This window comes from Pseudomonas sp. S32 (genome assembly GCF_016648095.1).
Taxonomy (GTDB): domain Bacteria; phylum Pseudomonadota; class Gammaproteobacteria; order Pseudomonadales; family Pseudomonadaceae; genus Aquipseudomonas; species Aquipseudomonas parafulva.
Map to the genome: position 1 here is coordinate 170,136 of NZ_JACVVF010000002.1, position 44,529 is coordinate 214,664.

Here is a 44,529-nt window from a genome sequence, read left to right on the forward strand (position 1 = left end):
CGACTTTTTTGGCGCATCCAGGGCTGTCGCTGCCGGGGCATTACTGCTGGCGTTAGCATGCGCAGGCTTTGCCTGCGTGACCACCTTCGGTACCGCATTGTTGGCATTTGGCCTGGTGTTGGGGTTTGGCTGGGGTATCTTTTACACCCTTGGGCCCATTATTGTTGCCATGATCATCGAGCCTGCCCGTCGAGTGAGGTATTTCGCCCTCCTTTCGGGCAGTATGATGAGTGGGATTGGCACTGGACCACTGATGGGTCGCACGGCCATTGCCGCCGGCTACTCGATTGAATCCGCATTCATGGTCGCGGCTACGGCTAGCCTGTTAGGCGGTGTCCTGTTTTTCCTTCTCTCGCCTAAAATCAAGCGCCAGCAAGCTGACCTCGGCCCCGTGTTGGTCTGCAAGATCAGCGCGCAAGCAGCCGGCTCGGTGTTACGTTCCAAAGCCGTATTCGCAATCATCATGGTCGGCCTTGGGGGAGCCATCTTTGGTGGCCTGTCAAGCTTCCAGACCTCCTATGCCGCTCTGCATCACCTGGATTACTCCGTGTTTTTCCTTGGGTTCATGTGCGCAGCCATCTCTTGCCGGTTGCTGATTGCAGGACTGATTACCCAGCGCGACCCCTACCTCATGTCCTTCTTGCTGACCGCCTTGATGGTCATTTCGGTACTGATGTTCATGTTCTCCGTCAACTCACCTGTTACTTATCTGGTGGCCGCCGTCCTGCTGGGTATTGGCTATGGCTTGACCTATTCAGTGATCAACGGGTTGGCTGCCAATGAAGCACCTTCTGGAAAAACCGCTCAATCGTTGGTGCTGTTCAGCCTTTCTTACTTTATCGGTGTTTTTGGCTTTCCATTGCTGGCCGGCACAATCATTGTTAGCCATGGTATGCAGACATTGCTGACAACCGTTTTGTGCGTAGCCTTGGCTAACTGGTCAATCACCCTCTTACGCTTGATATGGCGGCGTGCAGCCGTAGGCGTTATGACGTGACCAAACACCGTCTCGCCTATTAGGCGATAGCTGCACTATCAGCGTCGACGACGCGCACCCAACTCGATCCAGACAGGCGCATGATCGCTGGCCTTAGCTTCATTCCGCACCCAGGCATCGACACCCGCACTTTTCAGATAGGGCGCAAGCTCCCTATTGAGCAACAGATGGTCAATCCGCAACCCGGCATTGCGGGCCCAGTGGTTGCGGAAATAATCCCAGAACGTATAGATGCGCTCGTCAGGGTACACGTGGCGGATGGCGTCGACCCAGCCCTGCGCCAGCAGCTGTTCGAACCCCGCACGGGACTCAGGCTGGAGCAGCGCATCCTTGCCCCACGTGCGCGGGTTATAGATGTCCATGTCAGTCGGCACCACATTGAAATCACCGGCCAGCACCGTTGGGTGACCACTGTCGTACAGCGTTTGTGCATGCTTGACCAGGCAGCCCAACCAGCGCAGCTTGTAGTCGAACTTAGGGCCGGGTTGCGGATTGCCATTAGGCAGGTACAGGCAGCCCACCAGCACCCCGTGGGCGGCAGCTTCCAGGTAGCGGCTCTGGTAATCGTCCTGCATGCCGGGCAGGTGCCGGGAAACTTCCAGCGGCTCGCTGTCACGGGCCAGCACGGCCACGCCGTTCCACGCCGGCTGCCCCAGGTAAAGGCAGCCGTACCCCGCTGCTTCGATCTCCTGGCGCGGAAACTGCCGATCCGCTGCCTTCAGTTCCTGCAGGCAGGCAATATCGGGCCGTTCACGCGCCAGCCAGGCCAGCAACGCCGGCAGGCGGCTGCGGATACCGTTGATGTTGAAGGTGGCGATCTTCAGGGCTTTCATGCGTCCGGGTCACTGACGTGGGCCGCCACCGCATCTTCAAGTGCGCGCACATGCGCCTGGTCGGCGAGCGACTTGAGCGCCAGCCAGTCGTCCCAGTCAATGATGCCGTCGTCACGCAGGGCCTCAGCCGTGCGGACCAGTTCATGGTGGTAGGCGTCGGGCGATGCTTGCCGGTAGCTGATGTCGTCGTATTGGGCATACCAAGCTGCAAGTTCGGGGATGCTGCGTTCGATGCTCATCTGAACGTCCTCGCTTGACCATTACTGGTCAGAGCCTGGGCTTGGCGTGATGTTCAACCGCAATGTGCGCGTTAGACAAGGAGCCGTGCTTACGTGCGCCGCAAAGTGTGGCGCCGAGGCTGTTCGTCCCTTACGTCGGCCGCATCGCACAGGTCGCCCGGCGGGCAGGACAAAGCAAGGGTGAGCATCCAAAAGGAGATACACCATGAAGATCCTCAAGCCCCAATCGCTAGTGCTGGCTCTGTGTCTTGGCGCCAGCGCGCCCCTGGCGCTGGCAGCGACCGACATGAACGACCAACGCGCACCGGGCGCGCAAACTCAAGACAGCGGCCACATGAATGGCAATGGCGGAGCCACAGGCTCAGGTACGCCCGGAGATGGCATGGGTACCGGCGCTAGCGGTACCGGGAGCAACGGCACCGACAACACCGGTGGGGATGGCACTACCGACGGCTCAGAGACCGATACCGGAAACGGCAACGGTAGTGGGTCGAACATGGGCGGTGGCACGGGCGGCTCAAGCGGCTCCGGCGCGGGTGGTGCGGGTGGTGCGGGTGGTGCGGGTGGCGCGGGTGGCGGAGGCTAAAGCTAAGCGCCCCTACCCTCCAGGTAGATCGTAAGCAGGACGAGGCCGGTGCCGCTACAAGCCCTGGCCTCGACCTGTCACTGCAACTACCCGTCCGTCACAGCACCTGAAATCCATGCGCCAACGGGTCACGCTCATCCACGAACAGCGTGTTCAGCCCTGTCACACGGGCCCACCCCGAAACGCTTGGGATCACGGCATCATACTCGCCCACTTTACAGGCCGACTCGACACGCCCGACATAGGTAGTGCCGATCAGGCTCTCGCTGCAATACGTATCGCCCACCCGTAGCCGCCCTCTGCCGTACAACTGTGCCAGCCGAGCTGAAGTGCCGGTGCCGCCTGGCGAACGGTCCAGGGCACTGTCACCATAAAAGACGATACCGCGCCCATCGGCTTCGGCCTGCCGCCCTGCATCACACCAGAGCACATGGTGCACCCCGCGGATGTCATCGTGCTCCGGGTGCCTGGGGTCGCACAGCGGGGCAAGTGCACTGCGCAAACGCCGACTCTGGTCGACGATCTGCGCCGCCGACAGGCCATCCAGCCCGGGCCAGCCAGGCTGAGGTTCGACGACGGCGTAATAATTGCCCCCGTAGGCGATGTCTACCTTTAGTACCCCAAGGCCTGGCACTGATACTTCGAGGTCAGCCTGGTGGAGGTAGCTCGGCACATTGATCAACCGCACCGAACTCACCTTGCCCTGGGCTTCAACGTACTCCACCTCCACCTTGCCGGCTGGCGTTTCGATAGCCAGCCGCCCCGGCGTTCGGGGTGATACCAGCCCGTGCTCGAGCACCACCGTGCTAAGCCCGATGGTGCCGGCGCCGCACATCGGCAGGCAGCCGCTGACTTCGATGAACAGCACGGCGAAATCACATTCCTCACGCACCGTCGGGTAAATCATGGCGCCAGACATCACGTCATGCCCACGCGGTTCGAACATCAGTGCCCTGCGCATCCAGTCGTGATCACGCAAAAAGAGGGCACGGCGCTCGGCCATGCAGACATGGGGCAGCAACGGCGCGCCCCCGACCACTACACGCACCGGGTTGCCACAGGCGTGGGCATCGATGCAGAAGAACGTCTTGCGCATGCAGATCTCCTTAGTGTTGGCGTACCGGTTTACGCTGCAGCAAGCCGCGTGACAGACGGTCCAGCAGCAACGCAACGGCCACGATGGCCAGCCCTGCCCGTAGCCCCAGGCCCATCTCCATGCGCGTCAGGCCCCGGGTCACTTCAGCACCAAGGCCGCCAGCGCCCACCAGGCCGGCCAGTACCACCATGGCCAGGGACAGCAGGATGCACTGGTTCAGGCCTACCAGCAGTGTGGGGGCAGCCGAAGGGATCTCGATCTTGCACAGAATCACCCGGGGCGTAGCGCCCAGTGCCTGGCCCAGTTCCAGCAGGTGGCGCGGCACCTGGCGAAACGCCAGTGTGGTCAGGCGCATCATGGGTGCCACCCCGTAGATCACGGTGGCCATGATGGCGGGCACCTTGCCGAGGCTGAAAATCATCACCGCAGGTATCAGGTAGACCCACGGCGGTACGGTCTGCATGATGTTCAGCACGGGGCTGGAGGCTTGCTCGAAACGCTTGAACCGAGCCGCGAGGATGCCCAGCGGGAACGCGATCATCACTGACAGCATCACGGACACTGATACCAGTGCGAGTGTCTGCATGGATGCCGTCCACAACCCCGAAAGCAGGCAGAAGCCCAGCATGGCGGCGGCCAGCACGGCCGTACGCACGTTGATCATCACCAGGGCGAGCGCGGTGACCAACGCAATCACCCCCCACGCAGGCAGCGCCAGCAGCGCCGCCTCGAACCCACCCAGCACGGCGTCGACCACACGGCTGATGAATGCAAACAACGGGTGGAAGTTGGCATTGAGCCAGTCGACCCCTGGCGCCAGCACGGCACCCGGAGAAAAGCGCATGTCAGTGAGCATTATTCTGGGCCTCGCGCTGCGAAGGGGTGGCGTTTTGTGCCAGTCGATCCAGGATCAGGGTAAGGATGACGATCGCCAGGGCAGCATCGATGGAGCGGGCAATATCGAGCGTGCGTATGGCCCCGTAGATGGCTTCGCCAAGCCCCCCCGAGCCCACGATCCCCGCAATCACCACCATGCCGAACGCCATCATCAGGCTCTGATTGACGCCAGTCATGATGCTGGGCAAGGCGAACGGCAGGCGGATCTTGAAGAACAGCTGCATTGGGCGGGTGCCACTAGCCTCGCCCAGTTCGATGAAAGCGCGTGGGGTCATGCGAATACCCAGCGCAGTGAGGCGCAGCACCGGCGGGATAGCGACAATGAACGTCGCCACCAAGGCGGTCGCCGAGCCATAACCCAGCAAGGCGATAGCCGGTAGCAGGTAGATATAGGGTGGCAGGGTTTGCAAGAGGTCCAGCACTGGCTCGACCACACCGTCGAGCTTGGGCCACAGCCCACCGATCACACCGCATGGGATGCCGACCAGCAATGCCAATGTGGTTGCCGCCAGGACCAGCGCCAGTGTGCTCATGGTCTCGCTCCACATGCCGATCAGTGCGCATACCAGCAGACCGATGACCGTCAGCGCTGCTGATCGCCAGTGCCCCGACAGCCGCCAGGCCAGTGCGCCGATCGCCAACGCCACGACGTAAAACGGCGCCAGGTTCAGGACCCATGACAAAGCATCTACCAGGCTGGTGAGCACCCCGTTGATCCAGTCGAATACTTGGGCGCCGCTGTCGGTCAACCATTCCAGCCCGGCGTCTACAGCGGCATCGAAATTGGCGGGAAAGGTCGACAGGTTCATGCCCTCGCCTCCCGCTCAGCGCCTTGCACCCCACGGAGCAGGTCGGTGGGTGTGACAATACCGATGGGCTGGCCGTCGTCCACGATCAGCAAGGCTTCACGCCTGGACAAGACCAGGCAATTGATCAGCTCGTCAAGGTCGGCCTGCGGGCTTGCAACCGGTAGCGTACCGAGGTCGATGTGTGGGTGGCGCGTGCCCCACTCTGCGTGACAGGACATTACCGAGTGCGCCCTCACCAGATGCAAGCGTGAGATCCCGGCAACGAAGTCGGCCACATAGCCATCGGCCGGGTTCAAGACGATGTCTTCAGCGGTACCGACCTGGATGATCACACCGTCCTTCATGATCGCGATACGGTCGCCCAGGCGGATGGCCTCTTCCAGGTCATGGGTAATGAATACTGCCGACTTGCCCAGGGATTTCGTCAGGCTGCGAAACTCGTCCTGCAGCTGGCGGCGGATCAACGGATCCAGCGCACTGAACGGTTCATCCATCAGGATGATCTCAGGGTCGCAGGTAAGCACCCGCGCAAGCCCCACGCGTTGCTGCATGCCACCGGACAGCTCGCTTGGGTAGCGCGAGGCCCAATCGCTCAAACCCACCTTGTCCAGCGAGCGTTGGGCCGCCGAGAGCCGGTCGGCCTTGGCGACGCCCTGTACCTCCAGGCCAAACGCGACGTTATCCAACACCGTCCGGTGGGGTAGCAGCGCCACGCTCTGGAACACCATGCCGATGTGCTGCGAACGGACGTTGCGCAATGCCGGGCCATCGAGCGCGGCCAGGTCTTGCCCCTTGACCAGCACCTGCCCTGCACTGGGTTCGATCAGCTTGTTCAGCAGCCGGATGAGGGTCGATTTGCCGCTGCCCGAGAGCCCCATGATGCAGAAAATCTCGCCCCGCTTGACGTCCAGGCTTACGTCGGACACGCCGATGACGCAGCCATGGTCCTGCAGTATCTGCTTTTTGGAGATGCCGTGATCGCGGCTCGCCTGGATCGCATCTTCAACATGCTCGCCGAACACTTTCCACACACCACGGCAACTTACCAGCACATCATCAGCGCAACTAACTGAACTCTTCATTTCACACCCGTCAACCCAGCAATTTCTGGTTTTATTGTTTAAGTCGTTTACGGCAGTGTCAGTGGCAGATCGGCAGTCATGAACGTGACCGCCCTCCTTCAGCGGTCACGCTTAAGGTCAGGGCTTTTTGATGTTTTCCCAGCGTCTGATCAACTCGGCATTACGCGATGTCCAGTCCGCGACGGCCTGGTCCATGGTCTTGCCGTCCTTGACTTCGCCATTGATGGCGGTGATATCGCTGAGCGGCACATAGACCCCGGCCAGCACTTCACGGGCGTGGGGGTTCTTTTCCGCGAAGCCTTTTTGCCCGATCCAGTAGTAGCCCTGCGGTGGCGGGAACACCCCTTTGGGGTCCTTGAGGAACTTGAGGTCGTACTTCTGCGACATCCAGGAAGGCTCCCAGATCGTCACCGCCACCCATTCCTTACGGTCGATGGCCGACTTCAGCGCCGCGGTCATGGCCGCAGAGCTGCCCTCCAGCAGGTTGAGCCGAATACCGTACTCGGTGACCGCTTTCGCCGCGTCGCTCATCAGCCCAGAGCCTGGCTCAATGCCAATGATCTTGTTGCTGAACTTATCGGCCTGGTCGTTGAGTTGTTCGAGGGAGTCGATGGGTACGTACTTGGGCACCGCGATGCCCTGGTACAACCCGTGTGAAACCGGGGACAACTTCTCCAGCCGGTTCTTGTTGCGGTTCCAGTAATCCTGAGCGACGTAGTCAATCTGCGACGCCAGAATCTGGATATCGCCTTTGCTCAGTGCAGCGTAGGCAATGCCCCATTCGGAAAACGATGTCACCTTGACCGTGTAGCCGGAGTCTTCGAGCACTTTCTTTGTAATACCGGTAATGGGTGTCAGGTCTTCCCACGACAGGGTGCCCATCTGGATCACGTTGTCTTCCGCCTGCGCGTTGAGCACCGCTGCGCTTAACATCGCGAGCGCACAGAGCGCTTTCTTCATGTAACCCATTGGCTCTTACCTTTATTGTGAATTTATAAGTGACGCCTATGCCGAGTACACGCCCGGGCTTGCCGAGGGCTCCCCACCGGGCGCGTGCAGCGAGACTGGCACGGGCGCACAAGCCGGTCAATACTCACTGAATTCTATATGTATACAAATAGAATTCATTAACTCGGCTCAAACCTTTGAATCTTCTGCGCTTGAGCACGTCGAGGTGCTGGGCGCCGATCCCAGGGCCAGTCGTAATCAGGAATTGTTCTGTCGTGAATGGAACAGCGCTACCGCCTGAGCTTGGGCGTAGGGTGTACAGCGTTGGAGCAATATGAACGGCAGATGCGCCACCGAGCGCAGCAGCGTGCCCCCCTGATAAAAGCAGCGATGGCCAAGCCAATACCGTAGACTGACGGCGAAAAACCTTCATGACTGTGTGTAGGCTTACTGTCTAATCACCTTCTAAAGCCCTTATCCAAACCGTAGACAACCTCATGACCAACAAGAAGTCTTCCATGAATGCGCCGAAGGCCACGGATATCCCGATTGATCGCAAAGTGGTATTGAGCGAGGCACTCCGTCGCCGCATCCTGAATATGGAGCTTGCGCCTGGCGCGGTCGTCGACGAGATCGCCCTTGGCAATGAATTCGGCCTGTCCAGGCCGCCGGTGCGCGAGTTGCTACGTCAGATCGCAGCGGAGGGCTACATCGAGCTGGAAACCAACCGCGCCCCGCGGGTCGCAGCGATGAACCACGACTCCCTGCGAAGTTTCTTTCTTGCAGCACCGCTTATCTACATCGCCACCACCCAACTGGCTGCGCTGCACGCCAGCGACGCGGAGATCGAACAGCTCAAGCGTATCCAGCAGCAGTTTCGCCAGGCGATCGACAGTAAAGACGTTGAAAACCGCGTCATCCTCAACGACGCGTTCCATCTCGAGATTGGCAAGATGGCGCACAACGAGTACCTGATGCCCAGCCTGCGCCGGTTGCTGATTGATCACGCGCGCCTCGGGCGGATCTTCTACCGCCACCCCACCACCGATGACATGCAACGCGACCTTGAACTGGCCTGCGACCAGCACGACCAGATGATCGACGCCATCGAACGCCGCGACCCGCAGGCTGCTACTCAGATCGTCCAGGCCCACTGGGAGCTCTCCCGCAGGCGGATGGCCGAATACACTGCACCCAGCGGTGTTGAGGTCGCCTTGGCTTACTGATGTCGGCGCCTGGGCTCCAACCAAAAAACCACTGCCCCAAGGGGCAGTGGCCAGTTGCGTGCCGAACGCCGTCAGAACAGCAACGCGACTGCTCGGATCACGAAGCGTTGATCCAGATGGTCTTCAACTCCGTGTATTGGTCATGGGCCCAGATGGACTTGTCGCGCCCACCAAAACCAGACTCCTTGTAGCCACCGAAAGGCGTGCTTACGTCACCTTCGCCAAAGCAGTTCACGGTCACCACGCCGGCACGAATTTCACGCGAGAGGCGCAGCGCATTGCGCAGGCTGCCGGTGTACGCCGACGCTGCGAGGCCGTAAACGGTATCGTTGGCCAGTTCGATCGCCTCGTCGAGGGTTTCGAAACTGGTCACACTCAGCACCGGGCCAAAGATTTCCTCTACGAACAGTTTGCTGTCGCGGGTAACGCCATCCACGATGGTCGGCTGCACGCGCAGGCCGCCCTCGGTATGGCCACCCTGCACCACGTTGAGCTTGTGCTCGTTGGCGTAGTCCAGGTAGGACTTGACCTTCTCGAAATGCGATTTGCTGACCATCGCCCCCAGGCGGTTTTCCGGGTCGAGCGGGTCGCCCAGTTTCCACGCTTGCAGGTGCTTGCCGATCAGCGCCAGCAGCTCATCCTTCACGTCCTTGTGCACGATCAGGCGCGAGGACGCCGAGCAGTTCTCGCCCATGTTCCAGAACGCGCCGGCAGTGACGAACTGGGCCACTTCATCCAGGTCTTCGCAGTCGTTCATGACCACCGCCGGGTTCTTGCCACCCAGCTCCAGGACGATGCGTTTGAGGTTGGACTCTGCGGCATATTTGAGGAACAGCCGCCCCGTATCGGTGGAGCCAGTAAAGCTCACCATCGGGATATCCATGTGGCGGCCAATGGCTTCGCCCACTTCGCGGCCGCCGCCAGGCACCAGGTTGAACACCCCAGCAGGAATGCCCGCCTCATGGGCCAGCTCCGCCACGCGCAAGGCGCTGAGGGTGGTTTCCTTGGCGGGCTTGACCACTACCGAGCACCCGGCAGCCAGGGATGGGGCGATCTTCCAGGCCAGCATCAGCAGCGGGAAGTTCCACGGCAGCACCAGGCCGACCACGCCGATGGCTTCGCGCACCACCAGGGTCACTGCCGCATTGCCGGTCGGGGCGGTAGCGTCGTAGATCTTGTCGATCAGTTCGGCGTGCCAGCGGACAGTGTGGATGGTCTCCGGCACGTCGACGGTCTGGCACTCGCTGACCGGCTTGCCACTGTCCAGCGCTTCCAGCACTGCCAACTCGTGGGCGTTGTCTTCGAGCAGCTGGGCGAACTTCTGCAACACATGCTTGCGGTCGTTCGGCTGCATCTTCGACCAGGTGCCCTGCTCGAACACACGTTTGGCTGCGGCCACGGCGACGTTGACGTCGTTGACATCGCAGGCTGCGACCTCGGCCAACTGCTCGCCGGTAGCCGGGTTGGTGGTGACGAAGGTATTACCCGAGATCGCGTCGCGGAATTCACCGTCAATGAACGCCTGGGTGCGCAGTTGCAGGTCGGCGGCGATGGCCGCGTATTGATCCTTGCTCAGCAAGTCAGCCATGTTCAAGGCTCCTTAGTTGATCTGGGCGATGGTGGCTTTCAGTTCAGCTACAACCTGCTTGAGCGTGTCTTTCTCGGCGGCATCCAGGTCGGACAACGGTTTGCGCACACCGCCGGTATTCAGGCCATTGAGGGCAACGCCGTACTTGATGGCCTGGACGAACTTGCCTCCTTCGAGGAAGTCCATCAGCGGCATCATCGCGGTCATGATCTTGCGGCCCTTGTCGAAGTTCTTCTCGATCACGCAGGCCTCGTACAGGGCCACGTGCTCGCGCGGGATGAAGTTGGAACCGGCGCAGACCCAGCTCCTGGCGCCCCAGGCGAAAAATTCCAGGGCCTGATCGTCCCAGCCGCAGGACAGCTGGATGTTCGGGCGCTTGATGGCCAGGCGGTGCAACTGGGCCATGTCACCTGAGCTTTCCTTGATGGCGACGATGTTTTTCACGTCAGCAACGGCGTCGAAGAACGCTTCGCCCATGCTCACGCTCATGCGGCCTGGGTAGTTGTACAGCATGATCGGGAGGCCGGCAGCTGCATCGACCGCTTTGACGTGCAGGGCGATTTCCTGCTGGGTCGGCAGTGCGTACGGCGGGGTGCCCACCAGCAGTGCATCGGCCTTGATGTCCCTGGCGTGCTGGGCGAAGGCCACGGCGTCTTCGGTGCGGATGCCGCCGGTGCCAACGATCAATGGCAGGCGGCCGTTAAGCACGTCCTTGGCCTGTGCGGCCAGTTCAACGCGCTCTTGGGAGGTGTGGGCATAGTACTCGCCGGTTGAACCGCCGATGATGACCCCGTGCACCTTCGAATCGACCAGGTATTCGAGAACGTCGGCAAAGGCCGCTTTGTCAATCGAGCCGTCGGCCGACAACGGGGTCACTGCAGGTGTGTAGATGCCTTCGAACTTCACGGTATATCTCCAGTATGTCGTTGGATTAAAACCACGACGCACGCACGCCGCGGCTTGGCTGGGTCAAGCGAGTGAGGCCGCCTGCTGCAGGTTCATGGAGCGTGTCTCAGGCGCCAGTACGTACGAGAACGCCAGGCCGATGAACGTAACCCCCGCCGCTGCGTACATCGTTGCGCCGATGCCATAGGTGTCGAGGCCAATTGGCACGAGCCAGGTGCCCACCGCCGCCCCTACGCGAGACAGGGAGGTACCCACGCCGACTGCGCCAGCGCGGATCTCGGTCGGGAACAACTCGTTGGGGTAGACCAGTTGCAGTACCTGGGCGCCACCAATGAACAAGGCGTACGCACCGAACAGCACCAAAATCAGCATCTCGGAGCCGGCACTGCAGGCACCCAGGCCAAGCAGCGCCAGGCCCGACCACAGAAAGCTGTGCAGCAGTGTGGTGCGTCGGCCCAAGGTGTTGAGCAAACGGGTGGCGATGATGCACCCGACCACGAACAGGCTGGTGATGGCCACAGAGCCTATCGACGCCCACTCCCCTTTGAGGTTGAGCGCACCCAACACCTTCGGCGCGAATGCATAAACCGCGAATACCGGGATCACCGAGCAGGTCCAGAACATCGTGACGAACAACATGCGCTTGCCGTAACCCGAGTGCAGCAGGCTGAGGAACGAGAGCTTGCGGGTCTTGGGCTCTTCGGGCAGGTTGCGCAGCGAGAACGCCTCGCCATACACCTTTTTGATGACCTGCTCGGCCTCTGCGGTTCTGCCTTTGCTGATCAACCACCGCGGTGATTCGGGGGTGCCCAGGCGTAGCGCAAACAACACGGCGCCGACCACGGCGGCACTGGCCAGCACCAGGCGCCACGCATCATCCCCACCCTGCAGCAGAATGGCCTCACCGGTCATGTAGGCCGTTGCGGCGCCAGCGAACCACAGCACCGTCAGGGTCGCCAGGCGTGGGCCACGGCTTTTCTTGGGCAAAAACTCCACCAACAGCGAAGTTGCCACCGGGTACTCAATCCCGACTGCAATGCCGATCGCGAAGCGCAAAAGGAACAGCGCGAGCGCCGAGTCCACCCAAAGCTGGGCCAACGACGCCAGGATGAAAAAGGTGGGCCCGACGAAAAAGACCCGTTTGCGACCAAACCGGTCAGTCAACCACCCGCCGCAAAACCCGCCGAAGAAAATACCCATCAGGGCGGAGGCCGCAATCATGCCCTGCCAGAAACTGGTCAGCCCCAGGCCCACGGACATCTGTGACATAGCCACGCCAATAATGCTCAGCACATAGCCGTCCACGAACGAACCGCCGCCGGACCTGACCGTCAGCAACTGGTGAAAGCGGCTGATAGGAACGTCTTCAATCGATACATCAGAGTTTGTCATTATTTTCTCCTGCTACCGCTGTAGTGCCGACCTGTTCAGCCAGCGGCCAAGGCCGGCCACGGCATTCAAGGCGTTGAAAGGGCTCAGCTCTCCTTGCCCGCCCGGTATTGCCCCCACCTGAGGTTCATGTTCAAGCCCAGCGACATGAGGGGTGCGGGCGGGTTGGCATTGGGCCCGGGCGTCTTGCGCACGAAGTCGATGAGCTCGTTGTGCTCCCCCGCCAGCCAGTCGGCCAACAGTTTTCCGGTGGCCGTGCCCCGGGTCACACCCAGGCCGTTGCAGCACAGGGCGCCGTACACGTTTGGCGCCAGTTCGCCGAAAAACCCCATGTGGTTACGCGACATGGCCAAGGCGCCGCCCCAGGTGTATTCGAACGGCATGTTGGGCAACATCGGGAAACGACGCGTGAAGGCGTCGCGATGACGGGCCGCGAACCTGTCGATGAACTTGCGGTTTGCACGGCCATCCGGGTTGAAACTGAAGCTGTTACGAATGAGCAGGCGGTTGTCCGGCGTACGCCGCACCGTGGTGCCGAATGGGTCTGCAGGGATCACGCCCCAGTAAGGCTTGCCGCCCAGGCGCGCTTGTTCCTCATCGGTCATTACCCGGGTCAGGCTGGCGTAGGTGAACACCGGCAACATGCGCCCTTTCAGGAACCCGAAGCTCATGCCAAAGGCATTGGTAGTGAGCACCAGCTTGTTGGCGGTGATCGAGCCGTTGGCATGCTTGAGCACGGTCTGAGCGCCATAGGCGACGTCGGTGATCGGCGTGTGTTCGTACAACGTGACGTTGGCGGGCAGGTGATCTGCCAGGCCTTTGACCAGTGCCGAGGGTTGCACCAGCGAGGTACCCGGCGTGAACAGCGCCTTGCGATAGAAGTGGGTGCCGATGTGCTCAGGCAACTCATCCGCCTCGATCATCTGATAGGGCTGTTCGAGTTTGTCCAGGCCCCGTCGATACGCTTCCAGCACCGCAATACCGCGCGGCTCGACGGCTGCCTGGTATTTGCCGCAATGCTTCATCTGGCAGTCGATCTGGTAACGCTCCACCAGGTCCTTGAGCAACGACTGGCCACTGATATTGAGCTTGAGGGTGGTACGGGCAATGCCAATGTCACCGATGTAGTCTTCGGCGCCAATATCGTGCGGCAGGTCGATTGCAAAGCCGGCGTTACGGCCAGACGAGCCGTAGCCCACCTCCTGGGCCTCCAGCAGAACGACCTGGTCGTCCGGAAAGTGCAATGCCAATTGCCGAGCAGCGGCCAGGCCCGTAAAGCCAGCACCCACCACCACCCAGCGAGCATGGGTGTGGCCGGTATGCGGGGGCTTGATCTGCCGCCCTTTACTGAGGTGGTACCAGCCGCATGTTGTGTCGTCAGCGGGCAACGAACTTATTTTTATCATTTCAGGAACCAGTTGTTGTTGTTAGCGCCTGTTCCTCATCCCGCCTCGCGATCACGTGGCAATCGGTGAACCGAGCCTATACGGCCCAGGTTTTCGAAGCTCACGGAGGTCGTGCGATGGCGCTATGTCTACAGTCTGTATACTGAATATAGGCAGCGTTAGACAGTGTGTCTACAGATATTTTTCTGCTTTCGATACCGCTCACAGCCGCACGCGCACGGCACGTCTGTTAGCGACTCAATCATGTCTATTTACGCCTGAACGCCACCGGATACCCACGTTTTAAATACCGCCGCAGGCTCGATACCCATCTACTGTATTCATTGTCTATCTTTGGTATACATTAGCCGCTGCCTGCCCTAGCACCCTCTGCCAGTGCGTTTAACCCGCCTTGAATATTCGAGAAATCCGCCGTGAACCCGACGCGCAACTTCAGCAATACCCTCAGCGGTCACAACTCACGCTTCACGCCATCGGTCGATGCTGGTGTCAGGCAGCAGACGCAGGTTGGCTTCCTGCTGCTTGAGCACTTTTCCCTTCCTGCATTCACGCAGGCGCTGGATACACTCGTCACCGCCAACCTGATCCAGCCCGGAAGTTGCGCCAGCAGCACCTTCAGTGTTGATGGGGCCGCCGTCACCAGCGACCTGGGCATTGTGATCTGCCCCGCAGCAGCCATCACCGCAGCCCTTCAGCAGCCACTCGACTTACTGGTGATCTGCGCAGGGTTGCGCACCCCACTGGTCGCTTCGGTGCAATTGACGGGCTGGCTGCAGGCGCTCGCGCACAAAGGCGTTGCACTTGCAGGGCTTTGGAATGGTGCATGGTTCATGAGCCAAGCCGGGCTGCTGGATGGCTACCGCTGCACCGTGCACCCCGAGCACCGAGCCACAGTGGCCGAGACAGCGCCGCGCAGCCATGTCAGCTCCGAGAGCTTCGTGGTGGACCGGGACCGCTTGAGCGCTGCCAGCCCTGCCGGCGCGTTCAATATGGTGCTCGAATGGCTGGGCACGAAACGGGGTACGCAACTCACCGACGGCATCACCGCGATCCTGGCTTTTGAGGCGTCGCGCTACCGCCGCTCCAGCCCGGCTCCCCATGCGAACATCAGCGAGCCTTTGCGCGAGGCCATCAACCTGATGAGCGCCAACCTTGAAGAGCCCTTGAGCCAGGATCAGCTGGCCAGCTATGTAGGCCGTTCGAAGCGGCAGATAGGCCGCCTGTTTCAGCACCAACTGGGCACTACCCCTGTTCGGTACTATATGGAGCTGCGCATTACCGAAAGCCGCCGCCTGCTGCAGTACTCAGAGCTGCCACTACTGAGTGTGGCGATCGCCTGCGGCTTCGTTTCAGCGAGCCATTTCAGCAAATGCTATACGGCATTCTTCGGCTACAGCCCTTCCAAGGAGAAACGCTTTGGGTGCATTAAAAGCATGCAGCGTGAAGTGAAGTGAGCCCCGGCTCCATCAACAGCACACCCGGGCTCAGTGTCCGGTTCGCGGCGTCAATGGGGGGTAGGCTTGCAGCGCGCACCGAGTACCGTTGCCAGAACAACCAACAATGCCCCTGCAGCCATGCGCAGCGATGGCTCATCCTCGAACAGCCACCACGCGCCAAGGATGGCGTAAACGGGCTCCAGGGCGATGATCATGCCCGCGGTACGCGCTTGCAAACCCTCCAGACTCTTGACGAAGAGAAACTGCGAAAGCCCGGTGCAGAACACGCCGAGCAGCGCCAGGTACATCCAGTCCTGTGCATGCAGACCGGTAGCCGGCAGATGATCAAACGCGAACGGCACCATCAGCAGGGCAACCACAACGTTCTGCCAGAACGCCACCTGCAAGGCTTTCATGTGCGTGGTGTGCCGCCGGTTCACCACTGCCAGCAACGCAAATGAAACGCCCGAGCCCAGCCCCCAGATCAGCCCGACAGTACCCTCGTTGAGCAGGTCGAACGTAGGCACCACCAGTACCAGGCCAGCCGTTACCATCAGCAGTAAAAGCCCTTCGCTACGGCTGATGCGTTCGCGGAAGAACAGCAGATCGATGAGGGCAATGAAGGCCGGGAAGCTGGCGAAACCGAGCGTGGCTACCGCTACCCCTCCGACCTTTACAGCGATGAAGAATGTCACCCAGTGTGCTGCCAACAACGTGCCGGTAAGGCCAAGCACGGGCACGTTGCGCCAGGTCAGGGCGTCGAGTAGACGCGTCCCTTTAAGGCCCGCAACGAAACCCAGCGCAATGAAGGCAAAGGTCGCCCGGCCAAAGGTGATGATACTGGCGTCTGCCAGGATCAACGCCCCGAGGATACCGGTAAGGCCGAACAGCAAGGCAGCGATATGCGCCCAGAGCAGTGCATTACGATGACCGGGGGCAACACCGGCCGCAGAAACAGAAGTAGCGATCATGGCAGTCGTCTCAAAAGGTGCGCGAACGCAATCCGCACAGTCGCAGCGCGGCGTTGAGTGTGATTGGAAATTTATAGTTATGAGGTGCTACCGGCGGGCCGGTGCGGGGCGCTGCAGCGTTGGAATTATGAGACGAGGCTGCTTACTCGCAGATAGTGCAGCGGCTTACCGGTAGCGCGCAGTAAGCCGTTATGTGAATTATGGCCCGCCAAGAGGGGCCTCTATCGCCTTGAGAGGACGTGCCCTTGTCAAAAATAGACACGCCATTCTGTACACCCTTGAAGGCATCCCAGGTAAAGGTCGGAGCAGGAAGGCAACGTCGCACCCTGTGTTGACAGTGTTCGCCCAGAGCATGATGGCAACGTTTCCAACCTCCTAATCTGCCACCTTGCCAAAGGCGTAACCCTTTAGAAACTAACCACCCGATGCCACGGAAGCACCTTGCATGCCCATCGAATTCAGACCCGCTCAAGCCTCGGATGCGCACGATATCGCGCGCTTCTTTCAACTGACCTCAGAGGGCATGGCCGATTACATATGGAGCAAGCTCGCCGCACCGGGTGAAGCACTGCTCAGTGTCGGTGCGGCCCGCTATGCCCGGGAGCAGGGCGACTTCTCCTACAAGAACTGCCTGATGGCCACCGACGCAGGGCGCGTCATCGGTATGATGCACAGCTACGCCTTGCACGCCACGCCCGACGGGCATGTCGAGACCGACCCGGTGCTTGCGCCTTATGCCGACATGGAAGTACCCAACACCTTGTACATCTCCAGCCTCGCCCTGGATGAGGCCTGGCGCGGCCAGGGGCTTGGCGTGCAGTTTCTTCGCCATGCCCAGCAGCGCGCCGATGATGCCGGGCTGGAGGGGCTATGCCTGATCGATTATGCCGAAAACCACGGCGCACGCCGGTTCTATGAACGCCATGGCTTCCAGGTTGTTAAAACCTGCCAGATCGTTGCGCACCCGATGCTGGGCGTCACCGGTGACGCCTACTTGATGTATCGCCCTACCCACAACCTGCTCGAGAAATAATGATGAACAAGACGCTGACCGTATTCCGCGACCTGGATATCCAACCGGTGCGCGACCTTCCCTTTTTCGAAGAAGTCCTGGAAGGTGACCCCCACACGCTGACCTCCAAGTACTATCACGATGAGCAGCAAGGCCGCATTTCCGGGGAGTGGGAAGCCAGCATCGGCGCCTGGCGCATCGACTACAAAGTCTGGGAGTTCTGCCACGTTCTGGGTGGGCGCTGCGTCATCGAGCTCGAGGGTTGCGCCCCGGTCACACTCGCCGCTGGCGACACGTTCATTATCGAACCAGGCGCCAAGGGCAAATGGACTGTGCTCGAAGACATGAAAAAGAATTTTGTGATCCTCTTGCCCGCCAGCGCGTGACTTGTCTCGGCATCAGGCTGAGCGTCTTTGGCAGTGCCGCAGCGGTTTCGGGTACAAACGCATAATCTGCTATTGTTCGCGCCCTGCATCAAGGCAATGACAGCCTGAATCACTGACAAGGAGTGTTGCGATGAAACACCCAAGGCGACTGAGCGGCGGCCAATTCGACGCGTTCATGGCGCGGTTTTTCCCAAGCTTTGCGGGCGGCTTCTTGCTCTGTGCGCTGGCGTCAGGAAGCGGCATCGCGCTCTGGCAACACAGTTATCTGCGTGGTGTGCCTGACAGCGGGAACTACACCATGGCAGTACTGCTGGGCTTGGTGCTACTGCTGTGCACAGGTCAGTTCGCCTTCATCCGGGGTTTGCGTTGGGGCATCTGGCTGGTAGTGCCTTGCCTGCTGGCGCCCGCGCTGGTAGCCGCCAGCCTGTTCGGCACTCGCTACGCCGGCCCAGGGCAACTGGCGGTGCTGGCACTGGCCCTGCTGGGTTTGCTGGTGATCAACAGCAAACGCCATCGCGGCATGCGCCAGCGCTTGCATGAAATGCGCCTGCAACGCAAAGGCGTACTGCCGGCAACGCCCGCTGACCACTTCCCGGACGGCGCACCACCCAGCAAACCCTGGTTAGCGCGGGTGGTGCTGGGTTTGCTGGTCATCATGGTGGCCTGCAAGATCTACCTGGTTTTCTGGGGCTGATCGCAGGCGAGCACCGCCGAACTTTCCGACAGCCACACTGGAAATACCCGCGAGCCTCACGATCCCTCATGGCCTTTGCCAAATCGATGCATCCACCCGCACCCGCTTCGGGAGCAGTTTGTGCTCGAAAAACAGGTCAGCCGTTTTCTGCTGAGCCGCAGCCACCGCGTCACTCACCGGCAGTACCGGTGATGGCGGCCGGTGGCTGAAGCTGCGCTGCACCACCGCCTCCGGCAGGCCCATGAACGCCGCCAGCAACCGCACGCTGCCGGCTTCGTCGCTGCGGGTCAGCGCCTCGGCACGGCTGATTTCGTCAAGCACCTGCGCGACGAACCGTGGGTGGCCCTGTACATAGGCCCGGGCGCCCAGCATGAAGGGGCCACTCAAGCCCAACCCCTGCCCGTCGGCCAGCAGCCGCGCCTTGCCCTCAAGTTCCATGGCCGAATAGAACGGGTCCCAGATCGCCCAGGCATCCACGCTGCCACGCTCGAAGGCAGCGCGGGCGTCAGCCGGGGCCAGGAACACCCACTGTACGTCGCGGATGCTCAAGCCTGCCTTTGCCAGCGCACGCAGCACCAGGTTGTGCGCACTCGACCCCTTTTGCAGGGCGATACGCTTGCCCTTGAGCCCGGCCACCTGGGTAATCGGGCTGCCGTTGGGCACCAGGATCACTTCGGCCTGGGGTTTGGCCGGCTCAGCCCCGATGTACAGCAGGTCGGCCCCTGCTGCCTGGGCGAAGATCGGAGGTATGTCACCGGTGGCGCCAATGTCCAGGCTGCCAATGTTCAGCGCCTCGAGCATCTGCGGCCCCGCGGGAAACTCCAGCCACTGGACCTGAGTGTTCGGGAAGCGCTGTTCCAGCAACTGGTGCTGCTTGGCCAGCACCAGGCTGATCGAGCCCTTTTGATAACCGATGCGCAGGCTGGGCGGGTCGCCGGCATGGGCGAGACCCGCCAGCGCTGCCAGCAGCAACAGGGCAACACGTAAAAGCGCCATGGTTTATTCCTTCCAGTCGGTCGAGGGCTTTTCCCAGAGGTTTATCCCGCCTTCAACGGCGTACTGGTCAATGGCCGCCAGCTCCTCGGCGCTGAACGCCAGGTTGTCGAGGGCTGCGACGTTTTCGGTGATCTGTTCCGGCCGGCTGGCGCCGATCAGTGCCGAGGTCACCCGTGGGTCGCGCAAGGTCCAGGCCAATGCCAGCTGGGCCAGGCTCTGGCCACGCTGGTGGGCGATGGCATTCAGGGCGCGAGCACGGGCGATGTTGGCTTCGGACAAATGCTGGGGCAGCAGCGACCCGCCGCCTGCGCGGTTGACCCGTGCATCGGCCGGGATGCCGTCAAGGTACTTGTCGCTGAGCAGCCCCTGGGCCAACGCGGTGAACACGATCACCCCGGCACCCACGGCCGCTGTGGTGTCGAGCAGGTCGCGCTCTATCCAGCGGTTGAACAGGTTGTAGGACGGCTGGTGGATCAGCAGCGGCACCTTGAGCGTGTCGAGCAGCGCTGCCATCTCGGCGGTTTTGCCTGCCGAGTAGGACGAGATACCGATGTACAACGCTTTGCCCTGGCGCACGATATCGGCCAGCGCAATGGCCGTTTCTTCCAGCGGGGTATCGGCATCGAAGCGGTGGGAATAGAAAATATCCACATAGTCCAGCCCCAGACGCGCCAGGCTCTGGTCCACGCTGGCGATCAGGTATTTGCGCGAGCTGCCGCCCTGCCCGTACGGCCCGGGCCACATGTCCCAACCGGCCTTGCTGGAGATGATCAGTTCATCCCGGTAGCTGCGCAGGTCCTCGCGCAGCAGGCGGCCGAAATTCACCTCGGCGCTGCCGTACGGCGGGCCGTAGTTGTTGGCCAGGTCAAAATGGTTGATACCGGCATCAAAGGCGGTATGCAGCAAGGCGCGCTGGGTGCTGATGGGCGTGGCATCACCAAAATTGTGCCACAGCCCCAGTGACAGGGCCGGTAGCACCAGGCCACTGCGCCCTACCCGGCGGTAGGGCATGCGTGCATAACGGTCGGGGTTTGCGTGATAGCTCATGGGGATTCTCGTCAAACAAAATGGGGGTTGGCCGGGCGTTGCAGGCCTAGATGCTCGCGCAGCGTCTTGCCTTGATAGTGGCGACGGAACAGGCCACGTCGCTGCAGTTCGGGCACCACGTGCAGGGCGAAGTCTTCGAGCCCCAACGGCAGGTGGGGGACCAGTATGTTGAAGCCATCGGCTGCACTGCCTTCGAACCAGGCCTGCAGTTCATCGGCAATCTGCGACGGCGTGCCCACCACGCTGTGGTGCCCTCGCCCCCCAGCGATGCGTCGGCCCAGCTGCGCCAAGGTCAGTTGCTCGCTGCCGGCCAGCTCGGTCAGTAAAGCCTGGCGGCTGCGTTGGCCGTTGTCGGTGGGCGGCAGCGGTGGTAGCGGGCCGTCCAGCGGGTAGCCGGACAAGTCGAAGTTGCCCAGCATGCGCCCCAGCAGGCCCACCCCGACACGGGGGTCGACCAGGTCCTGAAACGCTTGGTACTTGTCTTCGGCTTGTGCCTGGCTCTGCCCCACTACCACGAACACACCGGGCATGATCTTAAGGGCGTTCGGATCCCGCCCGTACTTGGCCAGTCGCCCTTTTACGTCGGCGTAGAACGCCCGTGCCTTTTCCAGGCTGGGCTGTGCGGTGAACACCACTTCGGCGCTCTGTGCCGCCAACGCGCGACCGGCTTCTGAGGAACCCGCCTGGACCAGTACAGGCCGCCCCTGTGGCGAGCGGGCCACATTCAGCGGGCCTTTGACACGGAAGTGCTCACCGACGTGGTCGAGCGTGCGCACCGCATGGGGCGGGTGAAAGAGGCCGCTGGCTTTGTCACGCACGAAGGCATCGTCCGCCCAGCTGTCCCACAAGCCTTGTACTACCTGCTGGAATTCACGGGCACGGGCGTAGCGCTCGGCGTGCGAAATATGCGCCTCAAGGCCGAAGTTACCAGCCTCGGCGGCCGCGTCAGAAGTCACCAGGTTCCACCCGGTACGCCCCGCAGACAAATGATCCAGCGAAGCGAATTTACGTGCCACATGGTACGGCTCGTTGTAACTGGTGGTGGCGGTTGCGATCAGCCCGATGCGCTCGGTGACCGCGCTGAGCGCCGACAGCAGGGTCAACGGTTCGAAGTGCACCGAGCGGGCGCTAAGGCTCGCCCAGAGTTCGGCGGGCGCTGCCACGCTGTCGGCGACGAACAGGGCGTCGAAGCACGCCGCTTCGGCGATCTGCGCCGTGCGCCGGTAGATGGCAAAGTCCAGCGGGTCCGCCGGCACCTCCGGGTGGCGCCAGGCGGCAATGTGGTGCCCGGTAGCCATCAGAAACGCGCCCAGGCTCATTTGACGGGACATGGGGTTCTCCTTCAATACACAAATACGGCAGCCGCAGGCTCAGAAGTCCTTGCGCAGTTGCACGCCGAAGTAGCGCCCGTCGTCCCGGGGCACCGAGCGGTAGATGTAGTCACCGCCACTGGAAAGCATCTGCGCGTACGACTTGTCGCCCAGGTTCTTGCCCAGCAGCGCCACGCGCCAGCCGGCGTTGTAGTCGGCCAGGGCGACGCTGGCATTCCAGATGCCATACGCGCCCTGGACCGTGTCCGGGTTCTGGTCGAGGCTGAACTGCACGGCGTCCTGCCAGCTGTAATCACTGCTCAGTTCCACGTCCAGGCCGTTGTCCAGCGGGATCACGTAGTCAGCCCGCAGGTAGGTTTTCCAGTCCGGGGTGAACGGCAGGTGGCCGCCGTCGATATTGCAGTTGGCGGCTGCCCCTGGCGGGCAGTTGAAATGATCGACGCGCGCCTTGGTGTAGGCCACGGCGGCCGACAGCTTCAGGCGCGAGGTGGCCTGCAGGCTGGCATCCAGTTCTACGCCCTGGGTCTTGACCTTGCCGGCGTTGACCAGCCGGGTGACCACCTGGTTGGCCACGGTGTCGAAGAAGTTCGCCTGGTAGTTGTCGTAATCGGTGTGGAAGACAGCCAGGTTGGCGGTGAGGCGATTGTCCAGCGCCGTGCTCTTCAGGCCGATCTCGTAGGCGTCGGAGGTTTCGGGTTTGAGCGCCTGGGTGTCACGCGGCTGCATGTTGAAGAACACGTTGTAGGCCGGGCCTTTGTAGCCCCGGGAATAGGTGACATAGCCGGTCAGGTTGTCGTTGAAATCGTACTGCAGCCCGGTCCGCCCGCTCCACCCGTCCTCGTCCACCGACCCTTTGCTGGCGGTAGAGGGCTGGATACCGGTCACAGCGGTGGCCGAGGTGGACACGCGGCGGTGATCATAGTCGAGGTCATCGTGGGTCCAGCGCAGCCCGAAGATGGCGCGCAAGTCGTCGGTAAAGTTGAAGGTGTTCTCGCCGAACAGCGCCACGCTGTCGTTGCGGGTAGCGTAATTGGCGCGGCCAAGGTTGGCGATGCCGCCATTCACCGACAGGCGCTGGTAGGTTTCCTGCGACTTGCCGTGCATGTAGAAGGCGCCCAGTACATATTCATTGAACTGGCCCTTGGGCGAGGTCAGGCGAAATTCCTGGCTGTACTGGTCGTAATCGACCGTGCCCTTGTCATGGGAGGCGGTCAGCGGCAGCAAGGCGCGCCGGTCACCGTCCTGGTACTGGGTGTTGTTCCAGCCCCGCCAGGCACTGATCGAGGTCAGGGTGAAGTCGCCCAGTTGCCAGTCCAGCTGCGCAGACAAGCCCTGGTTTTCGTCTTCGACGTGGGTCTTGAAGTCGCTGTTGATGTCACGGTTGTGAGCACTGGCGGTCACCGGCCGCAACTGGCTGGCAAAGGCGTTGCCCGCACGGGTGACCACACCGCTGGGCAGGGTATCTTCGCCTTTCATGTAGTCCGCGATCAGGGTAAGGCGCAGCGCCTCGTCCGGCTCGAATTCAAGCTTGCCGCGTGCGCCCTTGCGTGTGTAGCCATTGACGCGGTGGCCGTTGGCAACATTGTCCACGTTGCCGTCATAGCCGCCCCACAACGTGCTCAGCGAGCCCTTCAGGTGCTCATCGAAGCGCCCGCCAATGCCGAAGCGCAGGCGGTTCTCGTCGCCCCCACCAAAATGAGCGTAATCCACATACCCTTGGGTCTGCTCCGGGATGGCCTTGCTGATCACATTGAGTACGCCGGCCGATGCGTTTTTGCCGAACAGTGTGCCCTGCGGGCCACGCAGCACTTCGATACGTTCGAGGTCAAGCAGGTCGAGGGTAGATTGGCCGGGGCGGCCGAACACCACGCCATCGACCACCGTGGCGACCGTGGGCTCTACACCGGGTGAGGTCGAAATGGTGCCCACGCCACGGATGAACAGCGAAGTATCCTTGTTGGAAGCGCCGGCCCGGTAGTTGAGGGTGGGTACCTGCTGCACGATGCTGGCGACGTTGTTGCGGTTATCCCGCTCCAGTTGCTCGCCCTCCACTACCGAAACGGCCACCGGCACCTTTTGCAGAGGTGCCTCACGGCGGGTGGCTGTAACCGTGACGGCCCCCAGCGCAGTAGGCTGCACAGCCTCTTCTGCCTGGGCGCCCTGCCCTATGGCAGCCAGGAGCACAGCCGTAGCCAAGGGTTTGCGTGGGGGTTTGAAAGAAGACCGATTGCGGCTTTTCTGCATGATGCACACTGCCCTGATAAACCAGACGAAAGAGAAGCTGTGGGTGTCTGGTCTCGCTCGTGCGAGTGGCAGGCGCTTGCCAACAGCAGCGCTTGTTAGCGCTAACAGAGCAAGTATCCAAGCGGCCTGCATAGCACGTCAAATACTGAAAAGTGCGCCATTTATGCCTTTTGGCTATTTGCTTCAAGCGCTCTGGTTAGCGCTAACATGAGCCCTCTATTAGCCACAGTTGCCAGGGCGTTAGCGTGAACAAGCCCAATGAACCCACTCGAAAGCGCCGCGGGGCCGGGCGCGTCACGCTGGCGGAAGTCGCCCGAGTGGCTAAGGTGTCGTCGATCACCGTTTCGCGGTACTTCAACCAGCCGGAGCAGGTTTCCGAACCGCTGCGCGAGCGGATCCAAGCTGCCGTGCAGCAGATGGGCTATGTGCCAAATCGGGTGGCCGGCGGCCTCGCCTCCGCGCGCGGGCGTATCGTGGCTTTGGTCATCCCGAACATCTCCGGGCCGATTTTCGCCGATACCCTGCAAGCCTTCAGCGATACCCTGAGTACATTCGGCTACCAGTTACTGCTGGCCTCAAGCTATTTCAGCCAAGAGCAGGAAGAACAGGCGGTGCGGGCCTTTCTGGGATGGTCGCCAGCGGCACTGGTGGTCACCAGCCGTTACCACAGCCCCGCTACCGAAAAGATGCTGGCCGAAGCGGACGGACCCGTGGTTGAAATCTGGGATTACGTGCCTGAACGCCCTGCGCTGCAGGTGGGTTTTCGTCATTTCGAGGCGGGCCAACTGGCATGCCGCTGCTTGCTGGACAAAGGCTACCAGCGCATCGCATTCGTGCAGAACAGCGTCGCTGGCGACTACAGCGCCCTGGAGCGGCGTGACGGGTATGCCCAGGTGCTGTTCGAAGCGGGCCTGGAACCCTGGGTGTTCGTCCCACCCGCTGACGCAGCGCCATTCGAAGCCGGCCGCCAGGCGCTGGAAGCGCTGATGCGCCGCACTCCCGCCCCGGATGCGATCATGTTCGCCAATGACAACCTGGCCGCAGGCGCCCTGCTCGCAAGCCAGCGCGCCGGGCTACGGGTACCCGAAGACGTGGCGGTCATGGGCTTTGGCGACTACGCCTTCGCGCAGATGCTGTTGCCCAGCCTGTCCACCGTACGGCCACCCTCGCGAGAAATCGGTGTGGTGGCGGCGCAGCGGGTGTTGCAGCACCTGGGCGCCCTGGCGGGCGAAGGCGATATACCACGCTTGAACCTGCTGACGTGCCAGCTGGTGGTGCGGGAGAGTATTTGAAGTAGCCCTGGCCAGTGTGAGTTCAGGTGTTGACTCTCCCGTATGGGGCAGGCGCTACCGTCCTGCCTTTTGCTGCGGGTGAACACTGCAATGGGTAAACGGATACTGATCATACTGGGGCACCCCTGTGCCGAGAGCTTCTGTGCAGCATTGGCCGCTCGGTACACCGAGGCAGCCCAGGGTGCGGGCCATGAATCACGCGTACTGCCCTTGGGCGACCTGAGGTTCGACCCCGTCCTACGCCACGGCTACAAACAGGTGCAGGCACTGGAGCCTGACCTGCTGACGGCCCAGGCCGATTTGCTGTGGGCCAACCACCTGGTATTCGTCTACCCCATTTGGTGGGGCGGTATTCCGGCGCTGATGAAAGGCTTCATCGACCGGGTATTCCTGCCGGGCTTCGCATTCCGCTATCAGCCGGGTAAGGCGTTTCCCAAACCGCTGCTCAAGGGCCGCACTGCCGACCTGCTGGTAACCCTGGACACGCCGCCCTGGTATTACCGTTGGATATATCGCATGCCTGGGCTGCATCAGCTGCGCAAGACTACCTTGCAGTTCTGTGGTATCCGACCGTTGAGAACGCTGACGTTTGGCCCCGTGCTGGTTGCCAATGCGCCACGCCGCGAAGCCTGGCTAAAGCAGGCAGAGACCCTTGCCCGCCGCTGACAACGGCCAGATTTCCAGCCAGACCAACCCTGTGCCAAGATGCGTTGCACCCTTGCTGAAAAGGACCTTCATGTACATCGGCAAAGCCGCCCTGCTATCGGGCACTACGATCAAAACCATCCGCCATTACGAGGCCATCGGCCTGCTGCCAACGCCCGTGCGCCATGGCAGGTATCGGGTCTATGACCCGCGAACGGTGGCGCGCCTGAAGTTCATCAAGTGCGCCCAGCAGCTCGGCTTCAAGCTCAAGGAAATGCAGGGCATCCTGCAGGGGCAAGATGATTTTGAGCTGCTGTGGTCGGTCGCTGCCCAGGCGATCGCGGCCAAGAAACAACAAGTGATGGCTCAGATCAGCAGCCTCCAGCTGATCTATGCGGGGCTGGATGCGTTCGAAGCAGAGCTGCAAACGGCCAGCCACCGATGCGAAGCCGCCACCGGCGGTTAGTGAGGGTTGGAGCTCAGTCTTGCACCAGTTCCCCCTTGCTAATCGCAACCTTGATCGCCTGGGCGGTCGTAGCCACCCCCAGCCGCCGACGCGCAGAACGCAAATGGTTTTCCACTGTGCGTTCCGACAAGCCCAGGCTGATGGCAATATCGGCTTGTCGGCTGCCGGCCGCCGTCCAGGTAAGCACCTCACGTTCCCGGGCCGTCAGCAGCCTTGCAGCCGAAGTTGCCGGTGCCATCGACAGCCGGCGAGCGGCCCTGAACGCCGCTTCGGCGACAATGACCAGGGCAAGGCAGGCTTCGGAACCGCTCGATACACGTTGACCGCCCAGGCTCATGGCGCCCTCCAGCCCGGCAGGCCCGAATACAGGCACTTGTACACCCTGCAGCCCTGGCCCTGCCGGGCGGCGGACCACCCGATACCGCTCTGTTCCTGCCTGATGGGTCTTGGACCAGAAGAAGGCTTCACGCGCTTCAAGGATGTGCCGGGTGACCGGACAATGCCGCACGTAAGCCTTGGCATCCACTTCCTGGCCATCCTCCCACCACTGGCCTTCTACCCAGAACACACGGTCAACAAGGTCTTCAGCGGTGACAGATACCGAAAACAACACGTATCGGTCGTAGCCCAGAGGCTGTGCGAACTCACGCACAGCCGCCTGAATGGCAGGCATCGCAGAGGCCTGTTGCATCGTGAGCACCGCCCGAAATGCAGCCTCGGCGGGCGTCATTGACCGTTGGCCTCCTTCAACAACGCGGTCGCCGCCAGCTTGCCCAAGGCATTGCCTGCCAACGGGCTGTCACCGGTCAGCAGCTTACGGTCCTGATGGACGAGCCCGGAGATGTCATCATTGATGATCTCCACACCCAGGGCCTTGAGCCGCTCACCGAACTTCCAGGTGAGGTGGCCCGGCATGTAGCCGATATCAGGTGTCTTGGCATCGAGCGCATCCGGGAACGCGCAGATCTTGTAGCCCTTGAACACCGAGTCGTCGCTACCCTCGGTGGCACTTGTCGCCAGAAATGCCGCCGGGCCGTGGCACAGCGAAATGATGAACTTGTCCTGGGCAAAGGCCCATTCGAGCACACGCTTCACGTCAGGGCTTTCGGGCAAGCCGATCAGCGCGCCGTGACCACCTGGTATGAACACACCGATGTAATCCGACTGCTCGCCAAGCGCCTGTTCCAGGACGTCGGCAAGCTTGTGCGGCTGCCTGAAGGCATCACGGTACTTGCTGTAAAGGCCCTTCACCTCGGCGTCTTGCGCGGGCATCGCCCAGTGCTCGAACTTGACCGCGTTACCCGACAACGTCGCGATGTCGAAGGCAAACCCGGCTTTGTCCAGGTGATACATCGGCAACAAGGTTTCGACTGGGTGATTGCCGGTAGAGAACAGTGTGCCATTGTCAGTGGGCAGGTAGCGCTCATCAGCACCGATCACCAGCACCTTCAAGCGCCCACCCGTGTAAGGGGTGGGGTAGTCCGCACCACTCAGGTCAGATTTGGGTGACGTAAATTGGCTCAACGAATACGGCGATGGAAAGAACGCACCGTCTTCTGCCGGGTCTGCGGTTGGGCGTTTATCTTCGGAATTCACAGGTTGCATGGCGGGTTACCTCGGTGGATGTCCAAGGCATTGATCCTAGGGGGCAAGGCCAGCACTCGCAATGAGGGTTTCCCCCTAATACGGGGATATTCCTAACGCTAATCACTCGCGCACCAGTGCCATGGGCCGGTGCGCTGAGTGACAGCTGATCCGTCCTCTTCGCGCTTACAGTGACTCGCCGTCGTCGATGTCTTCGTCCACTTCTGCCGCGTCAGTTTCATCAGCATCATTCAACGCGGGCGAGGTAGGCTTCAAAGGGTCATTGATATAGGGCACATCGCTCGGGCCCTTTTCTTCGTTACCTGCAGTTTTAGGTTGCACAGGGTTATCTCCTTGGTAGGTTCAGACAAAGGGTTTGGGGTCACCCGGGTTTTCCGGGCGCGGCTCATGGATGGGGCAACGGTTATGTTCAGCACGGAAGCCGGATGACATGTCATAGGCAGGCTTTCGGACGCGCATCACACCGCCGAGCGGCCTGTGTGCAGCCAGGCCATGCCAGGGGCTGAATGCCATGCCGTCGTCCATGGCACGCACCTTTTCCTCACTCCAGGCCGCCTGGGGCTCGACTTCGAGCCGGGCTACGGTCACGTAAGGGCTGAGGTCTTCCGGCCACTGAACCGAAGCGTCTTCGACAGGCATTTTTTCGCTATCGGTCGCCAGTTGCACCTGCAACTCCCATACGCCGCCCTGCGTTGCAAAAAACGCCTCTACGGCGTGGCGCAGGCCATCCGGGTCATCGCTCAAATCCACCTGCTGGTCGGTTAGTGCGGTGAGCGTGGCCGACACGGGCACCACGGCGAGCTTTGCGTAATAGGGACCGTACAACATCGGCACTACGGTGCTGAAGCTTTCACCCAGGATGTGCGTCTGCGGATGCCCACCGAGGCTCTTCAACGTGCCGCTTTCACCGCCGAATGCTTCCACAACTTTCTCGGCACCACGCAGCACGGCAGAGAGGGCTTTCTTGGTACCGGGCGCCTTATCGGTTGTCTTGGCCAGCATCTTGAGGGTTTTCAGGAAGGCCTTGGGGGTGGCGGCAGTGAACGCCTTGGCGTTCTGCATCACGAAATCCTGGGTGGTGTCACCCTCACTGCCGGGCAGGCGCGGCCCGTCCACACCGACCATCTTCAAGGCCAGGCCGCGTGGGGTGGACACCTTGTCATCCAGAATATCGCCAGGGTTGGTGGAGAACCGCAGGTAGGCATCGAACCGCCCCGGTTTGGCGAAGGCGCCCTGGGCCAGGTGCGATGGCAGGCCCGGCGCGACCGTGATGGTGCCCCGCAGCAGGCCATGGCCCTTGGCGTGAACGCTGCGGTAGGCGTGGCCATTGTCTTTGAACGTGATCTCCATGATCTGGCGTAGCGTGTCTTGCAGCTCCTGGCTGGTTTGCGCTTCATCTTCAGGAATGTTTTCAAAAGCAGGGTCGAACGGCAACGGTGCACCTGCAGCCGGTGTTACGGGCTCATTGTTCATCAAGGCTACTCCGGTCGTCTCTGTGGACGGTTAGGGTGTTCGTAACAAGGCAACCTGGGTGCCGCCGCGCAGCCCTCGCCGCAAGGTGTCACCCTTGCAGGTTTGAGGGGCCGGGGAGCCGATAGCGTTCAGCCATCTTGTGGAAATCCGGACAAGTGGAGCTGAACGCTTCGGCCACTTGCCCAGCGTCTTCACACCACTTGGTCCGCGATACGGATCGTTTGGGTCTGTTGGTCTTCCAGCGGCTGGCTAGCGTGCAAGGTAACGGGTATCGACTTGGCTGCAGGCACCTTGCTCCGCTGAGCGTGGTGCCAGAGCGGCACCAATGGGTTGCATTCCGGGTAGTAGGCCCCGGCACACCCTTCAGGTATGTCGTAGGCGATGATCTGCAAGGGCCCCGCTTCGCGCAGCACCTGCGGTTCGACCGCGGTGCGCAGCAACACCCAGTCGCCCGGCGCGAATCCCAGGCGCACCACGTCGCTGCGGTTCATGAACAGCACGCTGCGGGTGCCCTTCACTCCGCGAAAGCGGTCGTCATAGCCGTACACCGTGGTGTTGAACTGGTCATTGCTGCGCAACGTCATCAATTGCAGCACATTGTGCGCATGGGGGCTGACCTGCACGTCTTCGTCAGCCTCCAGTTGCTGCGGCGCCACGAACTGGGCCCTGCCAGAGGGGGTCTTCCACTGGCGTTGACCCGCCGGCAACGGGCGGTGGAAGCCGCCCTGCTGCCACATGCGGGTCTCCATGTCGTGGAATATTTCCGGGTAGACCTGGCTGATGGCGGTACGCACCAAGGCATAATCGTGCCGCCATTCGTCCCATGGTATGCGGTGATCTGCGCTAAGTGTGGCCTCAGCCAACCCTGCGATGATTGCGACTTCAGAGCGCAAGTGCTCGCTGGCAGGCTCAGTGGTGCCTTCCCAGCCCCGCACCACACCGGTGCTGTCCTCGGTGCTGTAGGCCTGTACCCTGCCCTCCTGGCGGTCGATCTCGATATGCCCAAGGCAAGGCAGCAACCAGCCCTGCTGGCCGGGCAAGAGGTGGGTGCGGTTGAGTTTGGTGGCCACCTGTACATTCAATGCCAGGTGCTGCCACGCAGCCTCCATGCGCCGGGTATCGGGGATGGCCCGCAGAAAGTTGCCGCCCAGGCCGATGAAGGCCTTGACCTGGCCGGCCAGCAGCGCCTCGCAGCAGTCAACCGTCGCCATGCCCTTTTGCTGGGGCACTTGCACCCCAAACAATGCCTGTAGCTTGTCTGCAGGCACTTTGGACGGGTCTTCTGTAATACCGACCGTGCGCTGCCCCTGGACGTTGGAGTGCCCCCGCACCGGGCATATCCCTGCGCCAGGCTTGCCGATATTGCCCCGTAGCAGCAGCAGGTTGATCAGCATTTGCACATTGTCGACGCCGTGGCGATGCTGGGTCATGCCCATGCCGTAGACGATCATCACGTTATTACTGCGGGCGTACACCGTCGCCGCCGCTTCCATCGCGGCGCGGCCGATGCCTGAATGACGCTCCAGCAGGTCCCAGTCATAGCCCTGCACTTCCCGGCAAAGAGCCGCAAAACCCTCGGTATGCGCCTCGATGAATGCGTGATCGAGTACACCTGGCAAGCCCTGTTCGAGCGCCGCCTGCTCCATGGCCAGCAGCGCCTTGATGATGCCGGTCACCGCCGCCAGGTCGCCGCCGATTTTCACCTGATGGTACTGGGTGCTGATGACTGTCGACTGCGGCCCAAGCATCTCGCTGGGAGACTGCGGGTTGACGAAGCGCTCAAGCCCACGCTCGCGCAGCGGGTTAAAGGTGATGATCGGCACATGGCGCTTGCGGGCCTCCTGCAGCGGGTGCAGCATGCGCGGGCTATTGCTGCCCACGTTCTGGCCGAAAAAAAAGATGCAGTCGGTGTGTTCAAAGTCCGTGAGGGTCACCGTGCCCACTGGCACGCCTATGCTCTCCTGCAGCCCCACCGACGTGCTTTCATGGCACATGTTGGAACTGTCCGGAAGGTTGTTGGTGCCATAGGCGCGGGCGAACAACTGGTACATGAAGGACGCCTCCAGCGATGCCCGCCCTGAGGCATAGAACACCACCTGGTCAGGCGTGAGCCCACGCAGCTGTTGACCGATCTCGCGGTAAGCCCGCTCCCAGGTGGTGACCTTGTAGCGATCGGTGACCGGGTCGTAGTAAAGCGGGTGGGTGAGACGGCCCTGGCGTTCGAGGTCGTGGTCATTCCACGTTCGCAGTTGGGCGAGCGTGTGGCTGGCAAAGAACTCAGGGCCGGTACGGTGACGGGTGATTTCCCACGCGGTCGCTTTCGCGCCGTTCTCGCAGAACTCAAGGGCATGGGGGTCGCCGGGCTTGGCCCACGCGCAGCTGACACAGGCAAAGCCTTTGGGTTTGTTCTGTTTGACCAGGGCAAGCGACCCCGAAGCCATGACCTGTTCACGCCAGAGGATGGCCATGACCGATCGCGCTGACCCCCACCCTCCTGCGGCATCTTCATAGGGTTTAAAACGCGCTTGAGGGTGGATGAGCGACATGGCCGCCTCGCGTGAAGTTATGTCTGAATATTTCGAGAAGTGACGATAGATAAAAGTTCAAGGCGCAGGCTGGCGCCCCGCTACGCCAGCCTTGGGCTCAGGCAGAGCCGACCCAGGGATGCCCCATGACCCACTGCAACGTCAGCCCCAACATAAGCTTGCGCTCGGCCTTGGCGCGTTCCTCTGCCAGCGCGCCAATGGCGTCGAGCGTGGGCTTTTCGGCCGACGCCTGGGTCTGCTCCAGCAGCGCTTCGAGGCGGTCGTGATAGGGCTGGTTAAGCACCTCGAAGTGTTTGGCGCAGGTGGCGTGCAGGTAATCCACCCAGAAAGGCCGCTCCAGCAGCGACTGCGCGACCTTGGTGTCGGTTTCCTGCGACAGGATGGTGCTGGCCGCCCGTTGCAGCTGGGCTTCGCTGACATTGGAAAACAACCGGTGATACATGTAGCGCGGTTGCGCCGGAAGCCCCAGTGGCCTGACCAGTGCGGCGCGGTAGGCCAGGTAGACTTCCACCTCATCGTGCAGGCCATAGGGGTTTGCGGTGCGGGCCTGCTCGATGTGCTGGCTGGCCACCCGGTCGACCTCGTCGAGGCGATACAGCTCACGGCCAAGCTGCACCAGTGCCGGGCCGATGTCGGACGTTGCCAAACCGGCGGTACGCGTGACCACCAGTGCACGCACTTCCAGCAGGCTCAGTATCAGCAGCATCTGGTCTGAGCAGGTGCGGGGCCCTGCTGCCTGCTGGAACATGGCCTGGCGCACCTCGGTGTTTTCCACGCAGGCTTCAATGAGCGCCCAGATGCGTCTGCGCAAGTCCATGCCCTGGTACTCGTAATCTGCTGAACGGCCCAGGTCGTGGATGAAGCGCATCAGGTCATCACTGCCGGGTTCTTGTGACAACTGGGCCCAGCGCGTTTCGCGAACCCCACGCTGAGCGGCATCCAGACCGTCCAGCCAACGCTCCAGCGACTCCTGGCCCCCCGGCCCATGCCTGCGCACGGGCAGCACGGCCGTGCCTTGCGCCCCCAACGTTTCGCGCAGGGTTTGCTGGGCTTCATCAGGCATGGCGTTGTCATGCAGACTCAAGCCGGCAAGCCGCCTGTGGGAATGGGCCAGGGTCGGGCTCATGTCCTCGACACGGTTGTCGCGCAGGTCGATGTCTTCAAGGGTGGGGTGCATGTAGACCTCGACCGGCAACTCGGTCAGGCCGGTGCTGCGCAGCGACAGACGCTGCAGGTTGAGCAGGCTGCCAAGCGGGGGCAGAAGTGCGATGGGGTTGTACGACAGGTCGAGCGTGCGCAGGCGCTGTAAGGCGGCGAGCCTGGCCAGGCCAGCCTCATCGATCACCACCTGGTTTCGGGCCAGTGACAACGTCGTGAGTTGGGTCAAGGCCTGCAGGCCATCTGGAATACCGCCCAGCAGGTTTTCACTCAGATCAAGGGCCTGTATCTGGGTAAAGCGCTGCAAGAAACCCGGGGTGATGGTGTGTAGGTGGGCACGCCGGATGGACACCTGGCTGACGTGCTCGAAGGTGATCGCTTCGGGAAGCACCGGCAAGCTGTCGATGCGCTCGCTGTCGATGACCAGACGGTACTGGCCGTCAGCGTCCGGGCGCTTGCGCCGCCAGCAGTGGCGAATGCGCCGGACAATCTGCCGACGACGCTCCGCCAGCGGTGCTGCGGTTGCCTCGCGCCGCCAGGCCGCCAGGCTTTCGTTCAGGTCCAGCAAGCACTGATGCAGGTGCCGCAAGTGGTCCCAAGGGGTGTCCCCGCGCAACCGCACGGTTTCAAGGTAGGCCTCAACGTCCACATCCTTCAGCGTCGGGAATACCTGCTGGTAACCGTGCAGCAAGGCGCGGCGTGAGCCTTCCGCCCGCCCGCTGAGTGGGTAACCCAGGCGGCCATCGCCCAGCCGCCTGGGCGGGCGTACCCCTCCGGCAACGGGCGCCATTGCCAACAAGTTGGCTGCCTGATCCCGGTCGGCGCTTGCGCGGTCCGCCAGGGCGCTGGCAAGGCCGCGAGATGAGGCGTCAACCCCCGCAACAGCCTGACGCTGTTCAGCATCCAGGTGCCAGAACAAGGCCTGGAACAAGTCATCGCTCGCCAGCGCGCCGGGCCGAGCGACACCCTCGCTGTCGGTGGCCAGGTACCCCTGGGGCGTGCGAACCAGGCAGCGCGTTTCCAGGGCGGTCGCACTGCCTACCCGCGCAAGCACATCACCCTGCAGCCGAGCGTCGCGTACCTGAACCTGTACCCCAGCCGGCCATGGCGCCAGGTCATCTACCAGGCCCAGGGCCAGCTGCTCAGTGTCGGTGGTGGCTGCCGCCGGCTGCTCGAAGCCCGCACAGGCCCTGTCCAGCCGGGCGTCACGCAGTAACCAGCGCGCCTGCTCGGCCATGGCCAGCGGAACCCGCTGCTGCTCCAGTAGTTGGCTCAGCTCGCTGCCGCTGGCGTGCTCCACCAGCGCGCGCCCGGCCCTGGTAGACAACGTGGGAAAGTCGCGATGCAACGGCTGCGCGGCGCGGCTGGGTGTGCCCTGCATGTGCTGCCAGTGGGCCTCGAAGGCCTCACCACGCAGCCTGGGGAACCACTCATGCAGCTCATGGCGTTGAGCAGCATCACACAACCGCGCAGGTGCGGGGGCGTCTTCGAGGTGCAACAGGCGCACCTGGTTTTCGTTCATGGCCACCGTGCGCAAGAGCCGCTTGGCCAACGCATCACTCACCGCCCCCAGGTTGGACCCCAGGCGCCGCACCAAAAGGCCTGCCCCTTGCCAGTCCTGGGGGCGTTCCAACCCATGCCGGACGCCGGACGCGCCGTTATCGTGCAGGGTGATGGCTGGCGCGTCGGGCCGTGACGGATGGATCAGCGTCGGCACGTGGTTGTCGTCACCCAGCGGGTACGCCTTGTTCGAGATAGACACATGTAGCCGACCCTGGAGCGTGCCCCGCTGCCCATGTGCAAGCGTCTGCTCGGGCTCTGCGTAGCCCGGGAGGTCGGTGCGGGCCAGGCGCAGTTCGCCGTTCCAGAGGCGCACAGGGGCCAGGTCGTCCACTGCGGCCACCCGCGCCGCCAGCTTGACGGCCACTGCCTCGGCCGCCGCACCGCCTGCCATCATCGCAACGCTCTCGGCCACTGCCATCAGGTGCGCCAAGGCCGCCTCGCGGTCGCCGAACGCCCAGTCCTGGTAGCCTTCGTACACCTCGTCTGCCAACTGCACTGCGGTCAGCCCCAGCAAGGGCAAGGCCAGCCCCGGGATGAAAAAACTGGCGATCCCCAGCGCGTCGAGCCCTACCCCTTTTAGCCAGTGCATGCGGCGGTCGCGCTCTACGCTGTCGACCTTGGTGGTAGGTACGGCCAGTGCCTGTGCGTCCTCCAGCAGTGTGTCTACCTGCACCTGGCGCAGGTGGGCGCACAGTGGCCCCTCGATACGCTGCCAGCGCCCATCAAGCTCGATGGCGTCCTGCGCGCCTCCGGTGGCCAGCAAACGCTGCAACGCCTGGTTGAAAGGGACGCGGTCCTGTTCCTTGATGAAGCGCTCGAAGAACCTTCGGTAACCGGGGTCGCGCAAGCGTGTGCCCAGCGCACTGAACCACTGTGTCCAGGAGGCATAGGTACACATCGCACCCGCGGGATCATCCGGCACCCAGGCAACAATGCGCTGCAGCGTCGAGGCATCGTCATGCTCCTCGAACACCACCAGGCCGCACATCTGGCGGCCAAGCAAACGGACCTCGTTGGCAGTCCACCCTGCCGAGGCACTGGATGCATGTACGGCGTTCGTCACAAGCGCAACTGCTCGCCCATCCAGGTTGCCTTGAGCGCAGGCCATGTGCGCGGCGGCTACCAGCCGGGCGCGCCAACCCTCCTCCAGCACCGCCTCGGTTTGGTGACGGCGGGTGTTGTCCGCCAGCAACACCTGCTTGAGATGCTGCTGGTAGGCGCCCCCTATATCCAGTGACCGGCACAGGCCGGCGAATGCCCGGGGCCGCCAGGCGACCGGCTGGGCCTGTGCGTCGAGCAACGTCGAGTTCTGCAGCCAGGCTGTTTCGGCAGTTTCATGCAAGGTGAAGTTGTGCAGTGCGCAGGCGAGCAAACTCTGCTCGAAGGTAACGGGGACAATACCGTCGGGCGCCAAGCCTACGCTGGAGGGGTAACGGATATGCACGGCGCGGCGTAGGGTGGCGAGGCGAACGTCCAGCGGCGGCTGCACTTTTCTGGCCAGCGCCTCGCTTAGCCGCGTACTGACGAAGGTGTCCAGTGGCTGAATTTGGCGCAGCAACGCCTGAACGGCCTCGCGTGCACGCTGCTGCTCGGCAAGCGCCTGTTGCAGCGCCGTCAACTGCTCGGCAGTAGCTTTGGTCAGCCACGCTGGCAAGCGGCTGCAATGAAGGTATCGACAGATGTATCTGCAAAAGGAAATGTATCCACGGTGAGCTCCGTCATGGCGAAACCCTCATGGAGCCTGTATCACGCGCCGGTGCAGCGGTATCTATCTACGCTCGCATCAGAAATACCTTGCAAGCTTACCCTCCCCTCCTACCACCACATCCGCTACAATCGCGCCCGGGTGCTAGCTGCGTGGTGCAGTGATGCAGGTTAAAAAACTACGCAGGTCGGGCCGCCATGCGGGAGTTTCTGCGCCTATGCATAACACCCAACTGCCCCGAGCCCAGCAATTGGCCGAACGTGCCCTCGCCCGTTTCGAGCATTTCCTTCACATCGAGGCGGTCAGTGGCGTCGTCCTGCTGATCGCTGCCATCGCCGCCCTTGTCTGGGCCAACTCACCGGCTGCTGCCAGTTACGAAGCCCTGTGGCACACCCCGATAACCCTGGGTGTAGGTTCGCTGGTGTACGCCCAACCGCTGCACTTTTGGGTAAACGATGGGCTGATGACCATTTTCTTCCTGGTGGTCGGCATGGAGATCCGCCGCGAGATCCATGAAGGCGCCTTGGCCAGCCTGCGCCAGGCAACGTTGCCGATGGTTGCCGCCATTGGCGGAGTGGCCGTGCCGGCACTGGTTTACCTAGGCTTTGGCCACGCAGCTGACGAGCAGCGGGGCTGGGCGGTACCGACCGCCACCGACATCGCATTCGCCGTTGGGGTACTGGCCTTGCTCGGCAAGTCGATCCCGTCCAACGTGCGGGTTTTCCTGCTGGCCCTGGCGATCATCGACGACATCATCGCCGTGCTGATCATCGCCGTGTTCTACTCCGGTGGGCTGGACTACAGCGGTTTCGCTATCGCCGCCCTGGGCCTTGCGCTGGTGGTAGGGCTGCAGCGCATCGGTGTCGGCTCCGCCTACGCCTATGTCATCCCGGGCGCCATCACTTGGGTGGGTGTGCTGATGACCGGTGCCCACCCGACGCTCGCCGGTGTGGTGCTGGGCATGATGACCCCGGTCACTGCCCGCCCCATGCGCGAAACGCCACTCGAAGCGGTGACCCGTTTCACGCAGGAGCTGGTGGGCCGCGCCCGCAACGCCGGCAAGGCCCCTGGCGACTTGCTCAGCCCGCTCAAGCACCTGCGCCTGGCGCAACGTGAACTGCTGCCGCCTGTGGTTCGCGTGCAAAGTGCCCTGCACCCGTGGGTGGCCTACGCGATCATGCCGGTGTTTGCCGTGGCCAATGCCGGGGTCAGCGTGGGGGGCGTAGACCTGAGTGCCCAAGCGCCTCACGGGGTGATGCTGGCGGTAATGCTGGCGTTGGTAGTGGGCAAGCCCGTCGGCATCGTCAGTGTCAGCTGGCTGATGGTGCGCTTGGGGTTGTGCTCGCTGCCCGCAGGCGTCACCTGGAGCGGCATCACCTTGATCGGCCTGCTGGCCGGCATCGGGTTCACCATGTCGATCTTCATCGCCAACCTCGCCTTCATCGACCCGGCAACGCTCGGGGCCGCCAAGCTGGGTGTGCTCTCAGCCTCCGTCATCGCCGCGGTACTGGGGCTGGTGTGGGGAATATTGAGGGTACGCAAGGCCTGACCCGCGACGTGCCCGCTGCGCCACGGCGCAGCGGGTTTCACTGCCCTGCAGGCAACCCGCCCCTTCGCCGCTCGTCGTGCCAACCCCAATCAGAATCAACGCAACCGGCGCTACCCATTCGAACAGGTATGAGCATTCTCAACTGCAGGAGCTTCTACCATGCGCGAATACCCTACTCCGCCCTTCCCGTCCCAGCCCCAGGCCGTGCCAGGCTCCCAGCGCAAGATGGAGCCGGTACCCGATTGCGGCGAGCATAGCTACAAGGGCCATAACCGGCTGGAGGGCAAAAAGGCCCTGATCACCGGCGGCGACAGCGGCATAGGCCGTGCAGTGGCCATTGCCTATGCGCGCGAAGGGGCCGACGTGGCCATTTCCTACCTGGACGAACACGAAGACGCCAAGGAAACTGCCCGCTGGGTGGAAGAAGCCGGGCGCAAGTGCCTGCTGCTACCCGGCGACCTGGCCCAGAAGCAGCAGTGCCAGGCTATCGTCGAGCAAACCGTCGCCCAGTTCGGGCGCATTGACATCCTGGTGAACAACGCAGCGTTCCAGATGGCCCACGAGGCCTTTGAAGACATCGACGATGATGAATGGGTAAAAACCTTCGACACCAACATCACCGCGATTTTCCGCATCTGCAAAGCTGCCCTGCCGTCGATGCCCAAAGGGAGTTCGATCATCAACACCAGCTCGGTCAACTCGGACGACCCGTCTTCATCGCTGCTGGCCTACGCCGCCACCAAAGGCGCCATCGCCAACTTCACGGCAGGCCTTGCGCAATCGCTCGCCAAGCGCGGGGTGCGGGTGAACAGCGTGGCACCGGGCCCGATCTGGACACCCTTGATCCCCGCCACCATGCCCGATGAGGCCGTTAGAAACTTCGGCTCTGGCTACCCCATGGGTCGCCCGGGCCAGCCAGTTGAGGTGGCCCCTATTTACGTGCTCCTGGGGTCTGACGAGGCCAGCTACATCAGCGGCTCGCGTTATGCCGTCACTGGCGGCAAGCCAATCCTGTAGAGCGACGCCAGGCAAGCCTTAATTGCTTGCCTGCACACGCCATCACGGCATCAGAATGGCCTGGGGGTGATCGATGCAGGGCACAGGCACCAGGCTTCGGTTGGCCATCAGCCACTCGCGCATGCGCACGGTATCGAATATCTGCCCTTCTTCCATCATTGCCAGTATCAGGTCCTGGGACATTCGGTAACACCCGCACACCGCGCATTGGCGCTGCTCCCAGCCACTGCTGCACTCGATGGACTCGGCCTGCCCCGCGCATATCAGACAACTCATGTTAGCCCCCTATTGTTCTTGTTCAGCTGCGAGCAGCTGCAAGGTCAACCCGGCTGCGCCGTGCCCGCTTTACATGAGATATCCATGCCAACCTTAAAATTCCCTGACGTTGTCAGCCAGATAGCGTCAGGCCAGCAACTGGCTCAACACCGCCCGTAACTTGCCCGGCTTGACCGGTTTGTTGAGTATCGGCATGCCCAGCGCCTGCAGTGCCCTACGGCATGGGTCGCTGCGGTCTGCCGTGATAACTATCGTAGGGATGTGCTGGGCAAAATGCGCCCGCAGCCGGCAAGCCACATCGCAGCCCAGCACACCATGGTCGAGGTGGTAGTCGGCCAGAATCAATTCAGGCGCCTGGCCTTGCAAGGCCAGCAAGGCAGCCTGCTGGTCGGTGGCGGTGACCACTTCGCACCCCCATTGGCCCAGCAACGCGCCCATGCTTTGCAGAATGCTCGCTTCGTTATCCAGCACCAGCAGGCGCCGCCCCGGCAGCGGGTCCCCCGCCACCGGCAGCATCTGGCAGGGGGGAATCTCCACTGGCAGTGCGTCGGCCAATGGCACCTCGATGCTGAACACCGAGCCCCGCCCCGGCCAGGAGCGCACCTGTACCGAATGGCCGAGGATCTTGGCGATGCGCTCGACGATCGCCAACCCCAGGCCCACGCCCTTGCGGTCGGCAGCGCGGCCCACATCGAGCTGATTGAACTCAAGGAAGATGGCCCCCAGACGATCTTCGGCGATGCCCCGCCCGGTGTCCCATACTTCCAGCCGCAGGTACCGCCCACGGCGCCTTGCCCCCAGCAATACCCGGCCCTCGGCGGTATAGCGGAACGCGTTGCTGAGCAAGTTGCGCAAGATACGGGTCATCAGCCGCAGGTCGGTGCTGACGGCATGCTGCCCGAACCGGGCACGCAACGGGATCCCTGCTGCATCGGCCACCGAGCGGAACTCCGACACCAGCGGCGCGAACAGCGCCTCCAGGTGATACACGGCAATGTCCGGCTTCACCGCCGCCTGGTCCAGGCGGGAGATGTCCAGCAGGTCGGTAAGCAAATCCTCGGCGCCTTCGAGGGCCTGGTGGGTGCGCTCCACCAGCACCTGCTCAGCTTGGGGCAGCTGCCGCTCGCGCAGGGTGGAGATGAGCAGCCGGGCGGCATTCAGCGGTTGCAGCAGGTCATGGCTGGCGGCAGCCAAATACTTGTCCTTGCTGCGGTTGGCGGTTTGCGCGGCGTCCCTGGCATCACGCAGCGCCCGGGCAATCTGCTTGCGCTCGGCAATCTGCTGCTGCAGGTTGCGGTTGGCCTCCAGCAGCTCGTCGGTGCGGGCGGCTACCCGCTGCTCAAGCTGGTCATTGAGCTGCTGCAGGTGTTGCTGGGCCAGCTTGCGCTCGGTGATATCGGCCACGAACCCCTCGACCAAGGCTTGCTGGCCGGGCTTGAGCAGCAGGTTCATCAGCACATCGACAGGGCTACCGTCCCGGCGCCGCAGGCGGGTTTCGTAGCCATGCAGGCTGTGCTCGCGGGCCAGCGTGGCGGTAATCGCCTGCAGCTCCTGAGCGCCGCCGACGAACAGGTTGGCGGCAAGGTCCTTCAGGCTGAACAGCACGGCCTGCGGGTCGTCATAGCCCAGCATGCGCGCAAGCGCCGGGTTGGCGGCGCGCATGCCGTCTTCCAGGCTAGCCTGGAAAATGCCATGAACTGCGTTTTCAAACAGCCATTTGTAGCGGTTTCGCTCGGCCTCTAGTTCATCCAGCCGGGCCGCCAGCTCAGGGTAATGGCTCTTGCGCGCCGAGTGGTCACCCAGGCCCAGCAACCCGGCCAGCGCCCGCTGCTGCTCCTCAGAGGGCCTCGCCATACACGACCTCCACGTCGCGCTGGCTGGACGCGCGGGGGTTGGTGAGAATGCACGGGTCGCCCATGGCATGCTGGGACAAAAACGGTATGTCGCTGGTACGCACACCGTGCAGGCCGAGGGTTTCATGGAAGCCCATGGCGTGCTTGAGGGCAATCAGGTGTTCCACTAGGCGCGCGCAGATCTGCCGGTGGTTCAGGCCCCGGCAGTCGATGCCCATCACCTCGGCAATCACCTTGAACCGCTCCGGCGCCGAGCTGTAGTTGAATGCCACCACATGCTCGACCAGCACGGCATTGCACAACCCATGAGGCAGGTCGAGAAAGCCGCCCAGGCTGTGTGACATGGCATGCACCGCACCCAGGATGGCATTGGAAAACGCCAGCCCCGCCTGCATGCTGCCCAGCATCACTTTCTCGCGCAGGCCAATGTCGCGGGGGTTGGCGATCATCTCCACCAGGTTGCCATTGATCAGGCGCATGGCTTCCAGGGCGTGGGGGTCGGTCAGGGGGCCGTGCCCCGTGGACACGAACGCCTCGATGGCGTGCACCAGCGCGTCGATGCCGGTACAGGCCGACAGGAAGGGGTCCATGCTCAAGGTGGTCTGCGGGTCGATCAGCGACACATCGGGCACTACCGCCTTGCTGACGATGGAAAACTTCATGCGCTCCTGCTGGTTGGAGATGATCACGAACTGCGACACATCCGCCGATGTACCGGCAGTGGTCGGGATGAGGATCAGCGGCGGGCTGGGCACGCGGATCATGTCCACCCCTTCGAACTCGAGAATGCTGCGGCCATGGGCGACCACGATGCCGATGGCCTTGCCGCAGTCCATGGGGCTGCCGCCACCCACCGCAACGATCACATCGCAGTGGTGCTCGCGGTAGAGGTCGGCGCCGAGCATCACCTCTTCAACCCTGGGGTTGGGCGATACCGCGCTGTACAGGCAATAGTCGATGCCGTGCGCCTGCAGGCTGGCCTCAACGTCCGCGACCCAACCGGCAGCGATCACGCCGGGGTCACTGACCACCAGTACCTTGCGCGCGCCGAAGGTTTTGGCGTAATTGGCCACGTTGTGCCGGCAACCGGCACCGAAGATGATTTCAGGCGAGACGAACTTGCGAAGCGGGCTGAAACTCTGGCTCATGGGCAAGCCTGTTCTTATTGTTCTGGAAGGTAGCTGCCAGCGTAATGCATCCCCCAGCGAAAGCAACCAGACCAAAGTGCCAACCAGGCGTGTGGCCGGCGCCGGCCGCCGTCGTGGCGGCCGGTGCCTGATGCCTCAACGGTTGGCGAAATACATCGTCACTTCAAAGCCGATGCGCAAGTCGGTATAGGCGGGTCGGGTCCACATGGGCAGGTCCTCTTCTTGTGCCGGGCGATTCCGGTAACGGCATTAATGCACGGGGGGCGTTACGGCCAAATGCTACTTTGGAACGAACTTTCCCCCGACAGGGACAGGCGGCGGCACTACTTCAGAAGAAGTTCAGAAGAAGCCCAACGGGTTGATGTCGTAGCTCACCAGCAGGTTCTTGGTCTGCTGGTAGTGGTCGAGCATCATCTTGTGGGTTTCACGCCCCACGCCAGACTTCTTGTAGCCACCAAAGGCAGCGTGGGCCGGGTACAGGTGGTAGCAGTTGGTCCACACGCGCCCGGCCTTGATGCCTCGGCCCATGCGGTAGGCGCGGTTGATGTCGCGGGTCCACACACCGGCGCCCAGGCCGAATTCGCTGTCATTGGCAATGGCCAGGGCTTCGGCCTCGTCCTTGAAGGTGGTTACACCCACCACCGGGCCGAAGATTTCCTCCTGGAACACGCGCATCTTGTTATCGCCCTTGAGCAGGGTCGGCTGGATGTAGTAGCCGCTTGCCAGGTCCCCCTGCAGCCGCTCCGCGCTGCCACCGGTGAGCAACTGCGCACCCTCGTCCTGGGCGATCTGCAGGTAGGAAAGAATCTTGTCGTACTGCTGCTCCGATGCCTGGGCGCCCACCATGGTGTCGGTGTCCAGCGGGTTGCCACGGGTGATCTTGGCGATCTTCTTCATGACCTCGGCCATGAAGGGTTCGTAGATCGATTCCTGGATCAGCGCACGTGAGGGGCAGGTGCACACCTCACCCTGGTTGAAGAACGCCAGTACCAGGCCTTCTGCGGCTTTTTCGATGAACGCAGGCTCGGCCTGCATGATGTCTTCGAAGAACACATTGGGTGACTTGCCGCCCAGCTCCACGGTAGAGGGGATGATGTTGTCGGCAGCGCACTTCATGATGTGCGAACCCACCGGGGTGGAGCCGGTGAAAGCGATCTTGGCGATGCGCTTGCTGGTGGCCAGCGCCTCCCCTGCCTCGCGGCCGAAGCCTTGCACGATGTTGAGCACCCCTGCCGGCAGCAGGTCGGCGATCAGCTCGGCGAACACGGTAATCGACAACGGCGTCTGCTCGGCCGGCTTGAGTACCACGCAGTTGCCGGCAGCCAGCGCCGGTGCCAGCTTCCAGGCAGCCATCAGCAGCGGGAAATTCCAGGGGATGATCTGGCCCACCACGCCCAGGGGCTCATGGAAGTGGTAGGCGACCGTGCCTTCGTTGATCTCGGCCGCTCCACCCTCCTGGGCGCGGATGCAGCCGGCGAAGTAGCGGAAGTGATCTGCCGCCAAGGGCACGTCGGCATTGAGGGTTTCGCGCACAGCCTTGCCGTTGTCCCAGGTCTCGGTCACCGCCAGCAGCTCCAGGTTCTGCTCGATGCGGTCGGCGATCTTGAGCAGTACCAGGGCACGGTCCTGCACCGAGGTTCGACCCCACGCGTCGGCTGCAGCGTGGGCAGCGTCCAGGGCCTTGTCCACATCTGCGGCCGTGGAGCGCGGGAATTCGGCAATGGGCTGGCCGTTGACGGGCGAGCTGTTGGTGAAGTACTGCCCAGCCACCGGCGCAACGAACTCGCCGTTGATGAAGTTGCCATAGCGTGGCTTGAAGGACACGACGGCGCCTGGGGTTCCGGGTTGTGCGTAGATCATGCTGAGCCTCTGCGGGTCGATGCCTGTCCAGCGACAGGCGATGCAACGATGGTATGAAGCCCGCGCAGGGGGGCGAATGCATCGTTGGCAGGGGGCGGCTCGTCATTTGGTCGTAGGCGCGTGCGGCGGGTTCCAATCACAGGCAACCCAAGAGCCTGTGGAAACTGTCTTCCAAAAAACTCTGAATGCTGGCGCAATCCACCTTGTGGGAGCGGGTTCACCCGCGAAGCAGGCAGCGCGGTGCATGGCACCGG

At 62.4% G+C, this 44,529-nt stretch carries 39 protein-coding genes (1 of these 39 cut by a window edge); 12 read left to right on the forward strand and 27 right to left on the reverse strand.

The window, feature by feature from the left end; all coding sequences use genetic code 11:
* Positions 1–997 carry the 3' portion of an MFS transporter gene (locus IAE38_RS01815; RefSeq protein WP_201215496.1) on the forward strand. The gene continues 215 nt to the left of window position 1, outside the view, so 997 of the gene's 1,212 nt are visible here — the last part of the coding sequence; its start codon lies beyond the left edge, outside the window; the stop codon is at positions 995–997.
* Between the two features lie 38 nt (positions 998–1,035).
* Here IAE38_RS01815 and xth read toward each other — a convergent pair whose 3' ends face one another.
* Complete coding sequence (xth, locus tag IAE38_RS01820) at positions 1,036–1,830, reverse strand: exodeoxyribonuclease III (protein ID WP_201215498.1); 795 nt, start codon at positions 1,828–1,830, stop codon at positions 1,036–1,038.
* Positions 1,827–2,069, reverse strand: a complete 243-nt coding sequence (locus IAE38_RS01825) for a hypothetical protein (protein WP_028634252.1) — start codon at positions 2,067–2,069, stop codon at positions 1,827–1,829. The genes xth and IAE38_RS01825 overlap by 4 nt, the downstream gene beginning before the upstream one ends.
* 205 nt (positions 2,070–2,274) lie before the next feature.
* Between IAE38_RS01825 and IAE38_RS01830 the strand changes: the two genes are divergently transcribed.
* A complete protein-coding gene (locus IAE38_RS01830) occupies positions 2,275–2,655 on the forward strand; it encodes a hypothetical protein (RefSeq protein WP_201215499.1) in 381 nt (126 codons plus the stop codon).
* Between the two features lie 97 nt (positions 2,656–2,752).
* On the opposite strand, the gene IAE38_RS01835 is transcribed toward IAE38_RS01830, so the two are convergent.
* From IAE38_RS01835 to IAE38_RS01855, 5 genes are all read right to left on the reverse strand, one after another.
* The gene (locus IAE38_RS01835; protein ID WP_201215500.1) at positions 2,753–3,751 is read right to left on the reverse strand and encodes a 4-hydroxyproline epimerase; all 999 of its coding nucleotides are present in this window, start codon (positions 3,749–3,751) and stop codon (positions 2,753–2,755) included.
* Between the two features lie 10 nt (positions 3,752–3,761).
* Positions 3,762–4,610 (reverse strand): ABC transporter permease, encoded by an 849-nt coding sequence (locus IAE38_RS01840; protein WP_201215538.1) that lies wholly within the window; start codon positions 4,608–4,610, stop codon positions 3,762–3,764.
* Complete coding sequence (locus IAE38_RS01845) at positions 4,597–5,457, reverse strand: ABC transporter permease (protein WP_201215501.1); 861 nt, start codon at positions 5,455–5,457, stop codon at positions 4,597–4,599. Before IAE38_RS01845 ends, IAE38_RS01840 begins: the two co-directional genes overlap by 14 nt.
* Positions 5,454–6,539, reverse strand: coding sequence for a quaternary amine ABC transporter ATP-binding protein (locus IAE38_RS01850; protein WP_201163165.1), 1,086 nt, complete (start codon positions 6,537–6,539; stop codon positions 5,454–5,456). The genes IAE38_RS01845 and IAE38_RS01850 overlap by 4 nt, the downstream gene beginning before the upstream one ends.
* A 117-nt stretch (positions 6,540–6,656) precedes the next feature.
* Positions 6,657–7,508, reverse strand: a complete 852-nt coding sequence (locus tag IAE38_RS01855; RefSeq protein ID WP_201215502.1) for a glycine betaine ABC transporter substrate-binding protein — start codon at positions 7,506–7,508, stop codon at positions 6,657–6,659.
* A gap of 497 nt (positions 7,509–8,005) precedes the next feature.
* On the opposite strand from IAE38_RS01855, the gene IAE38_RS01860 reads away from it, so the two are divergent.
* Positions 8,006–8,713: a GntR family transcriptional regulator gene (locus IAE38_RS01860; RefSeq protein ID WP_028634259.1), complete on the forward strand. Its 708-nt coding sequence runs from the start codon at positions 8,006–8,008 to the stop codon at positions 8,711–8,713.
* A 97-nt stretch (positions 8,714–8,810) separates the two neighbouring features.
* Here the strand turns inward: IAE38_RS01860 and IAE38_RS01865 are convergent, their stop codons facing one another.
* The 4 genes from IAE38_RS01865 to IAE38_RS01880 all read right to left on the reverse strand — a co-directional run bounded on the left by IAE38_RS01865 (position 8,811) and on the right by IAE38_RS01880 (position 14,002).
* Positions 8,811–10,301: an aldehyde dehydrogenase gene (locus IAE38_RS01865; protein WP_201215503.1), complete on the reverse strand. Its 1,491-nt coding sequence runs from the start codon at positions 10,299–10,301 to the stop codon at positions 8,811–8,813.
* Positions 10,302–10,313: 12 nt separating this feature from the next.
* A complete protein-coding gene (locus IAE38_RS01870) occupies positions 10,314–11,207 on the reverse strand; it encodes a dihydrodipicolinate synthase family protein (RefSeq protein ID WP_201215504.1) in 894 nt (297 codons plus the stop codon).
* A gap of 63 nt (positions 11,208–11,270) precedes the next feature.
* Positions 11,271–12,599 carry an MFS transporter gene (locus IAE38_RS01875; protein ID WP_201215505.1) on the reverse strand — a complete coding sequence of 443 codons (1,329 nt, stop codon included), beginning with the start codon at positions 12,597–12,599 and terminating at the stop codon, positions 11,271–11,273.
* Between the two features lie 83 nt (positions 12,600–12,682).
* Entirely contained in the window at positions 12,683–14,002 is a 1,320-nt protein-coding gene (locus IAE38_RS01880) for an NAD(P)/FAD-dependent oxidoreductase (protein ID WP_201163170.1), read from the reverse strand.
* A 413-nt stretch (positions 14,003–14,415) separates the two neighbouring features.
* On the opposite strand from IAE38_RS01880, the gene IAE38_RS01890 reads away from it, so the two are divergent.
* Positions 14,416–15,456: a GlxA family transcriptional regulator gene (locus IAE38_RS01890; protein WP_201215507.1), complete on the forward strand. Its 1,041-nt coding sequence runs from the start codon at positions 14,416–14,418 to the stop codon at positions 15,454–15,456.
* Between the two features lie 50 nt (positions 15,457–15,506).
* Here IAE38_RS01890 and IAE38_RS01895 read toward each other — a convergent pair whose 3' ends face one another.
* Entirely contained in the window at positions 15,507–16,409 is a 903-nt protein-coding gene (locus tag IAE38_RS01895; RefSeq protein ID WP_201163172.1) for a DMT family transporter, read from the reverse strand.
* A 445-nt stretch (positions 16,410–16,854) separates the two neighbouring features.
* On the opposite strand from IAE38_RS01895, the gene IAE38_RS01900 reads away from it, so the two are divergent.
* From IAE38_RS01900 to IAE38_RS01910, 3 genes are all read left to right on the forward strand, one after another.
* Positions 16,855–17,442 carry a GNAT family N-acetyltransferase gene (locus tag IAE38_RS01900; protein ID WP_201215508.1) on the forward strand — a complete coding sequence of 196 codons (588 nt, stop codon included), beginning with the start codon at positions 16,855–16,857 and terminating at the stop codon, positions 17,440–17,442.
* A 2-nt stretch (positions 17,443–17,444) separates the two neighbouring features.
* A complete protein-coding gene (locus IAE38_RS01905; protein WP_201163174.1) occupies positions 17,445–17,807 on the forward strand; it encodes a cupin domain-containing protein in 363 nt (120 codons plus the stop codon).
* Positions 17,808–17,937: 130 nt separating this feature from the next.
* A complete protein-coding gene (locus IAE38_RS01910) occupies positions 17,938–18,501 on the forward strand; it encodes a hypothetical protein (protein WP_201215510.1) in 564 nt (187 codons plus the stop codon).
* A gap of 66 nt (positions 18,502–18,567) precedes the next feature.
* Here IAE38_RS01910 and IAE38_RS01915 read toward each other — a convergent pair whose 3' ends face one another.
* Genes IAE38_RS01915 through IAE38_RS01930 form a run of 4 tightly spaced genes read right to left on the reverse strand, consistent with a single transcriptional unit; the run spans position 18,568 to position 24,119 of the window.
* Positions 18,568–19,497 carry an aliphatic sulfonate ABC transporter substrate-binding protein gene (locus tag IAE38_RS01915; protein WP_201215512.1) on the reverse strand — a complete coding sequence of 310 codons (930 nt, stop codon included), beginning with the start codon at positions 19,495–19,497 and terminating at the stop codon, positions 18,568–18,570.
* A 3-nt stretch (positions 19,498–19,500) separates the two neighbouring features.
* On the reverse strand, positions 19,501–20,544 hold the full coding sequence (mgrA, locus tag IAE38_RS01920) for an L-glyceraldehyde 3-phosphate reductase (protein ID WP_201215513.1): 1,044 nt from the start codon (positions 20,542–20,544) through the stop codon (positions 19,501–19,503).
* Positions 20,545–20,555: 11 nt separating this feature from the next.
* A complete protein-coding gene (locus IAE38_RS01925) occupies positions 20,556–21,875 on the reverse strand; it encodes an LLM class flavin-dependent oxidoreductase (protein WP_201215515.1) in 1,320 nt (439 codons plus the stop codon).
* Between the two features lie 39 nt (positions 21,876–21,914).
* On the reverse strand, positions 21,915–24,119 hold the full coding sequence (locus IAE38_RS01930; protein ID WP_201215517.1) for a TonB-dependent receptor: 2,205 nt from the start codon (positions 24,117–24,119) through the stop codon (positions 21,915–21,917).
* Between the two features lie 245 nt (positions 24,120–24,364).
* On the opposite strand from IAE38_RS01930, the gene IAE38_RS01935 reads away from it, so the two are divergent.
* The 3 genes from IAE38_RS01935 to IAE38_RS01945 all read left to right on the forward strand — a co-directional run bounded on the left by IAE38_RS01935 (position 24,365) and on the right by IAE38_RS01945 (position 26,522).
* Positions 24,365–25,411, forward strand: a complete 1,047-nt coding sequence (locus IAE38_RS01935; RefSeq protein ID WP_201215518.1) for a LacI family DNA-binding transcriptional regulator — start codon at positions 24,365–24,367, stop codon at positions 25,409–25,411.
* 90 nt (positions 25,412–25,501) lie between these two features.
* Positions 25,502–26,077, forward strand: a complete 576-nt coding sequence (locus IAE38_RS01940) for an NAD(P)H-dependent oxidoreductase (RefSeq protein ID WP_201163181.1) — start codon at positions 25,502–25,504, stop codon at positions 26,075–26,077.
* Positions 26,078–26,147: 70 nt separating this feature from the next.
* Complete coding sequence (locus IAE38_RS01945; protein WP_201163182.1) at positions 26,148–26,522, forward strand: MerR family transcriptional regulator; 375 nt, start codon at positions 26,148–26,150, stop codon at positions 26,520–26,522.
* A gap of 13 nt (positions 26,523–26,535) precedes the next feature.
* Here the strand turns inward: IAE38_RS01945 and IAE38_RS01950 are convergent, their stop codons facing one another.
* The 6 genes from IAE38_RS01950 to IAE38_RS01975 all read right to left on the reverse strand — a co-directional run bounded on the left by IAE38_RS01950 (position 26,536) and on the right by IAE38_RS01975 (position 36,521).
* Complete coding sequence (locus tag IAE38_RS01950; protein WP_201215520.1) at positions 26,536–27,252, reverse strand: PA1136 family autoinducer-binding transcriptional regulator; 717 nt, start codon at positions 27,250–27,252, stop codon at positions 26,536–26,538.
* The gene (gene hchA / locus IAE38_RS01955; protein WP_201163183.1) at positions 27,249–28,127 is read right to left on the reverse strand and encodes a glyoxalase III HchA; all 879 of its coding nucleotides are present in this window, start codon (positions 28,125–28,127) and stop codon (positions 27,249–27,251) included. The genes IAE38_RS01950 and hchA overlap by 4 nt, the downstream gene beginning before the upstream one ends.
* Positions 28,128–28,292: 165 nt before the next feature.
* Positions 28,293–28,448: a hypothetical protein gene (locus IAE38_RS01960; RefSeq protein WP_169338818.1), complete on the reverse strand. Its 156-nt coding sequence runs from the start codon at positions 28,446–28,448 to the stop codon at positions 28,293–28,295.
* 21 nt (positions 28,449–28,469) lie between these two features.
* A complete protein-coding gene (locus IAE38_RS01965) occupies positions 28,470–29,600 on the reverse strand; it encodes a catalase family protein (RefSeq protein ID WP_201215521.1) in 1,131 nt (376 codons plus the stop codon).
* Positions 29,601–29,791: 191 nt separating this feature from the next.
* Positions 29,792–32,146, reverse strand: a complete 2,355-nt coding sequence (locus IAE38_RS01970) for an FdhF/YdeP family oxidoreductase (RefSeq protein ID WP_201215523.1) — start codon at positions 32,144–32,146, stop codon at positions 29,792–29,794.
* Positions 32,147–32,243: 97 nt separating this feature from the next.
* Positions 32,244–36,521, reverse strand: a complete 4,278-nt coding sequence (locus IAE38_RS01975; protein ID WP_201215525.1) for an NEL-type E3 ubiquitin ligase domain-containing protein — start codon at positions 36,519–36,521, stop codon at positions 32,244–32,246.
* 268 nt (positions 36,522–36,789) lie between these two features.
* On the opposite strand from IAE38_RS01975, the gene nhaA reads away from it, so the two are divergent.
* Both nhaA and IAE38_RS01985 read left to right on the forward strand, forming a co-directional pair.
* Positions 36,790–38,121 carry a Na+/H+ antiporter NhaA gene (nhaA, locus tag IAE38_RS01980; RefSeq protein WP_201215527.1) on the forward strand — a complete coding sequence of 444 codons (1,332 nt, stop codon included), beginning with the start codon at positions 36,790–36,792 and terminating at the stop codon, positions 38,119–38,121.
* Positions 38,122–38,280: 159 nt separating this feature from the next.
* On the forward strand, positions 38,281–39,138 hold the full coding sequence (locus IAE38_RS01985; RefSeq protein WP_201163188.1) for an SDR family oxidoreductase: 858 nt from the start codon (positions 38,281–38,283) through the stop codon (positions 39,136–39,138).
* A gap of 42 nt (positions 39,139–39,180) precedes the next feature.
* On the opposite strand, the gene IAE38_RS01990 is transcribed toward IAE38_RS01985, so the two are convergent.
* The 5 genes from IAE38_RS01990 to exaC all read right to left on the reverse strand — a co-directional run bounded on the left by IAE38_RS01990 (position 39,181) and on the right by exaC (position 44,275).
* Positions 39,181–39,414, reverse strand: coding sequence for a hypothetical protein (locus tag IAE38_RS01990; protein ID WP_154660085.1), 234 nt, complete (start codon positions 39,412–39,414; stop codon positions 39,181–39,183).
* Positions 39,415–39,540: 126 nt separating this feature from the next.
* Positions 39,541–41,268 carry a PAS domain-containing hybrid sensor histidine kinase/response regulator gene (locus IAE38_RS01995; RefSeq protein ID WP_201215528.1) on the reverse strand — a complete coding sequence of 576 codons (1,728 nt, stop codon included), beginning with the start codon at positions 41,266–41,268 and terminating at the stop codon, positions 39,541–39,543.
* On the reverse strand, positions 41,252–42,415 hold the full coding sequence (gene ercA, locus IAE38_RS02000) for an alcohol dehydrogenase-like regulatory protein ErcA (protein ID WP_201215530.1): 1,164 nt from the start codon (positions 42,413–42,415) through the stop codon (positions 41,252–41,254). Before ercA ends, IAE38_RS01995 begins: the two co-directional genes overlap by 17 nt.
* Before the next feature lie 135 nt (positions 42,416–42,550).
* Positions 42,551–42,622 carry a pyrroloquinoline quinone precursor peptide PqqA gene (gene pqqA / locus IAE38_RS02005; protein ID WP_080667878.1) on the reverse strand — a complete coding sequence of 24 codons (72 nt, stop codon included), beginning with the start codon at positions 42,620–42,622 and terminating at the stop codon, positions 42,551–42,553.
* Positions 42,623–42,754: 132 nt separating this feature from the next.
* Positions 42,755–44,275: an acetaldehyde dehydrogenase ExaC gene (gene exaC / locus IAE38_RS02010; RefSeq protein ID WP_028634284.1), complete on the reverse strand. Its 1,521-nt coding sequence runs from the start codon at positions 44,273–44,275 to the stop codon at positions 42,755–42,757.
* Positions 44,276–44,529 lie beyond the last annotated feature (254 nt).

What these genes read in the sequence shown, in the direction of transcription:
- xth (WP_201215498.1), bottom strand. Translation starts at nt 1,830, where the DNA reads ATGAAAGCCCTGAAGATCGCCACCTTCAACATCAACGGTATCCGCAGC.
- IAE38_RS01825 (WP_028634252.1), bottom strand. Translation starts at nt 2,069, where the DNA reads ATGAGCATCGAACGCAGCATCCCCGAACTTGCAGCTTGGTATGCCCAA.
- IAE38_RS01830 (WP_201215499.1), top strand. Translation starts at nt 2,275, where the DNA reads ATGAAGATCCTCAAGCCCCAATCGCTAGTGCTGGCTCTGTGTCTTGGC.
- IAE38_RS01835 (WP_201215500.1), bottom strand. Translation starts at nt 3,751, where the DNA reads ATGCGCAAGACGTTCTTCTGCATCGATGCCCACGCCTGTGGCAACCCG.
- IAE38_RS01845 (WP_201215501.1), bottom strand. Translation starts at nt 5,457, where the DNA reads ATGAACCTGTCGACCTTTCCCGCCAATTTCGATGCCGCTGTAGACGCC.
- IAE38_RS01850 (WP_201163165.1), bottom strand. Translation starts at nt 6,539, where the DNA reads ATGAAGAGTTCAGTTAGTTGCGCTGATGATGTGCTGGTAAGTTGCCGT.
- IAE38_RS01855 (WP_201215502.1), bottom strand. Translation starts at nt 7,508, where the DNA reads ATGGGTTACATGAAGAAAGCGCTCTGTGCGCTCGCGATGTTAAGCGCA.
- IAE38_RS01860 (WP_028634259.1), top strand. Translation starts at nt 8,006, where the DNA reads ATGAATGCGCCGAAGGCCACGGATATCCCGATTGATCGCAAAGTGGTA.
- IAE38_RS01865 (WP_201215503.1), bottom strand. Translation starts at nt 10,301, where the DNA reads ATGGCTGACTTGCTGAGCAAGGATCAATACGCGGCCATCGCCGCCGAC.
- IAE38_RS01875 (WP_201215505.1), bottom strand. Translation starts at nt 12,599, where the DNA reads ATGACAAACTCTGATGTATCGATTGAAGACGTTCCTATCAGCCGCTTT.
- IAE38_RS01880 (WP_201163170.1), bottom strand. Translation starts at nt 14,002, where the DNA reads ATGATAAAAATAAGTTCGTTGCCCGCTGACGACACAACATGCGGCTGG.
- IAE38_RS01895 (WP_201163172.1), bottom strand. Translation starts at nt 16,409, where the DNA reads ATGATCGCTACTTCTGTTTCTGCGGCCGGTGTTGCCCCCGGTCATCGT.
- IAE38_RS01900 (WP_201215508.1), top strand. Translation starts at nt 16,855, where the DNA reads ATGCCCATCGAATTCAGACCCGCTCAAGCCTCGGATGCGCACGATATC.
- IAE38_RS01905 (WP_201163174.1), top strand. Translation starts at nt 17,445, where the DNA reads ATGAACAAGACGCTGACCGTATTCCGCGACCTGGATATCCAACCGGTG.
- IAE38_RS01910 (WP_201215510.1), top strand. Translation starts at nt 17,938, where the DNA reads ATGAAACACCCAAGGCGACTGAGCGGCGGCCAATTCGACGCGTTCATG.
- IAE38_RS01915 (WP_201215512.1), bottom strand. Translation starts at nt 19,497, where the DNA reads ATGGCGCTTTTACGTGTTGCCCTGTTGCTGCTGGCAGCGCTGGCGGGT.
- mgrA (WP_201215513.1), bottom strand. Translation starts at nt 20,544, where the DNA reads ATGAGCTATCACGCAAACCCCGACCGTTATGCACGCATGCCCTACCGC.
- IAE38_RS01925 (WP_201215515.1), bottom strand. Translation starts at nt 21,875, where the DNA reads ATGTCCCGTCAAATGAGCCTGGGCGCGTTTCTGATGGCTACCGGGCAC.
- IAE38_RS01930 (WP_201215517.1), bottom strand. Translation starts at nt 24,119, where the DNA reads ATGCAGAAAAGCCGCAATCGGTCTTCTTTCAAACCCCCACGCAAACCC.
- IAE38_RS01940 (WP_201163181.1), top strand. Translation starts at nt 25,502, where the DNA reads ATGGGTAAACGGATACTGATCATACTGGGGCACCCCTGTGCCGAGAGC.
- IAE38_RS01945 (WP_201163182.1), top strand. Translation starts at nt 26,148, where the DNA reads ATGTACATCGGCAAAGCCGCCCTGCTATCGGGCACTACGATCAAAACC.
- IAE38_RS01950 (WP_201215520.1), bottom strand. Translation starts at nt 27,252, where the DNA reads ATGACGCCCGCCGAGGCTGCATTTCGGGCGGTGCTCACGATGCAACAG.
- hchA (WP_201163183.1), bottom strand. Translation starts at nt 28,127, where the DNA reads ATGCAACCTGTGAATTCCGAAGATAAACGCCCAACCGCAGACCCGGCA.
- IAE38_RS01965 (WP_201215521.1), bottom strand. Translation starts at nt 29,600, where the DNA reads ATGAACAATGAGCCCGTAACACCGGCTGCAGGTGCACCGTTGCCGTTC.
- IAE38_RS01970 (WP_201215523.1), bottom strand. Translation starts at nt 32,146, where the DNA reads ATGTCGCTCATCCACCCTCAAGCGCGTTTTAAACCCTATGAAGATGCC.
- nhaA (WP_201215527.1), top strand. Translation starts at nt 36,790, where the DNA reads ATGCATAACACCCAACTGCCCCGAGCCCAGCAATTGGCCGAACGTGCC.
- IAE38_RS01985 (WP_201163188.1), top strand. Translation starts at nt 38,281, where the DNA reads ATGCGCGAATACCCTACTCCGCCCTTCCCGTCCCAGCCCCAGGCCGTG.
- IAE38_RS01990 (WP_154660085.1), bottom strand. Translation starts at nt 39,414, where the DNA reads ATGAGTTGTCTGATATGCGCGGGGCAGGCCGAGTCCATCGAGTGCAGC.
- IAE38_RS01995 (WP_201215528.1), bottom strand. Translation starts at nt 41,268, where the DNA reads ATGGCGAGGCCCTCTGAGGAGCAGCAGCGGGCGCTGGCCGGGTTGCTG.
- ercA (WP_201215530.1), bottom strand. Translation starts at nt 42,415, where the DNA reads ATGAGCCAGAGTTTCAGCCCGCTTCGCAAGTTCGTCTCGCCTGAAATC.
- exaC (WP_028634284.1), bottom strand. Translation starts at nt 44,275, where the DNA reads ATGATCTACGCACAACCCGGAACCCCAGGCGCCGTCGTGTCCTTCAAG.